Annotated in this window: 57 protein-coding genes and 1 tRNA gene (1 of these 58 only partly in view); 13 read left to right on the top strand and 45 right to left on the bottom strand. The window is 61.0% G+C overall.

Annotated features, from left to right (window positions below; genetic code table 11):
- Positions 1-3: 3 nt before the first annotated feature.
- The 6 genes from JQ863_RS03485 to JQ863_RS03460 all read right to left on the bottom strand — a co-directional run bounded on the left by JQ863_RS03485 (position 4) and on the right by JQ863_RS03460 (position 2428).
- Positions 4-354, bottom strand: a complete 351-nt coding sequence (locus JQ863_RS03485; RefSeq protein ID WP_204112935.1) for a diacylglycerol kinase — start codon at positions 352-354, stop codon at positions 4-6.
- A 66-nt stretch (positions 355-420) separates the two neighbouring features.
- Positions 421-678, bottom strand: coding sequence for a DUF6455 family protein (locus tag JQ863_RS03480; protein ID WP_204112934.1), 258 nt, complete (start codon positions 676-678; stop codon positions 421-423).
- Positions 675-971, bottom strand: coding sequence for a DUF6455 family protein (locus tag JQ863_RS03475; RefSeq protein WP_204112933.1), 297 nt, complete (start codon positions 969-971; stop codon positions 675-677). Before JQ863_RS03475 ends, JQ863_RS03480 begins: the two co-directional genes overlap by 4 nt.
- Positions 968-1243: a DUF6455 family protein gene (locus JQ863_RS03470; RefSeq protein WP_204112932.1), complete on the bottom strand. Its 276-nt coding sequence runs from the start codon at positions 1241-1243 to the stop codon at positions 968-970. Before JQ863_RS03470 ends, JQ863_RS03475 begins: the two co-directional genes overlap by 4 nt.
- A 108-nt stretch (positions 1244-1351) precedes the next feature.
- Positions 1352-1711: a YigZ family protein gene (locus JQ863_RS03465; protein WP_204112931.1), complete on the bottom strand. Its 360-nt coding sequence runs from the start codon at positions 1709-1711 to the stop codon at positions 1352-1354.
- A gap of 9 nt (positions 1712-1720) precedes the next feature.
- A complete protein-coding gene (locus JQ863_RS03460) occupies positions 1721-2428 on the bottom strand; it encodes a M48 family metalloprotease (protein ID WP_204112930.1) in 708 nt (235 codons plus the stop codon).
- Positions 2429-2534: 106 nt separating this feature from the next.
- Here JQ863_RS03460 and JQ863_RS03455 point away from each other — a divergent pair, with 106 nt between their 5' ends.
- The gene (locus tag JQ863_RS03455; RefSeq protein WP_204112929.1) at positions 2535-2774 is read left to right on the top strand and encodes a hypothetical protein; all 240 of its coding nucleotides are present in this window, start codon (positions 2535-2537) and stop codon (positions 2772-2774) included.
- A gap of 5 nt (positions 2775-2779) precedes the next feature.
- Here JQ863_RS03455 and JQ863_RS03450 read toward each other — a convergent pair whose 3' ends face one another.
- Complete coding sequence (locus JQ863_RS03450; protein WP_204112928.1) at positions 2780-3031, bottom strand: DUF167 domain-containing protein; 252 nt, start codon at positions 3029-3031, stop codon at positions 2780-2782.
- 66 nt (positions 3032-3097) lie between these two features.
- Here JQ863_RS03450 and JQ863_RS03445 point away from each other — a divergent pair, with 66 nt between their 5' ends.
- From JQ863_RS03445 to JQ863_RS03435, 3 genes are all read left to right on the top strand, one after another.
- Complete coding sequence (locus JQ863_RS03445; RefSeq protein WP_204112927.1) at positions 3098-4219, top strand: class II histone deacetylase; 1122 nt, start codon at positions 3098-3100, stop codon at positions 4217-4219.
- A gap of 63 nt (positions 4220-4282) precedes the next feature.
- Entirely contained in the window at positions 4283-4861 is a 579-nt protein-coding gene (locus tag JQ863_RS03440; protein WP_204112926.1) for a nitroreductase family protein, read from the top strand.
- Positions 4846-5556, top strand: a complete 711-nt coding sequence (locus tag JQ863_RS03435) for an EI24 domain-containing protein (RefSeq protein ID WP_204112925.1) — start codon at positions 4846-4848, stop codon at positions 5554-5556. The genes JQ863_RS03440 and JQ863_RS03435 overlap by 16 nt, the downstream gene beginning before the upstream one ends.
- On the opposite strand, the gene JQ863_RS03430 is transcribed toward JQ863_RS03435, so the two are convergent.
- A complete protein-coding gene (locus JQ863_RS03430; RefSeq protein ID WP_204112924.1) occupies positions 5513-5812 on the bottom strand; it encodes a DUF1467 family protein in 300 nt (99 codons plus the stop codon). The genes JQ863_RS03435 and JQ863_RS03430 overlap by 44 nt on opposite strands.
- A gap of 68 nt (positions 5813-5880) precedes the next feature.
- Complete coding sequence (gene mce / locus JQ863_RS03425; protein WP_204112923.1) at positions 5881-6285, bottom strand: methylmalonyl-CoA epimerase; 405 nt, start codon at positions 6283-6285, stop codon at positions 5881-5883.
- Positions 6286-6453: 168 nt separating this feature from the next.
- Here mce and JQ863_RS03420 point away from each other — a divergent pair, with 168 nt between their 5' ends.
- The gene (locus tag JQ863_RS03420; protein WP_204112922.1) at positions 6454-7155 is read left to right on the top strand and encodes a response regulator; all 702 of its coding nucleotides are present in this window, start codon (positions 6454-6456) and stop codon (positions 7153-7155) included.
- A 1-nt stretch (position 7156) separates the two neighbouring features.
- Here JQ863_RS03420 and JQ863_RS03415 read toward each other — a convergent pair whose 3' ends face one another.
- The 7 genes from JQ863_RS03415 to JQ863_RS03385 form a co-directional block, all read right to left on the bottom strand.
- A complete protein-coding gene (locus JQ863_RS03415) occupies positions 7157-7879 on the bottom strand; it encodes a GNAT family N-acetyltransferase (protein WP_204112921.1) in 723 nt (240 codons plus the stop codon).
- A gap of 70 nt (positions 7880-7949) precedes the next feature.
- Positions 7950-9179 (bottom strand): DUF1501 domain-containing protein, encoded by a 1230-nt coding sequence (locus JQ863_RS03410; RefSeq protein ID WP_204112920.1) that lies wholly within the window; start codon positions 9177-9179, stop codon positions 7950-7952.
- Between the two features lie 10 nt (positions 9180-9189).
- Positions 9190-10572, bottom strand: a complete 1383-nt coding sequence (locus tag JQ863_RS03405) for a DUF1800 domain-containing protein (protein ID WP_338055474.1) — start codon at positions 10570-10572, stop codon at positions 9190-9192.
- Positions 10573-10748: 176 nt separating this feature from the next.
- A complete protein-coding gene (gene aspS, locus JQ863_RS03400) occupies positions 10749-12524 on the bottom strand; it encodes an aspartate--tRNA ligase (RefSeq protein WP_204112919.1) in 1776 nt (591 codons plus the stop codon).
- A 91-nt stretch (positions 12525-12615) separates the two neighbouring features.
- The gene (locus JQ863_RS03395; RefSeq protein ID WP_204112918.1) at positions 12616-13296 is read right to left on the bottom strand and encodes a CPBP family intramembrane glutamic endopeptidase; all 681 of its coding nucleotides are present in this window, start codon (positions 13294-13296) and stop codon (positions 12616-12618) included.
- A 45-nt stretch (positions 13297-13341) separates the two neighbouring features.
- Positions 13342-13977, bottom strand: coding sequence for an aminotransferase class IV family protein (locus tag JQ863_RS03390; RefSeq protein ID WP_204112917.1), 636 nt, complete (start codon positions 13975-13977; stop codon positions 13342-13344).
- Positions 13932-15107 carry an aminodeoxychorismate synthase component I gene (locus JQ863_RS03385; RefSeq protein ID WP_204112916.1) on the bottom strand — a complete coding sequence of 392 codons (1176 nt, stop codon included), beginning with the start codon at positions 15105-15107 and terminating at the stop codon, positions 13932-13934. Before JQ863_RS03385 ends, JQ863_RS03390 begins: the two co-directional genes overlap by 46 nt.
- A gap of 186 nt (positions 15108-15293) precedes the next feature.
- Between JQ863_RS03385 and carB the strand changes: the two genes are divergently transcribed.
- Positions 15294-18614 carry a carbamoyl-phosphate synthase large subunit gene (gene carB, locus JQ863_RS03380; RefSeq protein ID WP_204112915.1) on the top strand — a complete coding sequence of 1107 codons (3321 nt, stop codon included), beginning with the start codon at positions 15294-15296 and terminating at the stop codon, positions 18612-18614.
- An 81-nt stretch (positions 18615-18695) separates the two neighbouring features.
- On the opposite strand, the gene speB is transcribed toward carB, so the two are convergent.
- Both speB and JQ863_RS03370 read right to left on the bottom strand, forming a co-directional pair.
- Positions 18696-19664 (bottom strand): agmatinase, encoded by a 969-nt coding sequence (gene speB, locus JQ863_RS03375; RefSeq protein ID WP_204112914.1) that lies wholly within the window; start codon positions 19662-19664, stop codon positions 18696-18698.
- A gap of 33 nt (positions 19665-19697) precedes the next feature.
- The gene (locus JQ863_RS03370) at positions 19698-20933 is read right to left on the bottom strand and encodes an acyl-CoA dehydrogenase family protein (RefSeq protein ID WP_204115041.1); all 1236 of its coding nucleotides are present in this window, start codon (positions 20931-20933) and stop codon (positions 19698-19700) included.
- A 213-nt stretch (positions 20934-21146) separates the two neighbouring features.
- Here JQ863_RS03370 and JQ863_RS03365 point away from each other — a divergent pair.
- Positions 21147-21221, top strand: a tRNA-Gln gene (locus JQ863_RS03365).
- 163 nt (positions 21222-21384) lie between these two features.
- On the opposite strand, the gene JQ863_RS03360 is transcribed toward JQ863_RS03365, so the two are convergent.
- The 12 genes from JQ863_RS03360 to mutM all read right to left on the bottom strand — a co-directional run bounded on the left by JQ863_RS03360 (position 21385) and on the right by mutM (position 37943).
- Entirely contained in the window at positions 21385-21861 is a 477-nt protein-coding gene (locus tag JQ863_RS03360) for a DUF411 domain-containing protein (RefSeq protein ID WP_204112913.1), read from the bottom strand.
- Between the two features lie 34 nt (positions 21862-21895).
- Complete coding sequence (cueR, locus tag JQ863_RS03355; protein WP_204112912.1) at positions 21896-22294, bottom strand: Cu(I)-responsive transcriptional regulator; 399 nt, start codon at positions 22292-22294, stop codon at positions 21896-21898.
- A gap of 13 nt (positions 22295-22307) precedes the next feature.
- Positions 22308-24818, bottom strand: a complete 2511-nt coding sequence (locus JQ863_RS03350) for a heavy metal translocating P-type ATPase (protein WP_204112911.1) — start codon at positions 24816-24818, stop codon at positions 22308-22310.
- Positions 24819-24986: 168 nt separating this feature from the next.
- Positions 24987-27776 (bottom strand): bifunctional aconitate hydratase 2/2-methylisocitrate dehydratase, encoded by a 2790-nt coding sequence (locus JQ863_RS03345; protein ID WP_204112910.1) that lies wholly within the window; start codon positions 27774-27776, stop codon positions 24987-24989.
- A 257-nt stretch (positions 27777-28033) separates the two neighbouring features.
- Positions 28034-28915: an SMP-30/gluconolactonase/LRE family protein gene (locus tag JQ863_RS03340; RefSeq protein ID WP_204112909.1), complete on the bottom strand. Its 882-nt coding sequence runs from the start codon at positions 28913-28915 to the stop codon at positions 28034-28036.
- A gap of 53 nt (positions 28916-28968) precedes the next feature.
- Entirely contained in the window at positions 28969-31386 is a 2418-nt protein-coding gene (gyrB, locus tag JQ863_RS03335) for a DNA topoisomerase (ATP-hydrolyzing) subunit B (RefSeq protein WP_204112908.1), read from the bottom strand.
- Between the two features lie 85 nt (positions 31387-31471).
- On the bottom strand, positions 31472-32578 hold the full coding sequence (recF, locus tag JQ863_RS03330; protein ID WP_204112907.1) for a DNA replication/repair protein RecF: 1107 nt from the start codon (positions 32576-32578) through the stop codon (positions 31472-31474).
- 59 nt (positions 32579-32637) lie between these two features.
- Positions 32638-33756, bottom strand: a complete 1119-nt coding sequence (dnaN, locus tag JQ863_RS03325) for a DNA polymerase III subunit beta (protein WP_204112906.1) — start codon at positions 33754-33756, stop codon at positions 32638-32640.
- Positions 33757-33931: 175 nt separating this feature from the next.
- Positions 33932-35311 (bottom strand): chromosomal replication initiator protein DnaA, encoded by a 1380-nt coding sequence (dnaA, locus tag JQ863_RS03320; RefSeq protein ID WP_204112905.1) that lies wholly within the window; start codon positions 35309-35311, stop codon positions 33932-33934.
- Between the two features lie 462 nt (positions 35312-35773).
- Positions 35774-36037 carry a 30S ribosomal protein S20 gene (gene rpsT, locus JQ863_RS03315; RefSeq protein ID WP_204112904.1) on the bottom strand — a complete coding sequence of 88 codons (264 nt, stop codon included), beginning with the start codon at positions 36035-36037 and terminating at the stop codon, positions 35774-35776.
- Positions 36038-36251: 214 nt separating this feature from the next.
- The gene (locus tag JQ863_RS03310; protein ID WP_204112903.1) at positions 36252-37028 is read right to left on the bottom strand and encodes an enoyl-CoA hydratase; all 777 of its coding nucleotides are present in this window, start codon (positions 37026-37028) and stop codon (positions 36252-36254) included.
- A gap of 63 nt (positions 37029-37091) precedes the next feature.
- Complete coding sequence (mutM, locus tag JQ863_RS03305; protein ID WP_204112902.1) at positions 37092-37943, bottom strand: bifunctional DNA-formamidopyrimidine glycosylase/DNA-(apurinic or apyrimidinic site) lyase; 852 nt, start codon at positions 37941-37943, stop codon at positions 37092-37094.
- 177 nt (positions 37944-38120) lie between these two features.
- Between mutM and ubiE the strand changes: the two genes are divergently transcribed.
- Entirely contained in the window at positions 38121-38873 is a 753-nt protein-coding gene (gene ubiE / locus JQ863_RS03300; protein WP_204112901.1) for a bifunctional demethylmenaquinone methyltransferase/2-methoxy-6-polyprenyl-1,4-benzoquinol methylase UbiE, read from the top strand.
- Entirely contained in the window at positions 38870-40402 is a 1533-nt protein-coding gene (gene ubiB / locus JQ863_RS03295) for a 2-polyprenylphenol 6-hydroxylase (RefSeq protein ID WP_204112900.1), read from the top strand. The genes ubiE and ubiB overlap by 4 nt, the downstream gene beginning before the upstream one ends.
- Positions 40403-40589: 187 nt before the next feature.
- Here ubiB and dapA read toward each other — a convergent pair whose 3' ends face one another.
- The gene (gene dapA, locus JQ863_RS03290; protein ID WP_204112899.1) at positions 40590-41462 is read right to left on the bottom strand and encodes a 4-hydroxy-tetrahydrodipicolinate synthase; all 873 of its coding nucleotides are present in this window, start codon (positions 41460-41462) and stop codon (positions 40590-40592) included.
- Positions 41463-41593: 131 nt separating this feature from the next.
- Here dapA and JQ863_RS03285 point away from each other — a divergent pair, with 131 nt between their 5' ends.
- On the top strand, positions 41594-43546 hold the full coding sequence (locus JQ863_RS03285) for a lytic transglycosylase domain-containing protein (protein WP_204112898.1): 1953 nt from the start codon (positions 41594-41596) through the stop codon (positions 43544-43546).
- Here JQ863_RS03285 and JQ863_RS03280 read toward each other — a convergent pair.
- Together JQ863_RS03280 and mnmC2 are read right to left on the bottom strand one after the other, a co-directional pair.
- Entirely contained in the window at positions 43543-44409 is an 867-nt protein-coding gene (locus tag JQ863_RS03280; RefSeq protein WP_204112897.1) for a DMT family transporter, read from the bottom strand. The two genes, JQ863_RS03285 and JQ863_RS03280, sit on opposite strands and share 4 nt — an antisense overlap.
- Complete coding sequence (mnmC2, locus tag JQ863_RS03275; RefSeq protein WP_204112896.1) at positions 44406-45080, bottom strand: tRNA (5-methylaminomethyl-2-thiouridine)(34)-methyltransferase MnmC2; 675 nt, start codon at positions 45078-45080, stop codon at positions 44406-44408. Before mnmC2 ends, JQ863_RS03280 begins: the two co-directional genes overlap by 4 nt.
- 60 nt (positions 45081-45140) lie before the next feature.
- Between mnmC2 and JQ863_RS03270 the strand changes: the two genes are divergently transcribed.
- Positions 45141-46175 (top strand): NAD(P)/FAD-dependent oxidoreductase, encoded by a 1035-nt coding sequence (locus tag JQ863_RS03270; protein ID WP_204112895.1) that lies wholly within the window; start codon positions 45141-45143, stop codon positions 46173-46175.
- Positions 46176-46178: 3 nt separating this feature from the next.
- Here JQ863_RS03270 and JQ863_RS03265 read toward each other — a convergent pair whose 3' ends face one another.
- Both JQ863_RS03265 and JQ863_RS03260 read right to left on the bottom strand, forming a co-directional pair.
- Complete coding sequence (locus tag JQ863_RS03265) at positions 46179-47168, bottom strand: NAD(P)H-quinone oxidoreductase (protein ID WP_204112894.1); 990 nt, start codon at positions 47166-47168, stop codon at positions 46179-46181.
- Positions 47169-47177: 9 nt separating this feature from the next.
- Complete coding sequence (locus JQ863_RS03260) at positions 47178-47864, bottom strand: COQ9 family protein (protein ID WP_204112893.1); 687 nt, start codon at positions 47862-47864, stop codon at positions 47178-47180.
- A 107-nt stretch (positions 47865-47971) separates the two neighbouring features.
- On the opposite strand from JQ863_RS03260, the gene rpsU reads away from it, so the two are divergent.
- Positions 47972-48178 (top strand): 30S ribosomal protein S21, encoded by a 207-nt coding sequence (gene rpsU / locus JQ863_RS03255; RefSeq protein ID WP_005614280.1) that lies wholly within the window; start codon positions 47972-47974, stop codon positions 48176-48178.
- A gap of 66 nt (positions 48179-48244) precedes the next feature.
- Here rpsU and JQ863_RS03250 read toward each other — a convergent pair whose 3' ends face one another.
- The 6 genes from JQ863_RS03250 to JQ863_RS03225 all read right to left on the bottom strand — a co-directional run bounded on the left by JQ863_RS03250 (position 48245) and on the right by JQ863_RS03225 (position 52780).
- Positions 48245-48832, bottom strand: a complete 588-nt coding sequence (locus JQ863_RS03250) for a flavodoxin family protein (protein WP_275411509.1) — start codon at positions 48830-48832, stop codon at positions 48245-48247.
- Complete coding sequence (locus JQ863_RS03245; RefSeq protein WP_204112891.1) at positions 48832-50415, bottom strand: GMC family oxidoreductase; 1584 nt, start codon at positions 50413-50415, stop codon at positions 48832-48834. Before JQ863_RS03245 ends, JQ863_RS03250 begins: the two co-directional genes overlap by 1 nt.
- Before the next feature lie 48 nt (positions 50416-50463).
- Positions 50464-51336: an RNA polymerase sigma factor SigJ gene (gene sigJ, locus JQ863_RS03240; protein WP_204112890.1), complete on the bottom strand. Its 873-nt coding sequence runs from the start codon at positions 51334-51336 to the stop codon at positions 50464-50466.
- Positions 51337-51873 (bottom strand): hypothetical protein, encoded by a 537-nt coding sequence (locus JQ863_RS03235; protein ID WP_239113200.1) that lies wholly within the window; start codon positions 51871-51873, stop codon positions 51337-51339. It abuts the gene before it with no gap.
- Positions 51870-52259 carry a hypothetical protein gene (locus JQ863_RS03230; RefSeq protein ID WP_239113199.1) on the bottom strand — a complete coding sequence of 130 codons (390 nt, stop codon included), beginning with the start codon at positions 52257-52259 and terminating at the stop codon, positions 51870-51872. Before JQ863_RS03230 ends, JQ863_RS03235 begins: the two co-directional genes overlap by 4 nt.
- 62 nt (positions 52260-52321) lie before the next feature.
- Positions 52322-52780, bottom strand: a complete 459-nt coding sequence (locus tag JQ863_RS03225) for an Lrp/AsnC family transcriptional regulator (RefSeq protein ID WP_204112889.1) — start codon at positions 52778-52780, stop codon at positions 52322-52324.
- 140 nt (positions 52781-52920) lie between these two features.
- On the opposite strand from JQ863_RS03225, the gene ald reads away from it, so the two are divergent.
- The gene (ald, locus tag JQ863_RS03220; RefSeq protein ID WP_204112888.1) at positions 52921-54039 is read left to right on the top strand and encodes an alanine dehydrogenase; all 1119 of its coding nucleotides are present in this window, start codon (positions 52921-52923) and stop codon (positions 54037-54039) included.
- 54 nt (positions 54040-54093) lie between these two features.
- On the opposite strand, the gene JQ863_RS03215 is transcribed toward ald, so the two are convergent.
- From JQ863_RS03215 to JQ863_RS03200, 4 genes are all read right to left on the bottom strand, one after another.
- Positions 54094-54900, bottom strand: coding sequence for a mechanosensitive ion channel family protein (locus JQ863_RS03215; protein WP_204112887.1), 807 nt, complete (start codon positions 54898-54900; stop codon positions 54094-54096).
- A gap of 90 nt (positions 54901-54990) precedes the next feature.
- A complete protein-coding gene (mscL, locus tag JQ863_RS03210) occupies positions 54991-55425 on the bottom strand; it encodes a large conductance mechanosensitive channel protein MscL (RefSeq protein WP_204112886.1) in 435 nt (144 codons plus the stop codon).
- A gap of 189 nt (positions 55426-55614) precedes the next feature.
- Complete coding sequence (locus JQ863_RS03205) at positions 55615-56064, bottom strand: YtoQ family protein (RefSeq protein WP_204112885.1); 450 nt, start codon at positions 56062-56064, stop codon at positions 55615-55617.
- 92 nt (positions 56065-56156) lie between these two features.
- Positions 56157-56405: the end of a class I SAM-dependent methyltransferase gene (locus JQ863_RS03200; RefSeq protein WP_204112884.1), read on the bottom strand. Its footprint extends 387 nt past the window's final position; only the last 249 of its 636 coding nucleotides appear in the window; its start codon lies beyond the right edge, outside the window; the stop codon is at positions 56157-56159.

The following is a 56405-nucleotide window of genomic DNA, read 5'->3' as shown; positions in this document are numbered from 1 at the left end:
TCGTCACCAGATCAGAACGACCACCCAGGCGATCCCCGCTGCAATCGCGGCGACGGCGACACCGGCGCTGCCAGCATCTTTTGCCCGCCCCGCCAACGGGTGCTGGACCTGCGACACAAAATCGACCGCCCGCTCAATCGCCGTGTTCAGCAATTCGAAGGCCAGAACGATCACACCCAACGCCAGGATCAGTGCGCGCTCGGCTCCGGTCAGGGGCAGAACAAAGGCAAGCACCGCCGAAACCAGATTGGCCCAGACCCAGCTGCGGAACGAATGCTCGTTCCGCCATGCGTCGACACAGCCAGCCCAGCTCCAGATGATCCGAAGCCGCAGACGTTTGAAGAAGTAGAGCATGGATTAATCCCCTTGCGCCCATCCTGAGGCAAGGCAAGGGACCGGATCAACCGAATTCAACCGCCATCAGGTGCGTGCTGCAAGATCTTCCAGAAGATCCTTGTTCAGGCAGTAGTCCGGCGTGTGGGCGGCGTGGTCATGTTCGGACAGCCAGCCCTGACATTCGCCCACCTTCTTGCAATGTGTACATGTCAGCACGGCATTGCGGTATCTGGTGACCATCTCGGGCGACTGGTCAAGCACTTGGGCCCAGTCGGTTCCAACAGCGTCCGACATTCGGCCAACAAGATCAGAGTGACGGTCCAGTTTCTCGGTCAGTTTCATATTGCCCTCCCTCGTGACCTGCGTTTGGCCGCGTCTCGCAGCCTGTCCAAAACCCCGGCATTTGCACAGAACCCGGGCGCGGCAGAGGCGCTCAGCCCCTCATTGCCCAACCAGTCCTGACACGCGGCGACATGGGGGCACCGTCGGCAGCGCGTCACAAGCGCGGCGTACTCCGACTGGCTGATATGCCCTTCTGCCATTGCCTCGGAAAACGAAAGCCCCAGCGACCGCGCGACACTTCTGGTCAACCAGAAATGCTGCACCGGGTCGCCAAGATGTTCGATTCTGCTCATGCAGCCATGTCCTCAAGCGCTTCGCGCAGTGCTTCGTAGCGCGTTCCGTTGCAACAGGACTTGGGGGCCGTTTCGACAGGCTCCGGGTGCAGGTCCAGCCATTTCTGGCACTTGTCGCCCCAATTGCAGCCTCGGCAGGCGGTGACCATCTCGGCCCAGTCCGCCTGGGTCAGCTCGGCTTTCTCCATCGCCGTCACCAGATCGGTCTCGGTGATCTTGGCCATCTGCTGGGCCAACCAGTAATGCGTATTCGTCTTGCCCAAGGGTTTCATGGACCCCTCCTGTTTCGCTTCCATCCCTCCTGAACCACCGCGAGGCGGCCGCGCATTAAGCGTGGGATCAACGCTAACAGATGGGCCCGAATCGTCCCTTGACCTGAATCAATCGGAAGAAATCGCGTCTATGTAATGCCTTACACAGTCCTGCACCCGCCGGAACCGGTCCCCGCCCAGTTTGGTGCCGCCATACCAGCGGGTCACGACAATGATGTGGTCGGTCACCCCTTCCCTCTCCAACATGCGCAGGATCACCATCCCCGCCCCCGATTCTCCGTCGTCCCCTTTGATCGGCGTCCCGTCCGAAAGCTGCACCGCCCAAGTATTGTGCGTGGCCTTGGCGTATTTGCGGACACGCTTCAGTTTTTTCAGGAACTGATCGACCTCGGCCCGGTTTCGAACCGGTCCGCCGGACACCGCATATTTGGAGCCCCGGTCGGTGACGACGTTTTCAAACTGCAACATGCGCGCCGCTCAGAAGCCGCGCGCGGTCTGATGCACGATCCGAATTCGGTCCTGGTTCGGCGGATGCGTGCCAAGGAAGGCGTCACCGGGATCGGGGATACGCTGGAAGAACACCGCGCCCCGGATGGGGTCGAACCCGGCATTATGTGCGATGATCGTCCCCAGCCTGTCGGCCTCGAGCTCGTATTGTTTGCTGTATGTGCGCGACCCCAGCATCGCACCGACGTCGACGGCATTGCTGATCAGCGACGGATCTGCACCCGAAGCCGCAACCAGCCCGGACAGGATCAAAGCGCCCACGGCGGCGTTGGTCTGGGTCGATTGCAGATGGCCTTCGATGTGATGCGCCGCCTCGTGGCCCATCACAAATGCGATTTCGTCGCCGTTCTGCGCTTCGTTCAGCAGAGCCTTGGTGAACACGATCAGGGGTCGCCCCTCCTTGTCCACGGTCTGATAGGCATTCGACGGCTGGTTCGGGCGGTCATCCACCAAAATCTTGTAGTCGCAGTTCACCCCACGTGTGCGGCGGCGGCATTCGCGCTCGGCCACAGGTTCAACCCGCGCGACAACCGTCGAGAACCCCGCCGTCGACGCAGCCCCCCTGAATGGCAGCGGTTCGAAGCTGGCGGCGCTGGCCTTTTCGGGCGCAGACGCGGTGGTTGTCTGGCAGGCGGCAAGGGGCACCAGCGCAGCAAGAATCAGAAAGCGGAACAACATCATACCCACCCAAACGGTCTGGAAACGCACCGAACCTAGGTCAGATACACGCCGCCTTCCAGCGTATTGTTCTTGCGTGCGCCGCAGCAGCGGATAACCTGACACCATGTTCAGCATCGAGCACGAATTTGACGCCACCGTAGTCACCCTTGTCGACGAGGCATCGCCCGCGCGACAGGAGGACATCACCATCAATATGTTCGAAGACTGCATCACGGTCGAGCAGCTTGATCCGCGTACCGAAGAGGTGCAGCTGATCACCTTCTCGATGGAGCAGCTACGTGACCTTGCGGCCGCGCTGAACCTGCCGGAAGGGGTTTACCAATTGCGCCCCGAGAACAAATAACCGGGTTACTCCACCCGGAATACCTTGTCCCGACTTGTCTGGCCCCGCACGAGAACCAACCGAGACTTGGCGACACCCAGCGCTTTGGCGAGCAGTTTTTGCACCGCCGCGTTTGCCTTGCCACCTTCCGGCACCACGGTGACATAGACCCGAATGCCATCGGCTTCGACCTTGACCAAATTGCGCGACGCCTTGGGGGTCACGCGCACCGCGATCTCGGTGCCGGGGGTGGCAAGGTGGGTCAGGTCGTCGGGCATGGGCCGTGATTTACAATTCCGTTTGGGCGGCGTTATGGTCGCCTGACACTTGGGACGAGGGCAAGCATGACCACTGGTTTTTTCTGGGACGAGAGGTGTTTTTGGCACTCGGGCGGCAACTACGCAATGACCCTGCCAGTGGGTGGTCTAGTGCAACCGATGGCGGCGGGCGGCCTGCCCGAAAGCCCCGAGACCAAGCGGCGGTTGAAAAACCTGATCGACGTAACAGGACTGGCGGACGACCTGGCTTTGGCTTCGGCCCCGGAAGCCAGCCGCGACGACCTGTTGCGCGTCCATCCGGCCAGCTATCTGGATACATTCAAGGAAATGTCAGATGCCGGTGGTGGCGAGTTGGGCCTGCGCACTCCGTTCGGACAAGGCGGATATGAGGTTGCGGCGCTGTCGGCGGGACTGTCCATTGCGGCGGTCGAGGCGGTGATGACGGGCAAGGTGGATAATGCCTATGCCCTGTCGCGCCCTCCGGGGCATCATTGCCTTCCCGACTGGCCCAATGGGTTTTGCCTGTTGGCCAATATTCCGATCGCATTGGAATCGGCCCGCGCCAAGGGGCTGTTGGGGCGCGTTGTGGTGGTCGACTGGGACGTGCATCACGGCAACGGCACCGAAGCGATCTATTTTGATCGCGATGACACGCTGACGATCTCCTTGCATCAGGAACACAACTACCCGCTGGATACCGGCGACATCGGCGACCGGGGCAAAAGCGCGGGCCTTGGATACAATATCAACGTTCCACTGCCTCCGGGCGCCGGTCACAACAGCTATGTCGAGGCGATGGCCCGCATTGTCCTGCCAGCGATCGACCGCTTCAAGCCCGACCTGATCGTCGTCGCCTGCGGGTTTGACGCTTCGGCCATCGACCCGCTGTCGCGCATGTTCGCCACTGCCGAGACCTTCCGCACCATGACACGCCAGCTGATGAATGCCGCCGACCGACATTGCGACGGCAAGCTGGTCCTTGTCCATGAGGGTGGCTATTCCGAGGTCTATGTCCCGTTTTGCGGCCATGCCGTTCTGGAGGAACTTTCAGGCAGCGCAATGACCGCCCCTGACCCGTTGGCCGACACGTTTCGAAAGCGCCAGCCGAACAAGCGGTTTGAAACTTTCGTATCCGGGCAGATTGCGGAAATGGCGGGTTTCTTCGACAAACCCGCAGGCCAAGGTTGACACCCGGCACCTGAGACCAGACATGTCGCCAAGGCAAACTCGCGACCACCAAGAGGACAGGACATGCCCCAGAAAAACGAAGCGGCACTTGAGTTTCTGCTGACCCGCCGCTCGCGCCCGGCAAAGACACTGACGGGGCCCGTGCCAACACGGGACGAATTGCAGCCCATTCTTGAAGCCGCCCTGCGCAGCCCCGACCATGGCAAACTGGAACCCTGGCGGCTGATCGTATTGGAAAAAGGCGCGCTCGAACGGCTGGCGGGCCTTGCGCAGTCTCGTGGTGTCGAATTGGGGCTGGACGCGGACAAGATCGCCAAATCCCACAGCCAGTTCGACATGGCTGATCTTGCGGTTGCGGTGGTCGAAAGCCCGGTGATTTCGGAAAAAGTCCCGGCCATTGAACAGACCTATTCCGCTGGCGCGGTATGCCTTCAGCTTCTCAATGCCGCACTTGCCGCCGGCTGGGGCGCGAACTGGCTGTCTGGCTGGCCGGCCCATGATCCCGAGTTTCTGGCCCGTGGCCTGGACCTTGCTCCGCATGAGCGGTTGGCGGGCTTTATCCACATCGGGACCGAGAAGATGGCCCCGCCCGAACGCCCCCGCCCCGACCCGGAAAGGAAGATCACTTGGGTCTCGTCGTAGTCGTTTCATCCTTCTTCAAGGCGCTCGGGCAGCTGGGTGATCCGCGGTTCCGCAAGGTTCTGTTCCTCGGCATCGGCCTGACTTTCGCCCTGTTGGTCGCGGCCTATGCCGGGTTGCTGTGGTTTTTCGAACTGATCGGCGCGGAAGAGTTCCTGGCCGACACGCTGGGCGATGTCACATGGATCGGCCAGCTGCTTTCGGGAGCGTCCTTCCTGTTGATGATCGTCCTCTCGGTGTTCCTTATGGTGCCTGTCGCCTCGGCCATCACGTCAATGTTCCTGGACGAGGTCGCGCAGGCGGTCGAGGACAAGCACTATCCCGACTTGCCACCGGCCATGAACGTGCCTTTTGGCGACGCGCTGCGCGATACGCTGTCTTTTCTTGGTATCCTGATTGTTGCTAACGTCCTGGCGTTCATCGTCTACGCGATGTTCCCTCCGTTCTCGATGTTCATTTTCTGGGCTCTGAACGGATTTCTTCTGGGGCGCGAATACTTCCAACTGGCCGCCATGCGCCGGGTCGGTCGTGAGGGCGCGAAAGAGATGCGCCGACGATATGCGGGAACGATCTGGTTGGCTGGAACGCTGATGGCCGTGCCGCTATCCCTGCCGCTCGTGAACCTGTTGATCCCGATCCTGGGCGCAGCGACGTTTACTCAGCTTTATCATCAGCTGTCGCAGAAGACGGGGACATGACCCCGCGCACATCCAGATCGCGCACGGTGATCTGACCTGTCGTGATGATCCAGAACAGGATCAGCCAGATCACGGCCGAGACCCCGCTGACGATCCACGCCTTCTTTTTCAGATAGTGGTGTTCAGGCGCGCCTGCATGTGTCCCCGGCACCACCTTCCCAACGTCGCCCTGCGTCTGAAGCCGGATCGGGATCGCGATCAGGAAGGACATGAACCAGATCACAGCATAAAGGACGATGGCAGAGGTGATGGACATGAGCGGACCTTTGGGTTGCGTCAGCCCCGATGTAACACGTCACCGGGGCCGGGCAAGGGGGCATGGTGTCAGACCTGTTCCAGTTCTACCAGACAGCCGTTGAAATCCTTTGGATGCAAAAACAGCACCGGCTTGCCGTGGGCGCCGATCTTCGGCTCGCCCGTTCCCAGAACACGTGCGCCAGTGGATTTCAGGTGATCGCGTGCGGCAATGATGTCCTCGACCTCGTAACAGACATGGTGAATGCCACCCGAAGGGTTCTTGTCAAGGAAACCCTGGATCGGGCTGTTGTCTCCCAGCGGATAAAGCAATTCGATCTTGGTATTGGGCAGTTCGATGAACACCACGGTAACCCCGTGATCGGGTTCATCCTGCGGGTCTCCTACCTTTGCGCCAAGCGCGTTTCGATATTGTGCGCTGGCGGCATCGAGGTCGGGAACGGCGATGGCAACATGGTTAAGGCGACCGATCATGGCGGAGTCCTTTCTGGTGTTTTCTCAAGTGGCCCGGTTATGGGGCGCGGATTTTGGCATGGCAAGCGACAGGCCGCCGCGTCAGCGCTAACACGCACCGGATTTCATTATTAACCCTACGTTCACCATCGCAGCCCTATGGTAATCCCCTCTGGAATGGAGGTTTCCATGGACGATCTGTCACCGTTCTCTCTGCTGCAAACGCCGACAGTCGCGCATCCGCTTCTGGGTCAGACCATCCTGATTGTCGAGGACAGCCTGTTTGCCTGCGAAGCGCTGAGACAGATGTCGCTGCGCTCGGGCGCTCGCATTCGCCGAGCCGACAGTTTGGCGGCCGCGCATCGCCACCTACGGGTCTACCGGCCCACGGTTGCAATCATCGATCTCGGGCTTCCTGACGGTTCGGGGGCCGAGTTGATCGAAGAGTTGTCCAATGCGGTGCCCCGCCTGCCGGTGATCCTGGGCACCAGCGGAGATGTTTTTGCCGAGGACGCGTCGATCGCGGCTGGGTCGGACGGGTTTCTGGCAAAGCCGGTCTCGTCGCTCGCGGTTTTTCAGACATTGATCCTGCGCCACTTGCCTGCTGACCTGCATCCGCCCGGTCCGCGTAAAATGCCAAATGATCGGATCGCACCCGACCCGGTGTCGTTGAAGGATGATCTTGCCCACGCGGTCGAGGCGCTGGAGGGGGCGGCCTCGGCACGGGATCTGGCCTATGTCGCGCAATTCCTGTCTGGCATCGCGCGCAGTGTCGAGGACAAGGGATTGCTGGATGCGGCAAATGCAATTTCGGGCGCAGACGGGCGCAACCGTGTTGCAACGCTCAGAACCGCATTGCAGCATCGGTTGGCAAACCAGCCAAGGATCTGAACTAGTTGACGCCCAACGACGGATCGTTTGCCACCCGCACCAACCCAGTCAGATCCGACAGCGCCTCGGATTGCCGCCCTTCCCCGTCGAAATTCGCCGGGGAAAGCCAGACATCGAACGCCTGTTTCAGCGCGGGCCACTCACGGTCGATTGCGGCGAACCACGCCGTATCCCGGTTGCGCCCCTTGTAAACCAGCGCCTGCCGGAACACGCCCTCGTAACTCAACCCCAACCGCTGCGCCGCTCGTCGCGAACCTGCGTTCAGCGCATCGCATTTCCACTCATAGCGGCGATAGCCCGCTTCAAACGCCCATTTCATCATCTGGAACATCGCATCCGTCGCCGCACGACTTCTTTGCAGGCAGGGCGCGAAGTTGATGTTGCCGACCTCGATCGACCCTGCCGCGGGCTTCATACGCAGGTACGAGGCTACTCCGCCAAAGCGCGCCGCCTCTTTGTCATAGATCGCATAGAACCGATGGTCGGGATTGGCCACGGTCTCGCGCACCCAGCGATGATACTGCGCCGCAGAGTGAAACGGGCCATAGGGCATGTAGTCCCACAACCAGTCATCCTGCTCATACGCCCGGAACAAAAGCGCCGCGTGTTTCTCGGCATCCAGAGGTTCCAGCCGGGCGTAGCGGCCTTCAAGGATGGCATCGCCGGGCAGCGGGCGCGTGGTCCAGCCCGGAACTGCGAAACCAAGGGGTCTTGTGTTGGTCATGGAACCTGTGATCCGTCAAATTGCTGGCGTTACACTGTCACAGCAACCTAGCGCGGCCAAGCGGGATCGTTCACAGCATCAGGCCAGGGTCATCGCCCAAGTCGAGGCCTGGAAACACGCTGCGCTCAAGCTCTGAGCGCACTACACCAAAACTGGCGCGCATCGCCCAGGCCGCCCAGCCGCGCAGGTCCGAGGTCGGCATCAGGTCGCGCCGATCATAGAGCGACGCCTCGTCCAAACCCGGCCACAGGCCATGCACCCTGCCGCCGCGCACCGCACCGCCCGCCACCAGCATCATGCCCCCTGTGCCATGGTCCGTTCCGCCGGTACCGTTTTCACGAACGGTGCGGCCAAACTCGGTCATCGCCAGAACCGTGGTCTTGCCCCACACATCCGCGCCGCAGCCCTGTTTCAGCGCCAGAATCGTGTCCGCCAACCGGCCAAGCGGTCCTTTCAACGCGTTCTTCTGGTTGCGATGCGTGTCCCATCCCCCAAGCGAGAAGGTGGCGATCCGTGTCTCGTGACGCAGTTGGCTGGCAGCGAATTCCGCGATACGCAGATGACCGTCGCCCCGAGGGATGGGCTGCATGTCCTCAACCATCGCCTCCATCCTGCCATCATGCGTATCGGGAAACACTACCTGATCCCCATCAAGGGCAGCCAGCTCGACCGCCTCCGACATCGCGCGGGCAAACACCGGATCCTCGGCCATGACCTGTCGCAGAAGTCCCAACCCGGCTGCACTAAGGACAACGTCAACAGAAGGCGACCAGTTCGACACTTCCGCCGCGCCAGCCGCGATCAGCATCTCGCCATCACCCACGGAAAACGCGGTCCGGGCATTAGCGCCGGGCAGCACCTGCACCAGCCGGTTCAACCACCCTTCGCGTCCACCACCCGAGAGGTCCACCGTCCCCGCCTCCAAAAGGTCCTGGCCGTCAAAATGGCTGCGCTTGTCTCGATACGGGGTCGAGGCGACATGCACGAAGCCAAGCTCACCCGCCGTCCAGAGCGGCATCAGTGGCAAAAGCGCCGGGTGAAGCGCAAAAAAACCGGTCAGATCGATACCCACCTCGCTGCTGTTCAATAGGCCGGGGCGGGCAGATTGAAAAGCCGGGTCCCCGATCGGGCGCACGACGTCCAAACCATCGACGCCGCCACGCAGGATGATCACCACAAGTCGATTGTCGCCCGGCGCGGATGCAAGACCGACAGGGGTCAAAATCGGGCTGGCCGCCAGCGAACAGCCCAGCGCCCCAGAGCGCAAAAGAAAGGACCGACGCGTCGACATTCGTGTCATGTGATCTCTCCTAGTGCCTTTGGAACGCTGGTGACGTCAGCACAAGCGCGACACCCTCACGCCGGGTTTCGGCGGCGCTGGCGGCGAAATGCAATGTCTCGGTCGCCCTTGGCCCCAGCGCCTGGCCGACCAGCTGGCGCGGATCAACAAGCCCCCGCCGCAGCATGGATGGCGCCATCAGCGCCCACTGCAACCGCGCCGCCAACCCCTGCGGCGTGATCCAGTGACTGTCATGGTCGGGCCAGCCATCCGGCCCAAGCGGGCGCCCCCACGCTTGCCCCATCCGGGCAAGCGGTGCATCGACCATTTGCACCAGCTGATTTCTGTCAACACCGCCCAGGTCTCGGTCCGACGCATCCAGCGCGCGGAAGGCGGATGCGACGAAGGTGATCGGCTGCTTGATCTTGCCCCCGGCCTGGTCCCATGCCGCAGGATGGGTCAGCATCGCCTCATAGGTGGGCAACAAAGCGCCGCCGGTCTCAAGGAACTTTGCTTCAATCGCTGCCACCAGATCAGGGTCTGGATTGTTGGACACGAAATGGCGCGCGAGTTTGCCAGCAATGTGACGTGCTGTTGCCGGATGCGCTGACAGGTCGTCCAGGACCGCGTGGATATCTTCGATTTCGGCAAACTCTCCGGAATAGCTGCGTCCCAAAACAGTTTCGGCCCCGGGCTCCGCCCGGCGATGGCGAAACACCATTGCGCCGTCCCTGTTGGTTCCAAGCCCGGTCAGAAGTTCTGCCAACTGGCGCACATCGGTCTGGGAATAGGGGCCATCCACCCCAAGCGTATGAAGCTCCAAAATCTCGCGCGCGAGGTTCTCGTTCAGCCCCTTGCCGTCCTCGCGGGCCGCAAGCGCGCTGTTCGGCCCAACCGAGGCATTCTGGTCGAGAAAGTTCAACATGGCCGGGTGCAAAACCGCGGATTTCAACAGTTCGCTGAATGTGGCCCCCACAAAAGGCCGGATCGCACTTTCCGAATAAGACGGCACGACCCCCGCCATGCGTTGGCCCTTGGCCACAACGGAAAAGTGGTCGGCCCAGAAAAACTCCAGCCGTTCGCGAAAGGCATCGGCGGTCCTTGCCCGCCGCAACAGGGACGCGCCAAGCGACAGGGTTGCCTGACGGCGCGACCGACGTACAATCCTGCGCATGGCTTTTTGCGCAGCCTTTTCCCCGGCTGTTCCCTTGGCTTTTTTTCTTTCGCCCCGAGCTGCGATGAATTCACCGATGCGGGCTGTGAATTGATCGTAGTTTTCGATCGGGTATTTCTGTGACATCAAATCCGGCCCGCTCAGGCGGGACAGCATGTCCGCCAGGCCGAGGGGCGGTGCGATTGAAGGCGAAAGCCCATAGCCGAACCGCATTTCCGCCAATGCCGGATCAAAACGCACGCCGCCCTCCTGCTGGCAAATTCCCTAGAGTTTCCCCGGCATGATAGTGGCGAATACCATGACCGGGGCATCACATTACCGAAGCCGCACACAAAAACGGCGGCAATCGGCAATGTTGCGCCGAAAACGACAAAGGCCGCCCGAACGGGCGGCCCATGTGCAGGTTGTTTTTAGGATCAATCCTGCGGGATCACCCGAAGGCCAAGCTCCATCAGCTGATCCGACGTCGGATCGCTGGGCGCGTTCATCATCAGGTCTTCGGCGCGCTGGTTCATCGGGAACATCACGACTTCGCGGATGTTCTGCTGGTCAGCCAGCAGCATCACGATCCGGTCCACGCCAGCCGCGCAGCCACCGTGCGGCGGGGCGCCGTATTTGAAGGCGTTGACCATGCCGCCGAACCGCTTGCGAACTTCATCCTCGCCATAGCCCGCCAGTTCGAACGCTTTGAACATGATTTCGGGCTGGTGGTTTCGGATCGCGCCCGAGACCAGTTCATAGCCGTTGCAAGCAAGGTCATACTGATAGCCGCGCACGGCCAGCGGATCGCCTTCCAGCGCTGCCATGCCCCCTTGCGGCATCGAGAACGGGTTATGGTCGAAATCAAGTTCGCCGGTTTCTTCGTCCTGTTGGTAGATCGGGAAATCCACGATCCAGGCAAAGGCAAACCGGTCTTCATCCAGAAGACCCAGTTCTCGACCAATCACGTCACGGGCACGGCCAGCCACGGGTTCGAACGCCTTGGGTTTGCCGCCAAGGAAGAAGGCCGCATCACCAATTCCAAGGCCCAGCTGCTGGCGGATCGCCTCGGTGCGCTCGGGGCCGATATTCTTGGCTAGCGGTCCAGCTGCTTCCATTCCTTCGCCCTGATCGCGCCAGAAAATATAGCCCATCCCCGGCAGACCCTGTTCTTGCGCGAATTTGTTCATCCGGTCGCAAAACTTGCGACTGCCGCCCGTGGGGGCGGGAATGGCGCGGATTTCGGTGCCGTCCTGCTCAAGCAGCTTGGCGAAGATCGCAAAACCCGAGCCGCGGAAATGCTCGGACACATCCTGCATCTTGATCGGGTTCCTGAGGTCCGGCTTGTCGGTGCCATACCATTTTGCGGCATCCGCATAGGAAATCTGCGGCCAGTCCTGATCGACCTTCCGGCCGCCGCCGAATTCTTCGAAAATGCCCTTCAAAACCGGCTGGATCGTGTCAAACACATCCTGTTGGGTGACAAACGACATTTCCATATCGAGCTGATAGAAATCGGTGGGCGAGCGGTCGGCGCGCGGATCCTCGTCGCGGAAACAGGGCGCGATCTGGAAATACTTGTCGAAACCGGCGACCATCATCAACTGCTTGAACTGTTGCGGTGCCTGCGGCAGCGCATAGAACTTGCCGGGATGCAGGCGCGATGGCACGAGGAAGTCACGCGCACCTTCGGGCGACGAGGCCGTGATGATCGGGGTCTGGTATTCGCGGAAACCCTGATCCCACATGCGCTTGCGCATCGAGGCGACAACGTCCGAACGCAGCTTCATGTTCTCCTGCATCTGCTCGCGGCGCAGGTCGAGAAAGCGGTATTTCAGACGGGTTTCTTCCGGGTATTCCTGATCGCCGAACACCATCAGCGGCAATTCGTCGGCGGCGCCGAGAACTTCAAGATCACGCACGAAAACCTCGATCTCGCCGGTCGGCAGTTTCGGATTCACCAGTTCGGGGTCGCGCGCCTTGACGTTGCCGTCGATGCGAATGCACCACTCGGACCGGACCTTTTCCATCTCGCTGAACACCGGCGAATCCGGGTCGCAGAGAACTTGTGTCACCCCGTAGTGATCCCGCAGGTCGATGAACAGGATGCCGCCGTGGTCGCGAACACGGTGGACCCAGCCCGAAAGACGGACGGTTTCACCGACATTGGAGTTGTTCAGATCGGCGCAGGTATGGCTGCGAAAGGCGTGCATGGTCGCTCCCTCGGGAAGGGTGAATGGGTAAAGTCGCGCCGATACACCTTTTCGGGGCGGCAAAGTCAAGGGAGGTTGGGGCGGAACCGGCCTAAAACGGCCTGACGACGTTGCCGGAATAGAAATAGATACCCAGCCCAACGGCAAACAGAACCACTCCGGCAACCGAATGCAAAGCCAGCGCTAGAAGAAACGAGCGGCGGATTTCATAGGCCCAGGCAAAAAGCAGCCCGCCCACGAAGGTCATCACCGCCACAATCCCGCTCCAGTACATCAGGTGCGCCAACGAGAAGACGGCCGCGTTCAGAACTATTGCCTTTTTGCCGCCCGGCAGGATGCGGCCGTAGCGCCGGAAAAATAATGGCCGAAAGATCACTTCCTGCGGCAGGGCGGAAACTATCGGGTAGAACAACGCAATGACCAGCAGCATGCCGGGATTCTGCTTCAGAAGCGCAAACGCCTGACCCGGGGCAGTGGCCATGATCACCGCAAGGCACAGGCCAAGCATCAGAACGGCGAACAACAACATGTCTCTCGGCCGCACCGCGTCGAGACCGTGGCGCAGATCGTGCCAGTCAAACCCTTTGGTGACATGCAGTAGAACCAGACCGATCCCCGTCACCAGAAACAATGCAGGAAACATCCATGTCGCGGGCAGGAAAACTGCAATGGCGACCGGGGCGACCAGGTAGAAGGTCACGAACTCAGCCCATAGCCACAGGCGAGAGGCAGGGTGCAACTGGAATCCGGCAAGGGTGGCGGTGGTCGACATCCCTTTCAGCTAGGGCGCCGGGGTCTCCATTACCAGTGCGGTCATTCAGAAAACCGCGTCAATCAGACCACGAAGCGAATTCCCAAGCTTGAGGGCGGTCGCGCTGCGAAGGTCTTCGACATGCAAAAGCCCAACCTGGGCCTTGCCACTTTCGATCATCTCCCGGCGCAGAATGCCGGGCAACACGCCCGACCGCAACGGTGGTGTCACCAGCCCACGCCCCGGCAGTTCCGCAAAGACATTGGTGATCGTGCCTTCGCAGACCTCTCCACGCTGATTCAGGAACAGAACTTCGTCGATGCCCTCGGGCAGGTCGGCGCGAGTCCGGTCATAAAGCGCGCGGTTTGAGGATTTGTGCCGCAGCCACATGTCGCGCGGGTCCAGCCGTGTATCCGAGATCATCAGCCGCCAGGGGCCGCTTGGCCCCTGCCCCAATGGTGCCGAGGTAAAGGTAAATCCATCCACCCCCAACGTCAGGCGGCAACGCATCGGAACGTCCGAGGAAACTGCGACCGCAGACTGCGCCGCAGTGCGCGAATACGGAAACCCCAAAGCGCGGGCAGAACTGCACATCCGGTCAAGATGCAGCTCCAGTCGCCGCGCCCCTTCTCCGGGCCACCAACCGAAAGTTTCAATCAGTCGGGTTCCGTCTGGAACCGGGTCGCGAAACGCGCTTTCCATAGGGCCTCCTCATATTCCGACGATGCGGTCGAATCCCAGACCACCCCGCCCCCGACATTCAACGTCACCCGGTCCTTGTCGACCAACATCGTGCGGATCGCCACGTTGAACACGGACGCGCCATCCGGCGCAGCCCAGCCGATCGTACCGCAATAGATATCGCGGGCATGGGGTTCGACGTCGCGCAGCACCTCCATTGCGCGCAGCTTCGGGGCCCCTGTGATCGACCCGCAGGGGAACAGCGCGCGAAAAATCGCGTCCAGCCCCGCGTCGGGCTGCAACCTTGCCAGCACGCGCGAGGTCATTTGATGAACCGTCGCATAGGTCTCGATCTTGAACAGTTCGGGCACACGCACCGACCCCGGCACGGCAACGCGCGACAGGTCGTTGCGCAGAAGATCGACGATCATCAGGTTTTCGGCCCGGTTCTTTGGATCGGCAGCAAGGAAGGCACGGTTGGCGGCGTCCTGTTCCGCCGTTTCGCCGCGCGGCTGGGTGCCCTTCATGGGGCGCGTCTCGATCATGCCGTGAGCATCCGTGCGGAAAAACAGCTCGGGAGAGCGGCACAGGATGGCCGGTATGCCATCGGCTTCGACAAATGCCCCGTATCCGACGGTCTGACGTGCGGTCAGTAGGTCATAAAGAGCCTCTGGGTCCGCCGTGGTCGTGCCTTCCAGCGGAAAGGTCAGGTTGGCCTGATAGATATCGCCGGCACCGATCAGGTCGTGAACAGTGTTGAAGGCAGTGGCATAACGTTCGCCCGACCATAGAGCTTTCAATTCAAAATTGAGCGTGGTGTCCGCCATCGCCGGGCCGCCCTCGACCGCCTTTCGGGACGGGGGTTCCGCCGACACCCGTGGTCGCAGATTGCCCTCAGGACGGCGATACACTCCGAAACAGATCAGAGGCACCCTGCGTTCGTCCGGCATCATCGGCGCGAGGCGCGGCTCAAGTGCATAACCCATCTCGTAAGATGCGAAACCGGCGACCCAGAACCCGTCGGCGCGCGCCTGATCCAGTGCGGCCAGCGCCGGCGCAACCTGATCCACCGTGTCTGCGACGATCATCCGAACGGGCGCGGAAAACTCCGCCGCGCCGCCCCCAGGCCCCTGATCAAAACGAATCCGCAATCCATCCCCCATTTGGTCGGCCTGTTCCTATACCCCGCCCTCCCAAGCTGCAAAGCCGGATGCGGCACATGGCAACTCTTTTCCGATCCCTCTTGAACATGGGGCCGCGATGTCTATAACCCACGACAATTTGCGTATTCGGGCGACTCCCCTCCTGTCATCGCCCGCCAAAGCCTGAGGTCTGCCATGCCGAAAAGAACAGATATCCAGTCCATCATGATCATCGGGGCTGGTCCCATCGTCATTGGTCAGGCTTGCGAGTTCGACTATTCCGGGGCGCAAGCCTGTAAAGCGCTGCGCGAAGAAGGGTATCGGGTCATCCTCGTGAACTCGAACCCGGCCACGATCATGACCGACCCGGAACTGGCCGACGCCACTTACATCGAGCCGATTACGCCGGAAGTTGTCGCCAAGATCATCGAAAAGGAACGCCCCGACGCGCTGCTGCCGACCATGGGCGGGCAGACCGGGCTGAACACCTCTCTTGCACTGGAAGAAATGGGCGTTCTGGAAAAATTCGGCGTCGAGATGATCGGCGCCAAGCGCGACGCCATCGAGATGGCCGAGGACCGCAAGCTGTTCCGCGAGGCGATGGACCGGATCGGATTAGAAAACCCGCGCGCCACGATCATCACTGCACCCAAGAAGGAAAACGGTCAGGCCGACCTTGCAAAGGGCGTCGAACTGGCGCTGGAAGCACTTGAGGACATCGGCCTTCCCGCCATCATCCGCCCTGCCTTTACCCTTGGCGGCACCGGCGGCGGCGTGGCCTATAACCGCGAGGATTACATTCACTATTGCCGCACCGGTATGGATGCATCGCCGGTGAACCAGATCCTGGTCGACGAAAGTCTGCTGGGCTGGAAGGAATACGAGATGGAGGTCGTGCGCGACAAGGCCGACAACGCCATCATCGTTTGCTCGATCGAGAACGTCGACCCGATGGGCGTCCATACCGGTGACTCGATCACCGTGGCCCCTGCCTTGACGCTGACCGACAAGGAATACCAGATCATGCGCAACGGTTCGATCGCCGTGTTGCGCGAAATCGGCGTCGAGACCGGTGGGTCGAACGTGCAATGGGCGGTGAACCCCGCCGATGGCCGCATGGTGGTGATCGAGATGAACCCGCGCGTGTCGCGCTCGTCCGCACTGGCGTCAAAGGCGACCGGCTTCCCGATTGCCAAGATCGCCGCGAAACTGGCCGTGGGCTTCACTCTGGACGAGCTGGACAACGACATCACCAAGGTCACACCCGCATCGTTCGAGCCGACCATCGACTATGTCGTCACCAAGATCCCGAAATTTGCCTTCGAGAAATTCCCAGGCTCCGAACCCTATCTGACCACCGCGATGAAGTCGGTGGGCGAAGCCATGGCCATCGGTCGCACCATCCACGAATCGCTGCAAAAGGCACTGGCGTCGATGGAATCGGGCCTGACCGGGTTCGACGAGGTCGAAATCGAGGGTGCACCGGATAAGGCGGCCGTGGTCAAGGCGATCTCGAAACAGACGCCGGATCGGATGCGCACCATCGCGCAAGCGATGCGCCACGGCCTGACCGATGACGAGATCCACGGCGTCACCATGTTCGACCCGTGGTTCCTGGCCCGTATCCGAGAGATCGTCGAGGCCGAGGAAGGCGTGCGGGCAAACGGCCTGCCGTCGGATGCCGACGGCCTGCGTGACCTCAAGATGCTGGGCTTCACCGACGCCCGCCTTGCCAAACTGACCGGGTTTTCGGAATCCGACATCCGCAAGAAACGTGTCGCCGCCGGTGTTGTTGCCAGCTTCAAGCGCATCGACACTTGCGCCGCCGAATTCGAGGCGCAGACGCCCTACATGTACTCGACCTACGAAGTCCCGATGATGGGCGAGGTCGAATGTGAGGCCCGCCCCAGCGACCGCAAGAAGGTTGTCATCCTTGGTGGCGGCCCGAACCGGATCGGCCAGGGGATCGAGTTCGACTATTGCTGCTGTCACGCCTGTTTTGCGCTATCGGACGTCGGCTATGAGACCATCATGATCAACTGCAACCCCGAGACCGTGTCGACCGACTATGACACCTCGGATCGGTTGTATTTCGAGCCGCTGACTTTCGAACACGTGATGGAAATCCTGCGGGTCGAAAAGCAGAATGGCACGCTGCACGGCGTGATCGTGCAGTTCGGCGGCCAAACGCCGCTGAAACTGGCCAATGCGCTGCATGACGAGGGTATCCCGATCCTTGGCACGTCGCCGGATGCGATCGACCTTGCCGAGGACCGCGAGCGGTTCCAGGCGCTGGTCAATCAGCTTGGTCTGAAACAGCCCCATAACGGCATCGCCTCAACCGATGCAGAAGCGCTTGAGATCGCGAAGGAAATCGGCTTCCCGCTGGTGATCCGCCCGTCTTACGTTCTGGGCGGCCGCGCGATGGAAATCGTGCGCGACATGGCGCAGCTGGAACGCTATATCAATGAGGCCGTGGTGGTCTCGGGCGACAGCCCGGTCCTGCTCGACAGCTATCTTGATGGCGCCACGGAACTGGATGTCGACGCACTTTGTGATGGCGAGAACGTCCATATCTCGGGCATCATGCAGCATATTGAGGAAGCCGGCGTGCACTCGGGCGACTCGGCCTGTTCGCTGCCGCCCTACTCGCTGCCCGCCGACATCATCGCCGAGATCGAGGTGCAGACCCGCGCTCTGGCGCTGGCGCTGAATGTCGTCGGTCTGATGAACGTGCAATTCGCGGTGAAGGATGGCGATATCTACCTGATCGAGGTGAACCCGCGCGCTTCACGCACCGTTCCCTTCGTTGCCAAAGCCACCGACAGCGCCATCGCGTCGATCGCCGCGCGTCTGATGGCCGGGGAACCCTTGTCGACCTTCCCGATGCGCCCCTCCTACAAGGACGTGGACGACACCAAGATCGCCGACATGATGACGCTGGTCGACCCCAACATGCCGTGGTTCTCGGTTAAGGAAGCGGTCCTGCCCTTTGCCCGCTTCCCCGGTGTGGACACGATCCTTGGCCCCGAAATGCGATCAACCGGCGAGGTCATGGGCTGGGACCGCTCGTTTGCGCGCGCCTTCCTCAAGGCGCAGATGGGCGCGGGCATGGACCTGCCGACCGAGGGCAAGGCATTCATCTCGATCAAGGATGCCGACAAGACGCCGATGATGCTGGACGCGGCCCAGATCCTGACCGGACTTGGCTTTTCGCTGGTAGCGACACGCGGCACCCAAGGCTGGCTGGCTGAAAATGGCGTGGCCTGCGAGGTGGTGAACAAGGTTTATGAAGGCCGCCCCAACATTGTCGACATGCTGAAGAACGGCGACGTGAACCTTGTGATGAACACCACCGAGGGTGCGCAGGCGGTCGAGGACAGCCGCGAAATCCGCTCGGTCGCTCTGTTCGACAAGATCCCCTATTACACCACCGCGGCCGCAAGCCACGCCGCTGCGCTTGCTATGAAAGCGCGCGAGGAAGGGGAGTTGGAAGTGCGGTCGCTGCAGGGGTAAGCCCCACACAACACAACAAAAAAGAACAGGCGCCCCGGTCAGGTGGCGCCTGTTTTCGTTTCGGCCATTCTCGGTTTTTGCTTACCCTCGCGCACCCTTGTTCCACGCCGCAAGGCACAGCATTTCGGTTGCGATCATCGCGGCGGCATTCGCGGTCATCTCGGCATGGTCGAACGGAGGCGACACCTCGACAACGTCCATACCGACGAATTCGACGCCCTTCAGCGCCCGCAGGATCGACAGCGCCTGAAAGGATGACATGCCACCCGGCACCGGTGTCCCAGTGCCCGGCGCGAAAGCAGGGTCGAGGAAATCGATGTCGAAAGTCAGATAACTGGGCTTCCCACCCGTCACGTCACGCACGATTTCGGCGATCTCGCTGGCCGGGGTTTCATGCACCTTGTCGGCATGGATCACGGCCATGCCATAGGATTCCTCGTCCTTGTAGCAGGTCCGAATGCCGATCTGCACCGACCGCGCCGGGTCGATGATGCCCTCGCGGATGGCGATGTTGAACATGGTGCCGTGGTCGATCCGATCACCCTCTTCCGGTTCGACATCGCGGTGGGCGTCGAACTGCACCAGACCAATCGGCCCTTGTTTCGCGGCATATGCCTTGAGGATCGGGTAGGTGATGAAGTGGTCCCCACCCAGTACCAGCGTCGACGCGCCACCTTCGATGATGCGAGCGATATGCGCCTCAATTGCTGCCGGGATCTCATGCGGACGACCGTGGTCGAACAGACAGTCACCATAGTCAGTGACCGCCAATGTATCGAACGGATCAAATCCCCAGGGCCAGACTGGGCCCCAGGCGTGCTGGGCAGTGGCCTGCCGGATCGCCTGTGGCCCGAGCCGTGTGCCGGGCCGGTTGGTCACGGCCAGATCATAGGGGATGCCGGTCACGGCGACATCCACACCGGTCAGATCCTTGGTGTAACGCCGCCGCTGGAAGCTGAGCGCGCCAGCATAGCTGGCTTCGATATGGCTTCCCATCAGGCTTTTGCGCATGAAGGCAGCGTCTGGAATGTCACCGTGATCGTCGACCATATCGGTTGCTCCTTGCTCTGGGTACCGTGCGCCTCAGACCTTTTGCTGGGTGTGTTTCTTCAACTCGGCACGTGCCACCTGACGGCGATGCACCGCATCCGGCCCGTCGGCCAAACGCAGGGTCCGCACGTGGGTCCACATCTTGGCCAGCGGCGTGTCTTGGCTGATGCCGGTGCCACCGTGCATTTGCACGGCCTCGTCGATCACCTTCAGCGCGACCTGCGGCGCCATCACCTTGATCTGGCTGATCCAGGGCGCAGCGGCGCGGGCGTCACCCTGATCCATGTACCACGCCGTCTTCAGGCACAGAAGGCGGACCATCTCGATCTCCATCCGGCAGTTGGCGATGATGTCATAGTTCGCCCCCAGATGCGCGATCGGCTTGCCGAATGCCTCGCGGTCCAGCGCGCGGCGGCACATCTGTTCCAGCGCGGCCTCGGCCTGACCAATGGCGCGCATGCAGTGGTGGATGCGGCCCGGCCCAAGACGGCCCTGCGCGATCTCAAATCCGCGCCCCTCGCCCAGAAGAATGTTCGAGGCTGGCACGCGGACATTGGTAAAGCGCATATGCATGTGACCATGCGGAGCGTCATCGTGGCCGTAGACCTCCATCGGGCGCAACACTTCGATCCCGTCTGTACCAGCGGGCACCACGATCATCGAGTGCCGCTGGTGTTTGGGCGTGTCCTCATCCCCGGTCTTGACCATCACGATATAGACCTTGCAACGCGGGTCGCCCGCGCCCGAGGACCAGTATTTCTCGCCGTTGAGGACATAGTCGTCGCCGTCGCGCACACAGGACATCGAAATGTTGGTCGCATCTGACGAGGCCACGTCTGGCTCGGTCATCAGATATGCTGAGCGGATGTCACCGTTGAGCAGGGGTTTTAGCCAGCGTTCCTTCATCTCGGCATTGCCGTAACGCTCGAACACTTCCATGTTGCCGGTATCGGGCGCGGAACAGTTGAACACCTCGGCCCCCAGAGGGGTTTTGCCCATCTCTTCGGCGAAATAGGCGTATTCCACCGTGGTAAGGCCCAGCCCCTTGTCGCTGTCGGTTAGCCAGAAGTTCCACAGCCCACGATCACGCGCCCTGGCTTTCAGCCCTTCGAGAATCTCGGCCTGCCGCGGGGTATAGGTCCAGCGGTCGCCCTTTGCGATCTCGGCGTGATACTCATCCTCCAGCGGCATGATCTCATCGCGGATCATGCCTTTCACTTGCTCCAGAAGCGCGGCAATTTCGGGTCGCATTCCAAGGTTCATAGGTATCTCCTCCCTCCGGGCGCACTGGCCCGCATATCCGTCTTGTGGGACAGCATGACCCGCGCCAACACCGGTTGTCCACGAAAAGCCCCGCCAAGTGACGTGGGGTCGCTTTACCCGACATGGCACCGCCAACTGCGACGATGACGACTTGGCTCAAAAAAGTGCGATTCAGGTCTTGCACAGGGCCAACAGGCAAAGTAATTAGCCGCTCACCGTTGGGGTGTAGCCAAGTGGTAAGGCAGCGGTTTTTGGTACCGTGTATCGTAGGTTCGAATCCTACCACCCCAGCCATCTTCCTTCAGATCAACAGAACAAGACGTCGGGTCGCTCTTGTGCGTCGCATATGCCCGTTTGGACCTGGAGCCCGCATGAGTTACGGGCGGTGCAGCATGTCTGGCCGTGAGGGGCGGGGGCATGGCGCGCGTTTGCTGCGCCACCCCCCCATGGCTGCAGGTTAGGCCGCAGCGTAGCGCGCGAAGATCTCGGTCGAACCATCTGCGCGGAACAGGATGACGTCATATGCCTCACGCTCGTCCTCGGGGCCCATGCCCGGTGCGCCATAGGGCATGCCCGGCACTGCCAGGCCCAGAGCGTCGGGGCGCGTCTCCAGCAGGCGTTTCACATCCGCAGCGGGAACGTGACCTTCGATCAGATAGCCGTCGATTGTCGCGGTATGGCACGAGGCCAGGTCTTCGGTGATCCCGGATCTTTGCTTGTGCTGGTAAAGCGTTTCGTTGGGTACATTTTCGACACTGACGTCGAACCCGGCGATTTTCATCGTCTTGACCCAGGACCCGCAGCATCCACAGCTTGGATCCTTGAGGACATGCATCTGGTTGGGGCTGGCGGCCAGTACCGGAAAGGATGCTGTCGCGGCTAGCGCTGCGGCCCCGAACAGGATGTTTCGGCGATTGGGATGGGCCAGTGTCATGGTATCTTCCTTTGATGTGTCATTCGTCTGCCCGTCACCTTCGGATCGGGGCTTGTTCAAGGTTGTCCAGGATCGGGCAATCGGGCCGGTCATCCCCGGCACATTGGTCGATCAGGTGGGACAACGTCGCGCGCATGGTCTGAAGATCGGCGATCTTGGCGTCGATCTCTTGCAGATTGTGCCGCGCCACACGCTTCACATCGGCGCTGGCGCGGGTCTTGTCATTGTATAGCTCAAGCAGAGTGCGGCAGTCCTCGATGGTAAAGCCCAGCGACCGGGCACGTCCGATGAACGCCAGCTTGTGCAGGTCGGTTTCATCAAAGTCCCGGTAGCCGTTTGGTCGGCGGTCGGGCTTGATGAAGCCAATCTCCTCGTAATAGCGGATTGTCTTGGGGGGCACCCCGGAACGCTCTGCGACATCGCTGATATTCATATTAAAGACCTTTCTATTCCGCCGGTTCCGGGGTTGGGGCTTGTACGGCCGTGCGCCTGTTGGTCTCAGGCTTTGTCAATGCCTGGCGCACCCACCTCAGGCGCAGCGCGTTGGACAGGACAAAGACGCTGGACAAGGCCATGGCGCCCGCCGCCAGAACCGGCGACAGAAGCGGGCCACCGAAGGGGTACAGGACACCCGCGGCAACCGGGATCAGCAGGACGTTGTAGCCAAACGCCCAAAACAGGTTTTGACGGATGTTGCGCATGGTCCGGGCGGACAGGTCAAAGGCATTCACCACCCCCGTCAAGTCACCCGACATCAACACCACATCCGCCGCTTCGATGGCAACATCCGTTCCGGTGCCGATGGCAATACCAATGTCAGCGGCCGCAAGCGCCGGAGCGTCATTGATACCGTCGCCAACAAAGGCCAGCTTGCCATGATCCTTCCGCAGCTGATCCAACGCGGCAACTTTGCCATCTGGCAGCACTGCGGCGACGACGTGGTCGATGCCCAGTTCACCGGCGATGACCTGCGCGGTTTGCGCATTGTCGCCGGTGATCATAGCAACCTTCAGGCCCTGGTCATGCAACGCCTTGATTGCCGCCGGGGTGGTCGGTTTGATCGGGTCGCTTACCGCAATCACTGCAGCGATCCGGCCCTCCACGGCTGCGAATAGCGGCGTGCGACCCCGTCCAGCCAGGTCTTGCGCCTTGGCTGCGAGGTCAGACATATCCACCCCCTCGCGCGCCATTAGGCGGTCCGCGCCGACCAGCACCTGTTTGCCCTCCACGTCAGCACGCGCACCAAACCCGGTGATCGAGGTAAAACCCGACGCCTTGGGAACGGTCAGTCCGCGCTGGGTGGCGGCGGCGACAATCGCTTCGGCAATGGGGTGTTCCGACGCCTGTTCAACACCGGCAACAAGCCGCAGAAGTTCAGTCTCATCCACGCCGGGGGCCACCACGAGGTCGGTCAAAGCAGGTCGTCCGGCAGTCAACGTGCCGGTTTTGTCAAAGGCCACGACATTGCAGTCCTGAAGCGTCTGCAGTGCGTCGCCCTTACGGAACAGGACGCCCATCTCGGCCGCACGTCCAGTGCCCACCATGATCGAGGTCGGTGTTGCCAACCCCATCGCGCAGGGACAGGCGATGATCAGGACCGAAACCCCCGCCACCAGTGCAAGGCTGATCGCTGGATCGGGACCAAAGAAGAACCACACCGCAACCGTCAGCACCGCAGCAACAAGGACAGCCGGGACAAACCAGCGGGTGATTTGATCGACCACTCCTTGGATCGGCAGCTTGGCGCCCTGTGCCTGTTCGACCATCCGGATGATCTGCGCCAGCATTGTATCACGCCCTACCCTCTCGGCGCGGAATACCAATGCCCCGGCACCGTTGACCGTGGCGCCCACAACTTGCGCGCCCTCGGTTTTTTCCACGGGGGCGGGTTCGCCGGTGATCATGCTTTCATCGACATAGGATGCACCCGAGACGACGACGCCATCGACGGCAATCTTTTCTCCGGGCCGGACATGCACGATATCGCCCGCAACGATGTCTTCGATGGGGCGCTCAATCACCTTGCCGTCACGCTCGACGCGCGCGGTCTTGGCCTGTAGCCCGACCAGCTTGCGGATCGCCTCTCCAGTGCGGCCCTTGGCGCGCGCTTCAAGCAAGCGCCCCAGCAGGATCAGGACCACGATGACCGCAGCGGCCTCGTAATAGACATTGGCGGTGCCCTCTGGCAAAAGGCCCGGCGCGAAGGTCGAGATCAGCGAAAAGCCATAGGCCGCGGACGTCCCCAGCGCGACAAGTGAGTTCATATCCGGCGCCCCCCTGAATAGGGCCGGGAACCCCTTGGAATAGAACTGGCGCCCCGGTCCGATCAGAACAAGCGTCGTCAGTACGAATTGGAGATAGAAACTGGCCTGCTGCCCTATGGTTGCCATCACGACATGATGCAGCGCAGGGATCAGGTGGCTTCCCATCTCGATCACAAAAACCGGGAGCGTCAGCACGGCGGCGAATAAAGTGCGGCGGGCGAGGTCGGCAATCTCTTCCGCCTTTCGGCTGTCGGTGTCGTCAATCTCGGCCGACTTCACTCGTGCCGGATAACCCGCTGCCGTCGCCAGGGCTGCGATATCTGCCGGGGTGGTGGTTCCGCTGGCGAATCGCACGGTGGCGGCTTCGGTCGCCAGGTTCACGCTGGCCGACACCACGCCATTTCCCGCCTGCAGCGCCCGTTCGACCCGTCCAACGCAGGATGCGCAGGTCATGTTTTCGACATCGAGTATGACTTCGTCCGTGACCGCAGGATAACCCGCAACCCGCAGCACATCGACCAGCGCAGAAGCCGTGGTTGCGTCGCTGTAACTGACCTGCGCCGTGGCATTGGCCAGGTTCACAGACGCGCTTTCGACCCCTTCCGCTGCGTTCAGGGCGCGCTCAACGCGGCCTGCGCAACCTGCGCAACTCATGCCTTCGATCTGGAACCGCAAATTATGGGACTGCGCCATGACATCACCTATCTGACCGCCCGGTTTCACGACCGGACAAGGTCTAGATAAGGGTTCCAGCAACTGGAAGGTCAAGGACAGGTGTGGAATTTTTTGTCGCACATGAAAAAAGCGGCGGCCCAATCGGGGGCCGCCGCCTGTCGCGTGCAATGAATCGTCGAGGTTGGATCAGAAGTGAACCGACCGCGCTGCCGGATTCTTTTCAAGCGGCGGGGCGAACTTGGTCAGATCGATCCCCTCAACCGCGCCCTTGTATTCCTCAAGCGTCGGTGTACGGCCCAGGATGGCCGACAGAACCACAACCGGGGTCGACCCCAACAACGATTCGCCCTTCTTGTCAGGCGCGTCCGCCACAACACGCCCCTGGAACAGACGGGTCGAAGTGGCCAGCACCGTGTCGCCTTTTGCAGCCTTTTCCTGGTTGCCCATGCACAGGTTGCAGCCCGGACGTTCGAGATAGAGGATATTCTCATACTCGGTCCGCGCCTTGGTCTTGGGTGCCAGGTCGTCGAACTCGAAGCCCGAGTATTTCTCTAGCACTTCCCAGTCACCCTCGGCCTTCAACTCGTCGATGATGTTGTAGGTCGGCGCCGCGACAACCAGCGGTGCCTTGAACTCGACCTTGCCCTGCATCTTCTCGATGTTCTTCAGCATCTGGGCGACGATCTTGATGTCTCCCTTGTGCACCATACACGAACCGACAAAGCCAAGGTCCACTTTCTTCTCGGCATTATAATACGAGATCGGGCGGATCGTGTCGTGGGTGTAGCGCTTGGAAACATCCGCGTTGTTCACATCCGGGTCGGCGATCATCGGCTCGTCGATCAGGTCAAGGTCGACCACCACTTCGGCGGCGTATTTGGCATCCGCGTCCGGTGTCAGCGCCGGCTTTGCCCCCGACTTGATCTCGGCGATGCGCGCGTCCGCCTTGTCGATCAGGCGTTGCAGCATGCCGTTGTCATGCTCCATTCCCTTGTCGATCATGATCTGAATGCGCGCTTTGGCCAGTTCCAGCGAGCCGATCAGGGTTTCGTCGTTCGAAATACAGATCGACGCCTTGGCCTTCATTTCGGCCGTCCAGTCGGTGAACGTAAAGGCCTGGTCGGCAAGAAGCGTGCCGATATGCACCTCGATCACGCGGCCCTGGAAGACGTTATCGCCATGCTGTTGCAGCATTTGCGCCTGGGTTGCATGGACCACATCGCGGAAGTCCATGTGATCCTTCATGGCCCCTTTGAACGTCACCTTCACCGATTCCGGGATCGGCATGGAGGCCTCACCCGTCGCCAGAGCAAGCGCCACTGTGCCAGAATCGGCACCAAAGGCCACGCCCTTGGACATACGGGTGTGGCTGTCGCCGCCGATGATGATGTCCCAATCAGACACCGTGATATCGTTCAGAACCTTGTGGATCACGTCGGTCATCGAGTGATAGACACCCTTCGGGTCCCGGCCGGTCACAAGACCAAAATCGTTCATAAACTTCATCAGTTTGGGTGTGTTGGCCTGCGCCTTGAGGTCCCAAACGGACGCGGTGTGGCAACCCGACTGATACGCGCCATCGACGCTGGGCGACAGAACAGTCGCCGCCATCGCCTCGAGTTCTTGCGCGGTCATCGGACCTGTGGTGTCCTGCGAACCGACGATATTCACGCGCACGCGCACATCCGATCCGGCATGCAGGGTTTTGCCCTCGGCAACACCCAACGCATTGGCGTTGAAGATCTTTTCGACGGCCGTCAGGCCCTGACCCTCGTGCGTCACTTCCTTGGACGGGGCAAATACGAGAGGCGCTTCGACACCCAGGGTTTCGGCGGCGAAGGATTGCAGCTTCTTGCCGAAGACAATGGCATAGGACCCGCCAGCCTTCATGAACTCCATCTTCTGTGGATTGAAAGCCGAAGAAACATCGACCAGTTCGTCGCCGTCTTCGCTGAGAAGCTTCTTGTCCTTGGTGTTGATCTTCAGGACTGTGCCGGTGGCGACAGAATATTTCTGTTCCAGAACCGGGTTGCCATCGTTGTTCAGGATGACCTTGCCGTCTTCATCGACTTTCTTGACCCAGTTTTTCAGGTCCAGACCGATGCCGCCGGTCACGCCAACGGTGGTCAGGAAGATCGGCGAGATGCCGTTGGTCCCGGCGACAATCGGGGCAAAGTTCACGAAAGGTACGTAGGGGCTGGTCGGCTTACCCGTCCACAGCGCCACGTTGTTCACGCCGGACATACGCGACGATCCCACGCCCATCGTGCCTTTTTCCGCGATCAGCATGATCTGCTTGCCGGGGTGCTGCAGTTTCAGCGCCTCGATTTCCTTCTGCGCCTCCTCCGAGATGAAGCATTTGCCGTGCAGTTCGCGGTCGGCGCGCGAATGTGCCTCGGCACCGGGCGACAGCAGGTCGGTCGAAATGTCGCCCTCGGCTGCGATATAGGTGACGACTTCGATCTCTTCGTCAATGTCGGGCAGTTTGGTAAAGAATTCTGCCTGCGCGTAGCTTTCCAGCAACTCCTTGGCAACAGCGTTACCGGCCTCATATGCCGTCTTCAGGCGGTCGGTGTCGGCGTCATAAAGGAAAACCTGGGTTTTGAGAACGTCGGCCGCTTGCACAGCAATTGCCGCGTCTTCACCCAGAGCGAGGTCAAGAAGCACGCGTACCGACGGGCCGCCTTTCATGTGCGACAGCAGCTCAAACGCAAACTCGGGCGTGATCTCGGCAACGGTTTCCTGCCCGAGGATGATCTCTTTCAGGAACTCCGCCTTTACACCCGCGGCGCTCGTGGTGCCCGGCAGGGTGTTATAGATGAAATGCTGCAGCGAGTCGTCGCGGTGCGCATTGGCCGGATCCTTGATCTGGGCGATCAGCTCGGCAACCAGCGCGCCATCATCGATGGGCTTGGGGTGCAATCCCTGTTCCTTGCGAGTCGCGATCTCGGCGAGGTAATCTGAGTAGAGGCTCATGGCATATCCTTGAAAACAGTGGACAAAAAGCCCGATCGCCGGATCGCAATTCTTTGTGCGACGCGCCTTTCAAGCTCGTTGTATGCCGTGGTATACTAAGGCGGCAGAATGTTCAAGCCGCCCAATGCTGCAAGAACGAAGTATCAATCGCTCAAAGGCTTGTCATGAAGGCATTTGGCCACAGGCGGATCGCCATGGCGACCTGGCAGAACACCCTGTTATCGCATTAGGGTCAGCCCCAACACGTCGGGCATCCGTCAGCCCGCAAACCGGACCTGCGGCACCCCTTTCACGCCCAGGCCTGTAATGGCAAATAGGCTTCCCGCTTCGGACTGTTTCTGCGCATCTGTCATTCCCTGACTGTGAGACGTGACGAACAGCACGTCCAGATCCGCGCCGCCGAATTGAGGTTTCGTAGGGTTTTGGATCGGCATATCGATGGTCAACAGCACATCGCCATCAGGTGAAATCCGATAAATTTGCCACCCCGACACGCCGGCCATCCAATAGCACCCATCAGCGTCGACCGTGCCGCCGTCGGGCCGACCAGCGACGGTTCTGGTGTCCAGGAACACGCGGTCGTTTCCCGGCGTGCCGGTGCAGGCATCATAGTCACAAGCCCAGATTGTCTGAACATCCGGGTTGCTGTCGGCAAAATACATGCGCCGCCCGTCCGGTGAAAACGCCAGGCCATTGGTCATGAAAATCGCGTCCCGCCACGCAAGAAGGTTCAGGTCCGCGTCGAGGCGGTAAAAGGTTCCTGCCGGAATGGCATCACCAATTTTGCCGACGCTGCCCACCCAGAACCGACCTTGCCGGTCAGTGCAGCCGTCATTGAAGCGGTTGTCCGGCAAATGCGCTTCGGGGGACGCAACCAGCGCGCGATGCCCCGTGTCAGGATCAAACAACCAGAACCCCGATTTCGCCGCAACGACCAGCCCGCCCAAGTCACGGCGCGCAATGCATCCCACCGGCTCACCGAAATCAAAGGTCTCGTTCAGACCGGACACCGGATCGAAGCGATGTATGAGCCCCGCGATGATATCGACCCACCACAGGCGCTGGTCCCCCACGTCCCAGACCGCGCCCTCGCCCAGTTTGCTGCGCGTCGCCGCGGCCAGTTCAATCTGATAGCCCATTTTGCTCCTATGCTTCGGTTGCGTCAGGAAAACAAAACCGGGCCGACGCGCACTCAGAAGTCGAGGTTTTCGACGCTGAGTGCGTTTTTCTGGATGAACTCGCGGCGCGGTTCGACCACGTCGCCCATCAGCTTGGTGAACAGGTCGTCCGCCTCGGCCATGTCATCGACCTTGACCTGCAACAGCGTGCGGGCATCCGGGTCCAACGTGGTTTCCCACAGCTGGTCGGGGTTCATCTCGCCCAGACCCTTGTAACGTTGCAGCGTCAGGCCCTTCTCACCTTCCGACAGGATTGCCTTCAAAAGGTCCAGCGGTCCGAAGATCAGCTGGCTGCGGTCCTTGCGGATCAGCGTCGCTGGCTGGCCATAGACCTCTTGCAGCGACTGGGTGAAGCTGCCCGCCTTGTGTGCCTCGCCCGAGCGCAGCATCGGTCCGTCCAGCGTGCGCACCTCTTCTACGCCACGCAGGATACGCGCAAGCCGGATGCCATGGTCCTGCGTGATCCGCCCCTGCCAGCCGCGTTCGTATTCCAACGCGATCAGGTCCAGACGTTGCGCCACCTTGTCGGCCACGCCTTGCAGATCGGCATCCACGGCGCCGGGCACAAACGCCCCGGCAATCGCCGCCTGTTCCAGGATGTGGCGTGGGTAATGGGTCGGAAACGCCTCGATTACCCGCTTCAATTGCCGTGCTTCGGTGACAACGCGCATCAGGTCGGCGCCCAGGATTTCCTCGCCGGATCCAAGCCGCAGAACCGCACCGTCGATCCCCTGTTCGACAAGGTAATCGTCCAGCGCCGCCTGGTCTTTCAGGTAGACCTCGGACTTGCCCCGGCTGACCTTGTAAAGCGGCGGTTGCGCGATATAGAGATGCCCGCGCTCAATCAGTTCCGGCATCTGACGATAAAAGAACGTCAGAAGCAGGGTGCGGATATGCGCACCATCGACGTCCGCATCCGTCATGATGACGATCTTGTGGTAACGCAACTTCGAGATGTCGAACTCGTCCCTGCCGATCCCGGTTCCCAGCGCCATCACGAGGTTGCCAATCTCCTGGCTGCCCAGCATCCGGTCAAAGCGCGCACGTTCGACGTTCAGGATCTTGCCGCGCAGGGGCAAGATCGCCTGCGTCTGCCGGTCGCGCCCGGTCTGAGCCGACCCACCCGCCGAGTCACCCTCTACCAGGAAGACTTCGGTCTTGGAGGGATCTTTCTCAGAGCAATCCTTGAGTTTTCCGGCAAGGAAGTTCACGTCCATCGGGTTTTTGCGCCGGGTCAACTCTCGCGCCTTGCGTGCTGCTTCGCGCGCACGAGCGGCCTCGATGATCTTTCCGACGATCATGCGGGCCTCGTTCGGGTTTTCCTCGAACCATTCTGACAGTTTCTCACCGACTAGGTTCTCGACCGCCGGGCGCACTTCGGAACTGACCAGCTTGTCCTTTGTCTGCGAGCTGAACTTCGGGTCGGGCACCTTGACCGACAACACGCAGGTCAGGCCTTCGCGGGCGTCGTCGCCGGTGAAGTTGACCTTCTCTTTCTTCGCAATCCCGCTTTCCTGGGCGTATTTCTGGATCGTCCGCGTCAGCGCGCCCCGGAAACCGGCCAGGTGGGTGCCTCCGTCACGCTGGGGAATGTTGTTGGTGAACGGCAGCACGGTCTCGTGATAGCTGTCGTTCCACCACATCGCGACCTCGACACCTATCTCGTCACGCTCACCGATCACATAGATCGGGTCTGGCATCATCGAGGTCTTGTGACGATCGACGTATTTGACGAATTCCTTGACCCCACCGTCATAGTAAAGCTCGGTCCGCAGAGGTTCGGCGGGGCGCTCATCCTCAAGGATGATGCGCACGCCCGAGTTCAGAAAAGCCAGTTCGCGCAGGCGCTTCTCCAGCGTTTCGAACGAGTAGTCGAGGTTCGAGAACGTGTCCGTCGAGGCCAGGAATCTCACTTCGGTTCCGGTTTCACCCGCGGCATCGCCGACAATGCGCAGATGCTCGGTTGTTTCACCGTGTTCGAACTTGGCGTAATGCTCTTTGCCATTGCGCCAGACCCGAAGCTCCAGCCAGACCGACAGCGCGTTGACCACTGACACGCCCACGCCATGCAGACCGCCCGACACCTTGTAAGAGTTGCTGTCGAACTTCCCGCCGGCATGCAGCTGGGTCATGATGACCTCGGCGGCGCTGACGCCCTCTTCGGGGTGCATGTCGACGGGAATACCACGCCCGTTGTCACGCACGGAAATGCTGTCGTCGGCGTGAATCTTGACGTGAACATAGTCGGCGTGACCGGCCAGCGCCTCGTCAATGCCGTTATCGACCACCTCATAAACCATGTGGTGCAGGCCCGACCCGTCATCGGTATCCCCGATATACATGCCCGGACGCTTGCGAACAGCCTCCAAACCCTTGAGAACCTTAATTGAATCCGCGCCATATGCGTTCGGATCCTGCGCGTTGTCTGCCATGGAAAGACGTCCCCTTGTTCTTGCTGATTATATACCGGGTCAGCAGGGGGATGTCACGCGGATCGGGGCGGAAATTCGCCCGATTTCAGGCCTCGACGATTGCCGATTCCCCACCGCGTTCCGAGACTTCAACATATTGCGCCCGTTCGCCCAGCGCCTCGAACAGCCCGGGTTCAGTCCCGGTCATCCACGCTTGCGCGCCCAAGGCGCAGATCTCATCGTAAAGCGCGGCGCGACGGTTCACATCCAGATGTGCCGCAACCTCGTCCAGCAATAACAATGGCGGCGCGCCGAACTCGTTCGCCAATGCCCTGCCATTGGCGAGGATCAGTGAGATCAGCAGCGCCTTCTGTTCCCCGGTCGAACAATCTCGTGCAGGCACACCTTTGGCGGCGAACACCGCGCCCAGATCGGCCCGATGCGGCCCCGCCAGCGCCCGCCCCGCCGCCAGATCGCGCGGGCGGCTTTCGGCAAAGACGTCGTGAAACTCGGCCTCGGTGGTTGCAAGCGGGCTGTCGTCGGGTGCATCCAGCGACAGGTCCGCGACGGGAAAGGAGGTCTCGGCCCCGGATTGAGCGGCGCGCAGGAAAGTGACGGTTTCGACCCGATGATGCTGAATTGCCGCCGCCGCCACCGCCATCTGCGCCTCAAGCGCGTCATACCAGAACGGATCGCGCACCTGATCCTTGAGCAACCTGTTCCGCTCTCGCATCGCCTTTTCATAGGCCAGCGACACCTCGGCATGTCCGGGAAAGAAGGACAGCGCCATACGGTCGAGAAACCGTCGCCGCCCCTCGGCACCTTCGATCCACAAGCGATCCATCGCCGGGATCAGCCACAGCACCCGTGCGATCCGCCCCAGCGCCACCTGCGCCGCGGCCTTGCCGTCAATGCGGACCTGACGCGCGGCACCACCCTCGGACCAGATTTCGACCTCGTGAACCTGCCCAAGCGAATGCAATTCGCCAGTAACCTTCCAGCCGATCGCCTCGGGCCGCCGTGTCATCTCGGCGGCGCTGGACCGTCGCAGCCCGCGCCCGGGTGAAAACAACGACACCGCCTCAAGGATATTGGTCTTGCCGGCGCCATTGGCGCCATAAATGGCCACGGGTCTCGCGTCCACGGAAAGACGCGCCTTCCGATGCGACCGGAAATGCGACAGGGTCAGGTTGGTGAGGTGAAGCCCCGTCACACCGCCCCCTTCTTTCTTGTCACAAATACTCGCGCGCGCAGCGCACCGGTGTCAGCCGGTCAAACACGCATCGGCATCACGACATAGACCGCCGTGGTATCATTGCCTTCGCGCATTAGTGTCGGGTCACCGGCCGAGTTGAACATGAACACCGCGTTCTCGCGATCAACCTGGCTGGCAATTTCCAACAGGTATTTCGCGTTGAACCCAATCTCCAACCGCTCGTCACCATAGGCCACCGCCAGTTCTTCCTCGGCAGCACCGCTGTCTGGCGCGTTTACCGACAGGACCAGCCGGTCCTCGTCCAACGCCAGTTTCACGGCGCGGCTGCGCTCGGACGAAACAGTGGCCACCCGGTCGACGGCCTGCGCGAATTCAGCCGCGTCAACTTCCAGCTTGCGGGTGTTACCAGCAGGGATCACGCGGGTGTAGTCAGGGAAGGTACCGTCGATCACCTTGGACGTCAGGGTAATGTCGGGTGTCGCAAACCGCACCTTGGTTTCGCTGACCGAAACAGCGATCTGCATGTCGTCGTCATCCAGAAGCTTTCGCAATTCACCAACGGTCTTGCGCGGCACGATCACGCCGGGCATGTCGGCGGCACCGGACGGCAGGTCGGCATCAATCCGGGCCAGACGGTGGCCGTCGGTCGCGACGCAGCGCAGCACCTTGCCGCCATCTGCGTCGGACACATGCATATAGACGCCGTTCAGGTAATACCTTGTTTCCTCTGTGGAAATCGCGAACTTCGACTTGTCGAACAGGCGCCGCAGCACCGGGGCCGGGGCAGAGAAGTTAGAAGCATATTCCGACGAGGCCATGACCGGGAAGTCCTCTTTCGGCAGGGTCGCCAGCGAAAAGTTCGAGCGCCCCGCCTCAACCGTCAGTCGCCCAGAGGCACCGTCGTCGGTCAGCGTCACAAGCGCACCGTCGGGCAGCTTGCGCACAATCTCATGAAGGGTGGTGGCGGCAACAGTGGTCGCTCCGGCGCGTTCGACCTGTGCGGGTGCCTTGTCAACCACCTCGATATCCAGGTCGGTGGCGCGGAACTGGACGGTGTCGCCCTCGGCTTCGATCAGGACGTTCGCCAGGATCGGAATGGTATTGCGGCGTTCGACAACCGACTGTGCCTGGGACACGGCCTTGAGCAATGTGCCGCGTTCGATGCTGATCTTCATCCCACTATCCTCCGCCAGTGCCGGGAGAGGAAACCTAACTGTTTCCCCCTATGGCACAAGTGTTTTTTGCTTTTCTGCTGGGATTGCGCAGAACCGTCAAGGGACGCGCGACGGAAAGGCACGATTTTCTGGGAAACCGTGACTTTCGCCTTGTTGACCGCGTGTTTGCCGGGCTTCAAGCCTCAAGCGCGCGACGCAACAGTTCCAGATCCTCGGCAATCTGACCGTCCGAAGCGCGCAACTCTTCGATGCGGCGCACGCCATGCATGACGGTGGTGTGATCGCGCCCACCGAAGCGACGGCCAATCTCTGGCAGCGACCGAGAGGTCAGCTGTTTGCAAAGATACATGGCGATCTGGCGCGGACGGGCAAAGCTGCGCACTCGTTTGGGGCCGATCATGTCGCTGAGGCGGATGTTGTAGTGTTCGGCCACGCGGCGCTGAATTTCCTCGACCGAGATCTTGCGCTCGGATGCGCGCAGCACATCCGAAAGGCAATCCTGCGCCAGTTCCAGCGTGATTTCACGCCCAACCAGCGACGCAAACGCAAAAAGCCGTGTCAAGGCACCTTCGAGAACGCGCACATTGGTCGAGATACGATGCGCCAGAAATTCCAGAACACCGTCCGACAGGACAAGGCCGGGGTACTGTTCGCGGTACTGTTCGACCTTCGACTGAAGAATGCCGAGGCGCAGCTCGTAATCTGTCGGGTGCAGATCCACCACCAGTCCGCATTGCAGCCGCGAGCGGATGCGGTCCTCAAGGTCTTTGATTTCGCCTGGCGCGCGGTCGGCCGAGATGATGATCTGCTTGTTCTGGTCCACCAGCGCATTGAAGGTGTGAAAGAACTCTTCCTGCGTGCTGTCCTTGCCGGCGATAAACTGGACGTCGTCGACCATCAGAACATCGACCGAGCGGAAAAGCTCTTTGAAGTCCATCATCTTACGGTCGCGCAGTGCCTGAACAAAACGATACATGAACTGTTCCGCACTGAGATAAAGAACGTTCAGGTCCGGGCGGCGGGCCTGAAGCTCCCAGGCGATGGCATGCATGAGGTGGGTCTTGCCCAAACCGACACCACCATACAGAAATAGCGGGTTGAACGTGACGGGGCCACCTTCGGCAACGCGACGGGCGGCGGCATTGGCCAGTTCGTTTGGCTTGCCGACGACAAAGCTGTCAAACGTGAAACGCGGGTCAAGCGGTGCACCGGGCAGATCGTCATTGCGAGACGCGGAACGAGGGTCCGTCGCGGATTCAACCTGAGGCTTAGCAGTCGCAGAGGTACGCTCACCCGACGGCCGCGCGGTGCGATTGGCTGGCACCCGGAAATGAACGCGCCGCACAGATTCGCCAGATTGCGTCAATTGATGCAGGATGAGATCGCCGAAATTCTGGCTGACATAGTTGCCGATGAAATTCGTCGGCACCGAGAATGTCGCCACGCCGTCGGTCAGGTCGGAAAACTCAAGCGGTTCGATCCAAGTTTTGTAATTGTTCTGGCCGACCGTTTTGCGAAGTACCTGCTGCAGCTCGCCCCATTGTTCCTGTGTCATGTGTCCCCGTTTTCCGCCTTCAATCGTCCCATGGACCTTATGGGTCCCTTTCATGAACGATCCCCAATGCCCCAAGGACCCTGGGCAAACGCACAAACCCACCCTTCCCGTCCCGGATTCCCGGACAGGCTAGCTGTGAATTGTGCGCAGAATGCGCCAGGTTCATGACAGATCCAGACAGGCTCCGGAATGACCGGGCGACATGCCTTACCCCAAGGCACGGTGCCGGGCCTCGCCCACGTCGCAGCCCCCAAGCCGCTTCAATTGGCGTCTGTCCCCCCAAAGGCGAAGTGAATCGCAGGTCCAAGCTAGCAAGGGCTTGGCGAGTCGTTCAACAGAACTTCGATCTTGACTCTGGCTTTTACAAAAAAGAATCTCTGACACCCGCTATGCGCGAGTGGAAACAACAAAAGGCGCCGCGAATTGCGACGCCTTTTGCAACAGGGGGTTAGCCCCGTTTTTTTAGCCGAGCGCTTTTACGCGTGCCGACAGGCGCGACATTTTGCGCGCTGCGGTGTTCTTGTGATAAACGCCTTTGGTCACACCGCGCATCAGCTCGGGCTGAGCCGCGCGGAGGGCTGCACCTGCAGCGTCCTTGTCGCCCGAAGCAATCGCTTCTTCGACTTTACGCAGGTAGGTGCGGATGCGCGAACGACGCGCTTTGTTGACAGCGAAGCGACGCTCGTTCTGACGGGCGCGTTTTTTTGCCTGGGGCGAATTTGCCATGAATCTCGGATCCTTGTCTTTTCGTTCGTTCAGTCTTCAATGCGTGCCACTGCCCAAACGGGACCTCTCCGGTATGGAGAATCGATTCAAGCCTGAGCGGGCTGCACGCGCATGTATGACGGCGGCGTATAGCGGTTTTTGCCGCGAATGCAAACAGGAAAACGGACTCGGACGCCAGCACGGGGCCGGCGCCGAGCTTTTTGGCGTTGGCGGCTCACTTGTCGCGGAACTGCGCCTCGCGTTTTTCGAGGAAGGCGGCCATGCCCTCTTTCTGATCCTCGGTCGCAAAGAGCGAGTGGAACAAACGGCGTTCGAACAAAAGTCCCTCGGCCAGCGTGGTCTCATAGGACCGGTTTACCGCTTCCTTGACTGCCATCGAGGTCAGAACGGATTTTTCGGCGATCTTCTGGGCCGCGCCCATGGCCTCGTCCATCAGCTTCTTGGCGGGCACGACGCGGCTGACGAGGCCGGAGCGTTCGGCTTCCTCCGCATCCATGAAGCGGCCAGTCAGGTGCATGTCCATGGATTTGGACTTACCCACGAACTTGGTCAGGCGCTGCGTCCCGCCGATCCCGGCGACCACACCGAGGTTGATCTCGGGCTGGCCGAACTTGGCGTTGTCAGCGGCAATGATGAAGTCGCACATCATCGCCAGTTCACAACCGCCACCCAGCGCATAGCCTGACACTGCGGCGATGATCGGTTTGCGGATTTTCAGAACCCGGTCGCCTTCATTGGCAAAGAAGTTCGACATGAACATGTCGACAAAGGATTTCTCGGACATCTCCATGATGTCAGCACCGGCGGCAAAGGCCTTTTCCGACCCGGTAATGACGATGCAGCGCACTTTCTCATTGGCGTCCGCCTCTTCCAGCGCCTCAACCAGCTCTCCCAATAGTTGCGAATTCAGGGCATTCAGCGCCTTCGGGCGGTTCAGCTTGATAAGGGCGACGTGGTCATCCACCTCGACGATGATCGTCTCAAAAGCCATCGATCTCTTTTCCGTTGTTCCGGTCAGGAGTGATTCCTTACCACTTGGCCAGCACGGATCAAGTTATCTTTGGCATTGCGGACAATAGAAAGACGACCGACCCGACTGAACGATTCGGCCAATGGTGCCACCACAGCCGTCACGCCTGCACGGTTCTCCTTCGCGTCCGTAGACATCGAAGGAATGCTGAAAATAGCCCAGTTCGCCATCCGCCTGTCGAAAATCCCTGAGCGATGAGCCGCCCGCGTCAATGGCTTCAGAAAGCACCTGCCGGATGATCGGCACAAGCGATGCGACCCGCGCCGCGCTGATGCGCCCGGCCTTGCGGGTGGGCGCAATCCCCGCCCGAAACAGCGCCTCGCACACATAGATATTGCCCAATCCCGCAACGATCTTCTGGTCCAGAAGCGCCGACTTGATCGGTGTGTTCCTGCCTTTCAGCGCCGCGACAAGGTGGTCTTCGCTGAACGCATTGCCCAAAGGCTCTGGTCCCAGCGATGCCAAAAGCGGGTGAGCGTCGGCGGTGGCAGTCGGCAGAAGATCCATCGCGCCGAAGCGCCGAGGATCGTTGAAGGTAATCCGCGCGCCGTTTTCCATATCAAAGACAACGTGGTCATGTTTCTCTGGCATCGGGTGATCGTGGACAAATTGTCCCAGCGGGTCGCCCGAGACCGTCATCCGCCCCGACATGCCCAGATGAATCAACAGCGTTTCGCCTCGATCCAGATCGGCAAGGATGTATTTCGACCGCCTCCGCAGCCGGTCAACCCGCGCCCCAGTCAGGCGCTCGGCCATGCGCGGCGGGAAGGGCCAGCGCAAGTCGGGGCGGTTCACGGTGGCCTTTGCGATCACCGCACCCGTCATCGCAGGTTCAAGCCCACGCCTGACGGTTTCGACTTCGGGAAGCTCAGGCATGCGTGTTTCTCGTCTCTTGGTATCCGTCACTGGTTTTAGCGCGTCGACCAATTGCTGGAAAGACAACACTCGGTCGATCAAAACGGGACGCGCCGCGAATTCACCGAGCCAAATCCGCGCATTGTCTGCCCCGCACCCGCCCTATATGTAAGGCGCGACCAAAAGGCGGCGAGGGCCATGAGCGACCAAAGCAGCAAGACCACCCATTTCGGGTTTCAGACCGTCCCGGAATCGGAAAAGGCGGGCCGCGTGCGCGGCGTGTTCAACTCGGTTGCGTCGAAATACGACGTGATGAACGACGTGATGTCGATGGGAATTCACCGGGTCTGGAAAGACGCGATGATGGACTGGCTTGCTCCGCGACCGGGTCAGCGGCTGCTGGACGTTGCGGGTGGCACGGGCGACATTTCGTTTCGCTTTCTCAAGCGCGCCGGCTCGGGTCACGCGACCGTTCTCGACCTGACTGAGCCGATGCTGGTCGAGGGTCGAAAGCGCGCCGAGGCCGAACAGATGGCGACCAGCCTCGACTGGGTGACGGGTGACGCCATGGCCCTGCCCTTCAAGGACAACACGTTTGACGTCTACACGATCAGCTTCGGCATTCGGAACGTCACGCGCCCGCAGGATGCGCTGGCCGAAGCCTATCGCGTGCTGAAACCCGGTGGCCGGTTAATGGTTCTGGAATTCAGTCAAATTCCGAACGACATGATGCAGAAGGTCTATGACCTCTATTCCTTCAACATCATTCCGCGCATGGGGCAGGTCATTGCCAATGACCGGGACAGCTATCAGTACCTGGTCGAATCGATCCGCAAGTTTCCCGACCAAGACACCTTTCTTGCGATGATACGCGACGCCGGGTTCGGCAACGCCAAGCACCGCAACCTGTCACTGGGCATCGCCGCGCTGCATTCGGGTTGGAAACTGTGAGAGGGCCGCACAACATCTGGCGGCTGATCCGCACTGGCGCGACCCTGGAACGCACCGGCGCGATGAAGGTCATCATGGACACGATGGACGCACCGAAACCGCTGCGCATCGTTGCCCGTACCGTGGTCTGGCCGTTCCGCTGGCTGGGGATAAAGGGCGACCCATCCATGCCGCCCGTAACCCGCGCGCTGACCGCATTGGGACCGGCCTACATCAAGTTCGGTCAGGTCCTGTCGACCCGTCCCGACATTGCTGGCGAAGACCTTGCCACGCAATTACGTGTCCTGCAGGACAAGTTGCCACCCTTTGACATTTCCACAGCCAAGAAAAGTGTCGAGTCCGAGCTGTGTGTCGCTGTCGACACCGTGTTTTCCGAGTTCTCCGAACCTGTCGCTGCCGCGTCGATCGCGCAGGTCCATCGCGCGCGTCTCGCCGAAACTGGCGAGGAAGTCGCCGTCAAGGTCCTTCGCCCCGGCATCGAACGCGCCTTCCGCAAGGATGTCGACGCCTTCTATTTCGCGGCGGATGTGATCGAATTCCTGTCCCCCGCCTCGCGCCGCCTGCGCCCGCGCGACGTGATCGAACACTTTGACGGCGTTGTCACCGGAGAGCTTGACCTGCGGCTTGAAAGCGCATCAGCCAGCGAGTTTGCGGCCAATACTGCCGGCGACGACGGTTTTCGCGTACCCGAGGTGAAATGGGAATTCTCCAGCCGGCGCGTGATGACTCTCGGCTGGGCGGAAGGTGTCAACATCGGCGACAATACCGCGCTGGATGCGGCGGGGCACGACCGCCACGCGCTGGGTGGCCGCGTGCTGCAACTGTTCCTCAGCCATGCGCTGCGCGACGGCTATTTCCATGCCGACATGCATCAGGGCAACCTGAAGGTCGCGGCGAACGGCGACATCATCGCCTATGACTTCGGCATCATGGGTCATATCGACGAATACACCCGTCGGGTCTATGCCGAGATCCTGTTCGGCTTCATCCAGCGCGACTATGTCCGGGTCGCCGAAGTACATTTCGAGGCCGGATATGTCCCCGCCGACCGAGACGTGGACGAATTTGCCCGCGCTCTGCGTGCAGTGGGCGAGCCGATCTTCGGCATGGACGCCGACAAGATCTCGATGGGGCGGCTGCTCAACTACCTCTTCGAGGTCACCGAACGCTTCGGCATGGAAACCCGCACCGAGCTGATCCTTCTGCAGCGCACCATGGTGGTGGTCGAGGGGGTTGCGCGGTCGCTCGATCCGACGGTCAACATCTGGGAAGTCGCCAAGCCCGTGGTCGAGGATTACATCAAGACCTCGATCGGCCCGCGTGCATTGGCTCGTGACATGTTCAAGACCGCGCGCGTCCTGGCCCGGTTCGGTCCGCGCCTGCCCGGTCTGGTCGAGGCGGCGCTGATCCGGCAGGCGACACCGGCTGAACCGGAAACCCGCCGCACCTGGCCATGGATCTTGCTCTCGGGACTTGGCGGCTTGACCGCCGGTGCCGGCGCGGTTCTCGCTTTGAACTTGCTGATCTGATCCGCCGCTTTTCACTTCACAGCAGGACGCCCTGAATATTTGCGCAAGAAAGAAGGCGCGGGCATGTCGGGGCTTTTTACTGGTCCCAAATACCCGAAAACCCGAGCGCAGCGAGGGCCACGCCCAACGGGTTCGTGTGTCGCCATGCGCACGCGAACCCGGCGGGAGTGTTTTGCCCAAAAGGTTCTTAGATCAGGCCGGCGTGTGCCATGGCCGCATCGATCGCAGTCTTGGTCGCGTCCGAAAGGCCGGTTAGCGGCAGGCGCACCTCGTCCGAGCAAAGGCCCAGTTTCGCCATGCCGTATTTCGCGCCGACCAATCCCGGCTCAAGGAAGATCGCCTCGTGCAGCGGCATCAGCTTGTCCTGATATGCCAGCGCCTTGGCATAATCGCCCGCAAGCGTCGCGGCCTGGAACTCGGCACAGAGTTTCGGCGCGACGTTCGCGGTCACCGAAATGCAGCCGACGCCGCCGTGCGCGTTGAAGCCCAGCGCGGTGGCGTCCTCGCCCGAAAGCTGGACGAAATCGGTGCCGCAGGTGATGCGCTGCTGACTGACACGCGCCAGATCGCCCGTTGCATCCTTGACGCCGATCACACGCGGCAGTTTCGCCAGTTCGCCCATCGTGGCCGGGGTCATGTCGATGACCGAGCGGCCGGGGATGTTGTAGATGATGATCGGCAGGTCGCAGCAATCATGCAACGCCGTGAAATGAGCGATCAACCCCCGCTGGGTCGGCTTGTTGTAATAGGGCGTCACGACCAGAGCGGCATCGGCTCCGACCTTGTGGGCGTGCTGCATGAAGCGGATGCCCTCGACCGTGTTGTTCGACCCGGCCCCGGCAATCACCGGAATCCGGCCGGCAGCGGTGCGCACCACTACGTCCACGACCATCTCGTGTTCCTCGTGGCTCAGCGTCGGACTTTCACCTGTTGTTCCAACGGGAACAAGGCCGCTGCTGCCCTCGCCGATATGCCATTCCACCAGCTTCTTGAGCGTGTCCACATCAACTGCGCCGTTCTTGAACGGCGTGATGAGTGCGGGAAGGGATCCTTTGAACATGGTCACGCTCCTTAATTGGTCTGTTTCGGGTCCGGCGGTTCCGCGCCACCCTTCGCAAATGTGAGTTGAGGGCAGACACGGGCGCATTTAGTGTGAGGTTCTATCGTTTGTCGCATTGGAAATTGCAAGAGATGTTGCGCCCCGTACTGGCTGTTTTTCTGAGTGTTCTGTGGTTTGGCGCCGCTCTGGCGCAACAATCCACACCGATGAGTCGCGCAATGGCGGCCATCCGCGCCGACGACTACGCGGCGGCCAAAACCGAATTGCGGCAGTCTGGCCGGGTGGCTCTGGACATTGTCGAATGGTTCCGGCTGCGCGACGGCAAAGGCACCCCGTCCGAGGTTCTGGATTTCCTCAACCGCAACCCGGATTGGCCGGGCCTGTCCTATCTGCGCGAGCAGTCGGAAGGCGTGTTCGGCAATGCCAGCTACAAGCAGGTCGAGGCGTTTTTCGGCGCGGCCCCGGCACAGACCCCGGAAGGGGCACTGATCAAGGCGCGGATCCTGGCGCGCAATGGCAAGACCGGCGATGCCGAAGCTGAAATCGTGCAGGCTTGGCGGACTATGGACATCGGCCCGGAATGGCATGACCTGTTCCTGTCACGCCACGGCGCACTGTTGAAATCGCACCATCAGGCACGGATGGATTTCCTTCTGTGGAAAGGCTGGAAAAATAACGTTGGCCGGATGATGCCGCTGGTCAGCGAGGATTGGCAAAAGCTGGCCACCGCACGGCTGGCACTGCGCGACATGGACAAGGGAGTGGACGGATTGATCGAGGCGGTTCCGGCCAGCCTCAAAAACGACCCCGGCCTAGCCTATGAGCGATTCCAGTGGCGCGCGCGCAAAGGGCGCGACGACAGCGCCATTGAACTGCTGCTGGAACGGGCAAAGGCCGGAACATTGGGTGACCCCGCCAGTTGGGGCGGATGGCAACGTGCGCTGACACGGTCAAAGATGCGCGAAGGCCAGTACAAGACCGCCTATGCCGTCGCTTCGAACCACGCCATGACCCCGTCCATGGGCTATGGCTATTCCGATCTTGAGTGGTTGGCGGGATACATCGCGCTGCGTTTTCTGAACAGTCCGGGTGTGGCCTTAGGCCATTTCAAACGGTTCGAGGCATCAGTAGAGACGCCGATTTCTCTGGGGAGGGCCGGGTATTGGATTGGCCGCGCCTATGATGCGATGGGTGAAAGCGCAAATGCTCAGGCAGCCTATCGTCGCGGCGGGGCGCATCAAACCAGTTTCTACGGGCTTCTTGCAGCGGAAAAGGCGGGCCTGTCGCCGGACCCCGAGTTGAGCGGGAACGAGACCTTCCCAGATTGGCGTCAGGCTGCGTTCACGAAGTCTCGCGTCCACCAAGCCGCCCTGTTGTTCCTTGAAGCCGGAGAGTTGACACGCGCCGAACAGTTCTGGGTTCATCTTTCGGAAACTCAGGACCGCACGGGCCTTGGGCAGATGGGCCAGATGGCGCAGGATCTGGGCGCACCGCATGTGGCGGTGATGCTTGGCAAGGACATGGTGCGGCGCGGGATCACTCTTCCCGGTCCCTATTACCCGCTGCACCCTCTGGTGCGTCAACGCTTGCCCGTTGCGACCGAGATGGCGCTGGCAATTGCCCGGCGTGAGTCGGAATTCGACCCAGTGGTCGTCAGCCATGCCGGTGCGATGGGATTGATGCAGTTGATGCCGGGCACTGCGAAACTGGTGGCGGGCCGCTTGGGTCAGGAATACAGCAAATACCGACTGACCGCCGATCCTGTCTATAATGCCACATTGGGCAGCGAATATCTTGCCGGGCTGGCGGAACAGTTCGACGGCAACGTCATCATGGTTTCGGCAGGCTACAACGCGGGACCGGGCCGTCCAGAGCGCTGGATGAAGGAAATGGGAGACCCCCGGCGGCGTGGCGGGATGGATATCATCGACTGGATCGAGCACATCCCGTTCAACGAAACCCGGAATTATGTCATGCGCGTTGCCGAAAGCCTGCCTGTTTACCGTGCGCGGCTGGGTCTGAACCCGCATCCTGTCCCCTTCAGCAAGGAATTGGTGGGCAATACGATCAAGGTGCGGCGCTAGGTCGAAACCCGCTCCCGCCAGAGCGTGAACAACCCCGCCAGAATCACAATCGCCGCTCCTATGGCGACATTGCTGCGCAGCGTTTCGGCAAAAAAGATCATGCCGAACATCGCCGCAAAAGGAAGCTGAAGATAGGCGAACGGCTGCACGATGCTGGCCTCGGCAAATTCATAGGTCTTGATCAGAAGCCAATGCCCGAAGACGCCGGAAACGCAAAGCATGCCCATCCAGACCCAGTCTTCCCCCGTCATCGGTTCCCAGAACCAGATACCGATTGCGGTCATGACCAGCGCCCCAACAGTCCCGGTGTAGAAAAAGCTGGTCGCGGAGGAATCGCCCCGCGCCACATATCGGGTCAGCAATCCGTAAACCGCGAACATCAGCGCCCCGACAAGGGGCACGATGGCAGCGGGCGAGAACACCGCTGCGCCGGGGTTGAGAATAATCAGCACCCCCAGCAAGCCTACGCCAATCGCACTCCATCGGCGCCATCCGACGCTTTCCCCCAGAACCGGGCCGGACAGTGCCGCGACAATCAGAGGATAACAGACAAAGACGGCATGGGTTTCTGTCAGCCCCAGCAGGGTAAAGGCAAGCACGGTCACGATGATCTCGACTGCCAAGAGCGCGCCACGCACCCACTGCAGCAACGGAAAGCGGGTTTTTATTACCTGCCGCAACCCGCCTGAACGACGCGCCGACAATGCAATCACAAAGGCGGCGAAGAACCAGTATCGGATCATCACGACAAGGTAGACGTTGTAGGTATCCGCGAGATGGCGCGAGAACCCGTCCTGAGCGGCAAAGACAAAGGTGGTCAGGATCATCAACCCGATGCCAAGGCGGTTGTTCGCCTGTGTCATGACGCCATCCTTGCCACAGTCATGTGACGCTTACGGCCGAAGCCCTTGATACGCTCGACGTCGAACCCGGCATCAGCCAGCCCGCGCCGGACAAATCCCGCCGCCGTATAGGTCGCCGCTGAACCGCCGGGCTTGGTGTGCCGGCCGACCTCTGCCATCAGTTCAGAATCCCACAGTTCGGGATTTTTCGCGGGGGAAAACCCGTCAAGAAACCATGCGTCGGCCTGCCACTGCTGTTCGGGCAGGGTCTGTCTTGCGTCGCCGATAATCACTTGGGCGTCGATGCCGTCCAGCGTGGAAAGGGTTGGGTCCTGCCCCCAGGCCGCAACCAAGCGGCTGGCGCGGCCCGCCAATTCGGGAAACGCTGACAACGCCTTTGCCATCTCATCCGCGTCCATCGGGTATGCCTCGAAACTTGTGAAACGCAGCGGACCTTTTTGACCGCTTTCTTCCCACGCGGCCCAGGCGGTCAACAGGTTCAACCCGGTGCCAAATCCCAGTTCGGCAATGTGGAAGCCCGGCTGAAACCGTGCAGGCAGACCGTTTCCACCCAAAAACACGTGCCGTGTTTCCGCAAGCCCGTTTTCGAGGCTGAAATAGGGGTCGTCGAAACGGGTCGACACCGGGATGGCGTCGTCGCGCCACTCCAGATCTGCCTTCTGGTCGCTCATGCCGGGATGCCTTATGAGGGTCTCAGCGGTCAGCTTTGGGCAATGCGGGTAGGATTTGCAATGGTCGATGTCACGGTTTTCGGCGCAGGCGCCTTTGGCCTTTCGGTGGCTTGGGCCTGCGCCCGGCGCGGGGCAAAGGTGCGGGTGATCGACCCCTATGGCGTTGGCGCGGGCGCGTCTGGAGGACTTGTCGGCGCGCTGGCTCCGCATACGCCGGAAAACTGGAATGACAAGAAGCAGTTCCAGTTCGAAAGCCTGATCATGGCAGAAGACTGGTGGGCCGATGTTGCGGCGTCGGGCGGTGTATCGCCGGGTTATGGCCGCACCGGACGGTTGCAACCCATCGCTGACCAGCGGGCGCTGGATCTTGCCCGCAAACGCGAGGTCAGCAGCCGTGAGTTGTGGCAGGGCAAGGCAAAATGGCAAGTGATCGAAGCCGCCGTCGCGGGGGGCTGGGCACCTGTCAGCGCCACTGGCTATCTGATCCACGACACACTTAGTGCGCGCATGTTCCCACGTTCCGCTGCGGCGGCGCTTGCGGCGGCGATTGTGGCCTCTGGTGGCGAGATCACAACCGAGGGGCCGGAAGCGGGCAAGGTCGTCTGGGCCACAGGCTGGCAGGGCCTTGTCGAACTGTCGACACAGGCGGGTCGAATGGTCGGGAATGGGGTCAAGGGACAAGCCGCGCTGCTGACGCTGGCCCGGCCAGTCGCACCACAGCTTTACGCGGACGCGCTACACATCATCCCGCACGAAAACGGAACTGTTGCTATTGGTTCAACCTCGGAACGCGAGTTTGACGACCTGGCCACGACCGACGCACAGCTTGATGATGTGATCGCCCGCGCACGTCGCGCGGTTCCGGCGCTGGAGGGGGCCGAGGTGATCGAGCGCTGGGCCGGGGTTCGCCCCCGCGCCAAAAGCCGCGCGCCAGTGCTGGGTCCGCACCCGTTCCGCGAGGGCCAGTTCATCGCCAACGGCGGGTTCAAGATCGGCTTTGGCATGGCTCCAAAAACGGGTGAGGTCATGGCCGACCTGATCCTGGAAGGCTGCGATCGGATTCCCGAAGGGTTCAAACCCGACGCCTCGCTCTGACGATCAGCCGCCTGCGACCTCCAGAACGATTTTGCCGATATGCCCGCTGCTTTCCATACGAGCATGGGCCTTGGCCGCATCGTTCAGGGCAAAGGTGCTGTCCATGACCGGGGCGACGCGACCGACATCCAAGAGCGGCCAGACTTGTTCGCGCAGCGCCTCGGCGATCCGCGCCTTGGCCAGATCGCTCTGCGGACGCAGGGTAGACCCGGTGATCGTCAGCCGACGCGTCATCACCTGGGCAAAGTTCAACTCGACCTTCGGCCCCTGCAGGAAAGCTATCTGGACCAACCGTCCATCATCGGCCAATGCCTTGATATTGCGCGGGATATAATCTCCGCCGACCATGTCTAGGATCAGGTTGGCGCCACCCTCGGCGCGCAGCACGTCAACGAAATCTTCGTCCCGGTAATTGATCGCACGTTCGGCACCAAGGTCGAGGCAGGCATCGCATTTCTCAACCGATCCGGCGGTCACAAAGACCCGCGCGCCAAAAACATTGGCCAACTGGATGGCGGTTGTCCCGATCCCGGATGACCCGCCATGCACAAGAAACCGTTCCCCGGCTTTCAACGCACCCCGGTCAAAGACGTTGGTCCAGACGGTAAAGAAGGTTTCCGGCAGGCAGGCGGCCTGTTTCAATCCCATACCCTTGGGAACCGGAAGGCAATGAGCGGCAGGGGTCAGGGCGTACTCGGCATAGCCGCCACCCGGCAGAAGCGCACAGACCTTGTCGCCCACATCCCATGCCGTCACACCAGCGCCCACAGCCTCGATCGTCCCCGACGCCTCAAGCCCCGGCAGGTCGCTTGCATTGGGCGGCGGCATATAGGCCCCGGCGCGTTGCAGCGCGTCGGGACGGTTTACCCCGGCATAGGCAACACGGATCAGCACCTCGCCATGTCCCGGCTGGGGGATTGGGCGTTTTGTTGGTGCCAGCACGTCGGGGCCGCCGTATTGCGAGATCTCAACGGCGCGCATCATCTGTTCCATTTGTCGGTCCTATCGGTTGGTATTGCGTCCGGGCAGATCATTCAGCCCGTCAGGGGCGCGCAGTCCGCCGAGAAGTGAAAACGGCGCGGCCAGTGCCTTGCCCAACGGTGATCCGTTGAACTGGCCCTTCACCTTCTCGAACTGCATGACGTTGTCGATGCGCCGGTCCAGAAAAGCCCATGTCGCGGCGTGTCCCTCGCTGTCGTCGCCCAGCCAATAAAGGACGGTCGAGCCATAGACCGCGCTGAGGGTGGCGCGCTTGGTGTACCAGTTCACATCGCGCGACGTGTCGCCCAGCGTGGTCCAGATCCGGTCACAGGTTTCCCAAATCAGGCGCGCGCCTGTGCCGGCATATTGCGGCAGGGCAAACAGCGTGGTGCCACGGCGCACGACTTCCTTGTCGTCGCAGACCTCAAGCCGGAACCGTACCCCGGCCGCGATCCGGTCGCGAAAGCGCATGTCGGCCAGGTCAGCCGCCGCGAGTCGTGCCGCCATCTGGTCGTCCCCGCGCCGGTGAAAGGCGATCGCCAGGTCCACCGCTCCGCGCGGAAACATGGCGCGCGCCAAATCAGGCTTCACCCCGCAATCGGCGATGGCCGCGTCAAAGCTGGCATCGCTCCAGCCATCAAAGGGCACATGCAACAGGGCGGCGTCCAGAAGCTGGTCGGACAGGGCGGAATCTGTGGTCACTGACATGGTATTCTCCTGCGTTGGGCCCATACTAGACAAAGCAAACCCGAGTTGCTATATGGCGGCTTCCTGCAAATCCTTGCAACTCAACTTAGAAAGGTGGTGAAAACCACATGCAGGTTAGTGTTCGCGACAACAACGTCGATCAGGCGCTTCGTGCCCTGAAGAAAAAGCTGCAGCGTGAAGGTGTCTTCCGCGAGATGAAGCTCAAGCAACATTTCGAGAAGCCGTCCGAGAAAAAAGCGCGCGAGAAAGCTGAAGCGATCCGCCGTGCCCGTAAACTGGCACGCAAGAAAGCCCAGCGCGAAGGTCTGCTCTAAGAGCCGATTTTCCAGCTTTGGACACCAAAGTTTTGACGACCCCCGTGGCCCCGCCGCGGGGGTTTGTCATTTCGGTGGACTGTTTCCCGCACCAATCGCAGGATTTGCCCCCCAACGTTTCAGCGCGGCGGCGAATCGTCGGGCGAAGGCGCGGGCCGTGGCGCGGTCCCCCTCTGCGACCAGGGTCGCATCGTCAATTCCGACCGCATCCAGCCCCAGCCAGACACCATTGACGTTCAGCCCAGCATTTTCGGGCACCACGGGCGCTCCGACGACCTCTTGTCCAACCCACAGCATGCCGTGTTGCGCCGCGAGGATCGACATCTGTTGCAGTGTCGCCAGCTTGTCGCCCGCCGGATGGATCGCCACCGTGAAGCCGCCTGCCAGCTTGTCGGCCCAATGGCGATGCTCCCACGGCAAGGCGCTCTCATCCATGAAGGTTTTGAACTGCGCCGCGACACCCCCCATGTAGGTGGGGGACCCCCACAGCATTCCGTCCACTCCGCGCAGGCAATCCCAGTCTTCGGGCGCCATGGTCTCGACATCAAGGAGGGACACTTCGATACCCTGTTCCGCCAATTCCTTGCCAAGAATGTCCGCCATCAGACGCGTGTGACCGGCCGCGGAAAAGTAAACGATGGCGCAGCTTGGCATCACGCGGCCCCCAGCACCAAGTCGCTGGCTTTCTCGGCGATCATGATCGTGGGAGAGTTGGTATTGCCGCTGGTAATGGTCGGCATGACCGAGGCATCGACAACCCGAAGCCCGCCAACCCCGCGCAGCCGAAGGTGCGGGTCCAGCGGCGCGGCCTCGTCCGCGCCCATGCGCACCGTGCCAACCGGGTGAAAGATCGTCGTCCCCACGTCGCCTGCTGCGCGCACCAGTTCAGCATCGCTCTGGGCGGACAGACCGGGCTTGATCTCTTGCGGGTCATATTTGGCCAGAGGTGCCTGCGCCATGATCGCGCGCACCTGCCGGATCGCGGCGATGGCCACGGCTCGGTCCCCTTCCGTCGACAGGTAGTTGGGTGCAATCTCCGGCGCATCCTTGGCATGAGGCGAGGTGATCCTCACATGGCCACGGCTTTCGGGGCGCAGGTTGCAGACGCTGGCGGTCATTGCCGGGAAATCGTGCAGCGGCTGGCCAAAGGCCTCAAGCGACAGGGGTTGAACATGGTATTCCAGATCCGGCGTCTCAAGATCGGGGCGAGATTTGGAAAACGCTCCCAATTGTGACGGCGCCATCGACATCGGGCCAGATCGCGTGGCCATGTATTCAAGCCCGATCTTCGCCTTGCCCAACCATGAGTTTGCCATCGTGTTCAGCGTCTTGGCCCCGGTCAGACGCCATGCGCAGCGCAGTTGCAGATGATCCTGAAGGTTTGCACCGACTCCGGGGATGTCGCGTTCGACCGCAATCCCGTGACTTTGCAGATGCGCCGCCGGGCCAAGCCCCGAAAGTTGCAATACCTGCACCGAGCCGATGGCACCAGCCGACAGGATCACATCGCCGCCGCACCGCGCCTGTCTGACCGCGCCATTCTTTTCGTATTCAACTCCCACGACTTTGCCATCTTCAATCAGCAAACGCCGGGTCATGGCGTTGGTCTCGATCTTCAGCGCATAATTGCGCGCGGGTTCAAGAAAAGCACGCGCTGTGTTCAGTCGCCAACCGCGCCGCTGGTTGACGCGGAAATAGCCGACACCTTCGTTGTTGCCGGTGTTGAAATCATCGGTTCGTGCCAGCCCCCAGGCTTCAGCGGCGGCAATCCAGTCGTCCAGCACGTCCCAGTGCAGGCGCTGGTTGTCCACACGCCACTCGCCGCCCGCGCCATGCATCTCGGACGGCCCCTCGACGTAATCCTCGGACCGTTTGAACAGGGGCAACACATCGTCCCAGCCCCAGCCGATGCAGCCCATCTGCCGCCAGCCATCGTAATCCGCAGCCTGCCCGCGCAGGTACAGCATTCCGTTGATCGACGAACATCCCCCCAACACCTTGCCTCGCGGATAGATGAGCGAGCGACCGTTCAGTCCATCCTCTTCTGCAGTGCGATACATCCAGTCCGTGCGCGGGTTGTTGATGCAGTAGAGATAGCCCATCGGGATATGAATCCAGTGATAGCTATCACGACCGCCCGCCTCCAGCAGCAGCACCTTGCGCCCGGCCCGTGCCAGCCTGCTTGCGATCACCGAACCGGCGCTGCCTGCGCCGACGACAATATGGTCCCAGTCCATACACACTCTCCCACGTCCGGCCGAGAAGACGGCGCAGGCGACGGTTTGTCAATCAACCCCTGTCTGCGGCCTCAGCTTTTCCGGGTTGCGCATGATGTAAATCCAGCCGACCCGCCCGTGCCGATCGGGAACGACCGCAATAACACTTTCAAGTACGCCATGTTTGTATTGCGCGAGTGCGGGGGTGGTATTGGCGCGGATCCAATCGAAAGTTACCCCTCCTACCCGGCTTTCCCTTTCCAGAACGGCGCGCAAGACCTGCATGATCTCCTCTGGCCCCTGCAGTACCCGCAGTGCCGCCGACACCTTGCCGCCGCCGTCCGAGATTGCCATTGCATCCTGCGCCAGCATTTCCAGTGCGGCTTGGTGGTCCTGCATCGCCGCATGAAAGAACCGTTCGAGTGCAGCGGCGGCTTCGTCCCGGGATACGTCGAAACGCGGACCTTCAGCATGAAGGCGCTTGTGGGCGCGGCTCACCAACTGTCGGCAACCGGCCTCGGACCGGTCCAGCATTGCCGCAATCTCGGCATAGTCAGCATCGAAAGCCTCGCGCAGGACAAAGGCCGCGCGTTCGACCGGGGCCAGACGCTCCATCGCCCACAGCAGCGCCAATTCGCATTCCTGTGCAAGTTCAAACCCGGCTTCGACGGGCGATCCGTCCGTGTGGATCAGAGGCTCTGGCAACCACGGGCCGACATAGGTTTCGCGGCGATTTCGGGCCGAACGCAGCGTATCGATGGCGATATTGGTGGCCACCCGACGCAACCAGGCGCGGGGGTTTTCCACTGCGGCCTGCCCCGCGAAACGCAACCACACTTCCTGCACGACATCCTCGGCTGCGCTGCGTTCCCCCAGCATACGGTAGGAAATCGACAAGAGCGCGGGGCGTTCGGCCTCGAACAGTTCGACCTGGTCCTTCATTTACAACACGACCTTGCCGACATGTCCGTTCACCTCGATCCGCTGGCACGCATGTCCTTCACCCAACCCGCGTTTGAACACGGGATAGAACCGCCCGGATGCGGCAGCGAAGCTGGCCGCCACAAGTGCCTTGTCCCCGAACCGCGTCTTGATGGTATCAGCGAACGGGTTGGGCTCATAAGAACGCGAAATCGCAGCTTGTGCAAACCGGACCCCAAGCCCGACATCGCCTGCCTCATCCAACCGCCCCTCGATCGCAGCAAGAAGCGCCTGACCATCGACGCCCTGCCCCACCGCGATGTCGACCACCAATTGGGCACAAGGCCCGCAATCCCCGTCCAGAGTTGACGCCAGAAGCGCCCCGGCCCAGACAGCCCGCGCCGATTTCGGCCCCTTGTACTGGGTGACCAGCGGCAACAGAGTCAGTGCCATGCCCGCCCCGGTCGAGACGTCAATAACGCTGTGCATATAGTTGACGTTGTAGTCATAGCGTTTGCCAAATGCGCGCGCCCCGGCGTGAAGCATCATCCGTATCATGCTGCAGCCCCCCTATTTCCCAGTTTCAACGCCGCCGCCAAACCAATCCATCCGGGCAACTGAATACCCATTAGGTTGACCAGCGCCACCTGATCGGCCGCCATGCCGCGATGGGCAATCCAGATCCAAAGATGAAAGACCGCATGGCACGCCGGAAATGCGATGCCAAAAAGTGCGAGTCGACGGTCACCGCTCTGCGCAGCCACCCCGATGGCCACAGCTGAAACGCCAAAGGAAAGGGCAACATCGGCAATGAAATGCGCATTGAAGCCGCCGGTTTGCTTCACGCCCGGCACGGTGTCGTACCAAAGCTGCGGCGCCACCCACATAAAAACCCCGCTGGCCAGGAAATAGCCGCCCAGCCCCCAAAGCATTGTCCTTGTCATCTGTTTTCTCCACGGTTGTTTCCCTAAAGACGAAACAGCCCATGGATTTGTGACAGGCGATCTCAGACCGGCAGCGCGGTTGTCTTGAACACGGTGCGAAGTGCAAAGGACGACTGCATCTGTGCAACGCCCGGCAAACGCGCCAGGTATTGCCGGTGAATGCGGGCGAAATCGTCGGTGTTCTCGGCCACCACCTTCAGAAGATAATCCGCTGTCCCCGCCATAAGGTGACACTCCAGCACGTCAGGTATGCGGCTGACCGCCTTTTCGAAGGCGTCCAGCACCTCATCCGCCTGCCCGCTGAGTGTGATCTCAACAAAAACGGTTGTCGGCACGTTCAACTTGCGGGCATCCAGAAGCGCGACGTAATCGCGGATATAGCCGTCCGCCTCAAGCCGCTGCACCCGCCGGTGACATGCCGACGCTGACAGGTTCACCGCCTCGCTCAGGTCTGCATTCGAGATCCGCCCGGTCTTTTGCAACACTCTCAAAATCCGACGATCCGTTTGATCAAGAGACATTTGACACCCATTTCTTGCGTAGTCTTTGACAGTATTCGAAGATTCTTCCGTTTGAAAGTTTTCAAACCGCTCAAAAAACAAGCAAATTCCACACGTCGTGCCTCATATTTGAAAACAAATGTACTCAGGGAGAGACCCAAATGAAGATCGGCTGCCCAACCGAGATCAAACCACAGGAATTTCGCGTCGGCATGACGCCCGATGCCGCCCGCGAAGCCATTGCGCATGGCCACGACGTCCTTATCCAGAAAGGCGCCGGGATTGGTGCCGGCTTTATGGACGAAGACTATGTCGCTGCGGGCGCACGCATTATCGACACGGCCGAAGAAATCTTTGCCAGCGCTGAGATGATCGTCAAGGTCAAGGAACCGCAGGCGGTGGAACGCAAGATGCTGCGCGAAGGCCAGCTGCTGTTCACATACTTGCACCTTGCGCCCGACCCGGAACAGACCAAGGATCTGCTCGCCTCGGGTTGTACCGCTATCGCCTATGAAACCGTGACCGACGACCGTGGCGGGTTGCCGCTTCTGGCGCCTATGTCCGAGGTGGCAGGCCGTCTGGCACCGCAGGTGGGCGCGTGGACGCTGCAAAAGGCCAATGGCGGGCGCGGCGTTCTGATGGGCGGCGTGCCAGGGGTTGCCCCGGCCAAGGTTGTTGTGATCGGCGGCGGTGTTGTTGGCACCCATGCCGCAAAAATCGCGGCCGGAATGGGCGCGGATGTGACGGTTCTGGACCGTTCCCTGCCCCGGCTTCGCTACCTCGACGATGTTTTCGGTGGCACGTTCAAGAACCAGTATTCCACAGCAGGCGCCACCGCCAAACTGGTGCGAGAGGCCGACATGGTCATTGGTGCCGTTCTGATCCCGGGTGCCGCCGCCCCCAAACTGGTCAATCGTGCCCAACTGGCCGACATGAAACCCGGCGCGGCGCTAGTAGACGTGGCAATCGATCAGGGTGGATGCTTTGAGACCTCGAAGGCGACCACCCATGCCGACCCGATCTATGAGGTCGACGGCATTATGCATTACTGCGTCGCCAACATGCCGGGCGCGGTCGCGCGGACATCGACCCAGGCGCTTGGCAATGCCACGTTGCCGTTCCTTCTGAACCTTGCCGACAAGGGCTGGCGGCAGGCCTGTGAAGATGACCCGCACCTTCTGAACGGTCTGAACGTACATGCCGGACAATTGACCTATTACGCAGTCGGCAAGGCGCTGGGGATTGACGTGCTGTCGCCGAACCTGGCGCTAAAAGCGTAAAACGAAAAAGGGCGGCCTTGCGGGGCCGCCCTTTTTGGTTCTCGGGAAAACACGTCAGCCTTCCTTGTGGATTTCCACCGAATGCGGATAGGGGATCGAAATACCGTCCTTGTCGAAAGCTTCCTTGACTGCCTGGGTCATGGCAAATTTCAACTCCCAGAAATCAGCCGCGTTACACCAGATCCGCGCGGTCAGGTCGACCGAGCTGTCACCCAAGTTGGTGACCCGCACCCAGGGCTCGGGGTCGGCCAAAACGCGAGCATCCTTTTTAGCCTCGCCCAGGATGATCGCCTTGGCCTTCTCAGCGTCGTCGCCATAATCGATGCCAAAGACCAGGTCGACGCGACGCGTGTCATGGGCGCTGAAGTTGGCGATGATCGATCCCCAGGCCTGACCATTTGGCACGATGATCTGCACGTTGTCCGGCGTCACAAGCTCGGTCACAAACAGGTTCAGGTCCTTTACCGTGCCTGAAGTGCCGCCGATATCGACGAATTGTCCCAGCTTGTAAGGCCGGAACAGGATAAGCATAAATCCAGCGGCCAGATCACTGAGCGTTCCCTGCAACGCGAGACCGATCGCCAGCGTTGCTGCGCCTAGCATGGCCACAAGCGACGTCGCCTCGATCCCGAAAAGGCCAAGTATCGCGATCCCGGTGATCGCCAGAATGACCCAGCGCGCCATGCTTGCCACGAAATTACCGATCGTGTCGTCGATCTCGGGGCGGGCATTCACACGTCGCCGCAATGCGCGGCTGATCATGCCCGCGACGGTCCAACCCACCATCAAGACAACCACGGCCTTGACCGAATTCAACAATAGCGGCCCCAGAAACCCGGCCTGTTCCATCATCTGTTCCATAATGCACCTTTTTCCAAAGTCATCCTCCCTGGCCGCACAACATAAAAAGGGGCTCGCCAACGGCAAGCCCCATTCCGTCATGATGCACGGTTACTTTTTCAGCGAGTCGCGGATTTCCAGCAGAACATCCAGTTCCGACGGGCCTGCAGGCGCCTCTTCGACCTCGGCGGCCTCTTCCTGCTTCTGGGCCGCCTCTTTGACCTTGTTGACGTAGCGCACAAGCATGAAGACCACGAAGGCGATGATCAGGAAGTTGATCACGGCCATGACGAACGCGCCCCAGGCAAAGACCGCTGCCCCGGCCTCGCGCGCGGCCTCAAGGCTGGCGCCGTCGGCAACCTCTCCAGCCAGGACCACATAAAGGTTGGTGAAATCGACACCGCCCAGAAACAGCCCGACAATCGGGTTTATCAGGTCACCGACCATTGATTTCACAATGGCGGTGAAGGCCGCCCCGATGATGATCCCTACCGCCATGTCCATGACATTGCCCTTGGCGATGAAATCCTTGAATTCCTTCAGCATGTTTTTCCCTTCCCTGTTCGCGGCCCAAAGACCGTTTCCAGGCGCAATCAAGCGCCCCTGCTCAAATCTATAGACTGCAAACCGGGGGTTAGGGTGGATTTTTTACGGGGAAAAATGGCCCATGCGCCGCAAGCCCCCTACGAGTGGCGACTTCGCTTTCGTACAACTTCCGCCGGATGCGCCCCCGGTTCAGCCCGGTAGCACGCTGGTAAGGACATAGGTCAGAATCTCGGCCACCTGACCGGGTTCATCGGCCACTGCAAGCGCCGCGGCATGCACCTCTTTCAGCGCATGCTGATGTTCAGGCAGGCTCAGAACGATGATCGACTTGCCCAATGCAGCTGCATAGCCCGCGTCGAAAGCCGCGTTCCATTGGCGGTATTTCTCACCGAACCGGACCACAACGACATCGGCATCCTCGATCCCCTTGCGTGTGCGGATCGCGTTGATCTTGGCACCTTTATGGTCATGCCAGAACTTGTTGTCTTCGGCGCCCAGGATGGCAACGCCGCAGTCGTCGCTGGCGTCATGATCGGTGACCGGAGCGGAAAAGCTGACATCCAACCCCTTCGCGCCCTCCATGATCTGTTCGCGCCAGTCGGTGTGAATCTCGCCCGAGAGATATACTTTCAACGTCATCCTGTCCTCCTGTTCGACATGGCCCTGTGGTAAACGCAAACGGGCAGGGACAACACCCCCGCCCGTCTTGAAGCGCCTTCAAATTGCCCGGATCAATCGCGGCGGGCAACGTAATAGGGGCGACCGACCTTGCCCGGAAGGTTAACACGCTCGATGATGGTGAACCCGGCGCGCGTAATACGGCGTTCCAAATAGTCCGAGGTCATGTAGCGCACGAAGGGCGCCTTGCCGAACAGCTGCATGACAGGGATCATGACGCGGAATGCACCGCGCGCAAAAATGTTGCTGTCGTCAAGGCAGGGCGTTTTCGAAATCAACAACCCGCCGGGGTTCAGCACCTC

Origin of the sequence: Shimia biformata, assembly GCF_016888515.1 — a bacterium.
Classification (GTDB): domain Bacteria; phylum Pseudomonadota; class Alphaproteobacteria; order Rhodobacterales; family Rhodobacteraceae; genus Shimia_A; species Shimia_A biformata.
This window is presented reverse-complemented; position numbering and strand designations above follow the sequence as displayed.

Excerpts from the sequence above, each read along its gene's own strand:
- JQ863_RS03485 (WP_204112935.1), bottom strand. The coding sequence starts at position 354 with ATGCTCTACTTCTTCAAACGTCTGCGGCTTCGGATCATCTGGAGCTGG.
- JQ863_RS03480 (WP_204112934.1), bottom strand. The coding sequence starts at position 678 with ATGAAACTGACCGAGAAACTGGACCGTCACTCTGATCTTGTTGGCCGA.
- JQ863_RS03475 (WP_204112933.1), bottom strand. The coding sequence starts at position 971 with ATGAGCAGAATCGAACATCTTGGCGACCCGGTGCAGCATTTCTGGTTG.
- JQ863_RS03470 (WP_204112932.1), bottom strand. The coding sequence starts at position 1,243 with ATGAAACCCTTGGGCAAGACGAATACGCATTACTGGTTGGCCCAGCAG.
- JQ863_RS03465 (WP_204112931.1), bottom strand. The coding sequence starts at position 1,711 with ATGTTGCAGTTTGAAAACGTCGTCACCGACCGGGGCTCCAAATATGCG.
- JQ863_RS03460 (WP_204112930.1), bottom strand. The coding sequence starts at position 2,428 with ATGTTGTTCCGCTTTCTGATTCTTGCTGCGCTGGTGCCCCTTGCCGCC.
- JQ863_RS03455 (WP_204112929.1), top strand. The coding sequence starts at position 2,535 with ATGTTCAGCATCGAGCACGAATTTGACGCCACCGTAGTCACCCTTGTC.
- JQ863_RS03450 (WP_204112928.1), bottom strand. The coding sequence starts at position 3,031 with ATGCCCGACGACCTGACCCACCTTGCCACCCCCGGCACCGAGATCGCG.
- JQ863_RS03445 (WP_204112927.1), top strand. The coding sequence starts at position 3,098 with ATGACCACTGGTTTTTTCTGGGACGAGAGGTGTTTTTGGCACTCGGGC.
- JQ863_RS03440 (WP_204112926.1), top strand. The coding sequence starts at position 4,283 with ATGCCCCAGAAAAACGAAGCGGCACTTGAGTTTCTGCTGACCCGCCGC.
- JQ863_RS03430 (WP_204112924.1), bottom strand. The coding sequence starts at position 5,812 with ATGTCCATCACCTCTGCCATCGTCCTTTATGCTGTGATCTGGTTCATG.
- mce (WP_204112923.1), bottom strand. The coding sequence starts at position 6,285 with ATGATCGGTCGCCTTAACCATGTTGCCATCGCCGTTCCCGACCTCGAT.
- JQ863_RS03420 (WP_204112922.1), top strand. The coding sequence starts at position 6,454 with ATGGACGATCTGTCACCGTTCTCTCTGCTGCAAACGCCGACAGTCGCG.
- JQ863_RS03415 (WP_204112921.1), bottom strand. The coding sequence starts at position 7,879 with ATGACCAACACAAGACCCCTTGGTTTCGCAGTTCCGGGCTGGACCACG.
- JQ863_RS03410 (WP_204112920.1), bottom strand. The coding sequence starts at position 9,179 with ATGACACGAATGTCGACGCGTCGGTCCTTTCTTTTGCGCTCTGGGGCG.
- aspS (WP_204112919.1), bottom strand. The coding sequence starts at position 12,524 with ATGCACGCCTTTCGCAGCCATACCTGCGCCGATCTGAACAACTCCAAT.
- JQ863_RS03395 (WP_204112918.1), bottom strand. The coding sequence starts at position 13,296 with ATGTCGACCACCGCCACCCTTGCCGGATTCCAGTTGCACCCTGCCTCT.
- JQ863_RS03390 (WP_204112917.1), bottom strand. The coding sequence starts at position 13,977 with ATGGAAAGCGCGTTTCGCGACCCGGTTCCAGACGGAACCCGACTGATT.
- carB (WP_204112915.1), top strand. The coding sequence starts at position 15,294 with ATGCCGAAAAGAACAGATATCCAGTCCATCATGATCATCGGGGCTGGT.
- speB (WP_204112914.1), bottom strand. The coding sequence starts at position 19,664 with ATGGTCGACGATCACGGTGACATTCCAGACGCTGCCTTCATGCGCAAA.
- JQ863_RS03360 (WP_204112913.1), bottom strand. The coding sequence starts at position 21,861 with ATGACACTGGCCCATCCCAATCGCCGAAACATCCTGTTCGGGGCCGCA.
- cueR (WP_204112912.1), bottom strand. The coding sequence starts at position 22,294 with ATGAATATCAGCGATGTCGCAGAGCGTTCCGGGGTGCCCCCCAAGACA.
- JQ863_RS03350 (WP_204112911.1), bottom strand. The coding sequence starts at position 24,818 with ATGGCGCAGTCCCATAATTTGCGGTTCCAGATCGAAGGCATGAGTTGC.
- JQ863_RS03345 (WP_204112910.1), bottom strand. The coding sequence starts at position 27,776 with ATGAGCCTCTACTCAGATTACCTCGCCGAGATCGCGACTCGCAAGGAA.
- JQ863_RS03340 (WP_204112909.1), bottom strand. The coding sequence starts at position 28,915 with ATGGGCTATCAGATTGAACTGGCCGCGGCGACGCGCAGCAAACTGGGC.
- gyrB (WP_204112908.1), bottom strand. The coding sequence starts at position 31,386 with ATGGCAGACAACGCGCAGGATCCGAACGCATATGGCGCGGATTCAATT.
- dnaN (WP_204112906.1), bottom strand. The coding sequence starts at position 33,756 with ATGAAGATCAGCATCGAACGCGGCACATTGCTCAAGGCCGTGTCCCAG.
- dnaA (WP_204112905.1), bottom strand. The coding sequence starts at position 35,311 with ATGACACAGGAACAATGGGGCGAGCTGCAGCAGGTACTTCGCAAAACG.
- rpsT (WP_204112904.1), bottom strand. The coding sequence starts at position 36,037 with ATGGCAAATTCGCCCCAGGCAAAAAAACGCGCCCGTCAGAACGAGCGT.
- JQ863_RS03310 (WP_204112903.1), bottom strand. The coding sequence starts at position 37,028 with ATGGCTTTTGAGACGATCATCGTCGAGGTGGATGACCACGTCGCCCTT.
- mutM (WP_204112902.1), bottom strand. The coding sequence starts at position 37,943 with ATGCCTGAGCTTCCCGAAGTCGAAACCGTCAGGCGTGGGCTTGAACCT.
- ubiE (WP_204112901.1), top strand. The coding sequence starts at position 38,121 with ATGAGCGACCAAAGCAGCAAGACCACCCATTTCGGGTTTCAGACCGTC.
- dapA (WP_204112899.1), bottom strand. The coding sequence starts at position 41,462 with ATGTTCAAAGGATCCCTTCCCGCACTCATCACGCCGTTCAAGAACGGC.
- JQ863_RS03285 (WP_204112898.1), top strand. The coding sequence starts at position 41,594 with ATGTTGCGCCCCGTACTGGCTGTTTTTCTGAGTGTTCTGTGGTTTGGC.
- JQ863_RS03280 (WP_204112897.1), bottom strand. The coding sequence starts at position 44,409 with ATGACACAGGCGAACAACCGCCTTGGCATCGGGTTGATGATCCTGACC.
- mnmC2 (WP_204112896.1), bottom strand. The coding sequence starts at position 45,080 with ATGAGCGACCAGAAGGCAGATCTGGAGTGGCGCGACGACGCCATCCCG.
- JQ863_RS03270 (WP_204112895.1), top strand. The coding sequence starts at position 45,141 with ATGGTCGATGTCACGGTTTTCGGCGCAGGCGCCTTTGGCCTTTCGGTG.
- JQ863_RS03265 (WP_204112894.1), bottom strand. The coding sequence starts at position 47,168 with ATGGAACAGATGATGCGCGCCGTTGAGATCTCGCAATACGGCGGCCCC.
- JQ863_RS03260 (WP_204112893.1), bottom strand. The coding sequence starts at position 47,864 with ATGTCAGTGACCACAGATTCCGCCCTGTCCGACCAGCTTCTGGACGCC.
- rpsU (WP_005614280.1), top strand. The coding sequence starts at position 47,972 with ATGCAGGTTAGTGTTCGCGACAACAACGTCGATCAGGCGCTTCGTGCC.
- JQ863_RS03250 (WP_275411509.1), bottom strand. The coding sequence starts at position 48,832 with ATGCCAAGCTGCGCCATCGTTTACTTTTCCGCGGCCGGTCACACGCGT.
- JQ863_RS03245 (WP_204112891.1), bottom strand. The coding sequence starts at position 50,415 with ATGGACTGGGACCATATTGTCGTCGGCGCAGGCAGCGCCGGTTCGGTG.
- sigJ (WP_204112890.1), bottom strand. The coding sequence starts at position 51,336 with ATGAAGGACCAGGTCGAACTGTTCGAGGCCGAACGCCCCGCGCTCTTG.
- JQ863_RS03235 (WP_239113200.1), bottom strand. The coding sequence starts at position 51,873 with ATGATACGGATGATGCTTCACGCCGGGGCGCGCGCATTTGGCAAACGC.
- JQ863_RS03230 (WP_239113199.1), bottom strand. The coding sequence starts at position 52,259 with ATGACAAGGACAATGCTTTGGGGGCTGGGCGGCTATTTCCTGGCCAGC.
- JQ863_RS03225 (WP_204112889.1), bottom strand. The coding sequence starts at position 52,780 with ATGTCTCTTGATCAAACGGATCGTCGGATTTTGAGAGTGTTGCAAAAG.
- ald (WP_204112888.1), top strand. The coding sequence starts at position 52,921 with ATGAAGATCGGCTGCCCAACCGAGATCAAACCACAGGAATTTCGCGTC.
- JQ863_RS03215 (WP_204112887.1), bottom strand. The coding sequence starts at position 54,900 with ATGGAACAGATGATGGAACAGGCCGGGTTTCTGGGGCCGCTATTGTTG.
- mscL (WP_204112886.1), bottom strand. The coding sequence starts at position 55,425 with ATGCTGAAGGAATTCAAGGATTTCATCGCCAAGGGCAATGTCATGGAC.
- JQ863_RS03205 (WP_204112885.1), bottom strand. The coding sequence starts at position 56,064 with ATGACGTTGAAAGTATATCTCTCGGGCGAGATTCACACCGACTGGCGC.